The 57,671-nt window shown below is 68.5% G+C and carries 50 protein-coding genes and 1 tRNA gene (2 of these 51 cut by a window edge); 27 read left to right on the top strand and 24 right to left on the bottom strand.

Annotated features, from left to right (window positions below; translation table 11 throughout):
* The 5 genes in view from kynA to ABIB25_RS13570 are tightly spaced (at most 50 nt apart) and all read left to right on the top strand, a layout consistent with a single transcriptional unit that may run on beyond the window.
* Positions 1-701 carry the 3' portion of a tryptophan 2,3-dioxygenase gene (gene kynA / locus ABIB25_RS13590; RefSeq protein WP_502919807.1) on the top strand. The gene continues 172 nt to the left of window position 1, outside the view, so only the last 701 of its 873 coding nucleotides appear in the window; the start codon falls outside the window, past its left edge; the stop codon is at positions 699-701.
* Complete coding sequence (locus ABIB25_RS13585) at positions 698-1,918, top strand: kynureninase (protein ID WP_354528992.1); 1,221 nt, start codon at positions 698-700, stop codon at positions 1,916-1,918. Before kynA ends, ABIB25_RS13585 begins: the two co-directional genes overlap by 4 nt.
* Positions 1,915-2,721, top strand: a complete 807-nt coding sequence (locus ABIB25_RS13580) for a PaaX family transcriptional regulator (RefSeq protein ID WP_354528991.1) — start codon at positions 1,915-1,917, stop codon at positions 2,719-2,721. The genes ABIB25_RS13585 and ABIB25_RS13580 overlap by 4 nt, the downstream gene beginning before the upstream one ends.
* A 17-nt stretch (positions 2,722-2,738) precedes the next feature.
* A complete protein-coding gene (locus ABIB25_RS13575) occupies positions 2,739-3,605 on the top strand; it encodes an HNH endonuclease family protein (protein WP_354528990.1) in 867 nt (288 codons plus the stop codon).
* 50 nt (positions 3,606-3,655) lie between these two features.
* The gene (locus tag ABIB25_RS13570; protein WP_354528989.1) at positions 3,656-5,017 is read left to right on the top strand and encodes a TrpB-like pyridoxal phosphate-dependent enzyme; all 1,362 of its coding nucleotides are present in this window, start codon (positions 3,656-3,658) and stop codon (positions 5,015-5,017) included.
* Positions 5,018-5,086: 69 nt separating this feature from the next.
* On the opposite strand, the gene ABIB25_RS13565 is transcribed toward ABIB25_RS13570, so the two are convergent.
* Both ABIB25_RS13565 and ABIB25_RS13560 read right to left on the bottom strand, forming a co-directional pair.
* Positions 5,087-5,371, bottom strand: coding sequence for a DUF427 domain-containing protein (locus ABIB25_RS13565; RefSeq protein ID WP_354528988.1), 285 nt, complete (start codon positions 5,369-5,371; stop codon positions 5,087-5,089).
* Positions 5,372-5,470: 99 nt separating this feature from the next.
* Entirely contained in the window at positions 5,471-5,686 is a 216-nt protein-coding gene (locus ABIB25_RS13560; protein ID WP_354528987.1) for a hypothetical protein, read from the bottom strand.
* An 81-nt stretch (positions 5,687-5,767) separates the two neighbouring features.
* Here ABIB25_RS13560 and ABIB25_RS13555 point away from each other — a divergent pair, with 81 nt between their 5' ends.
* Positions 5,768-6,475, top strand: a complete 708-nt coding sequence (locus tag ABIB25_RS13555) for an NAD(P)H-binding protein (protein WP_354528986.1) — start codon at positions 5,768-5,770, stop codon at positions 6,473-6,475.
* A 6-nt stretch (positions 6,476-6,481) separates the two neighbouring features.
* Positions 6,482-6,943, top strand: a complete 462-nt coding sequence (locus tag ABIB25_RS13550) for a PPOX class F420-dependent oxidoreductase (RefSeq protein ID WP_354528985.1) — start codon at positions 6,482-6,484, stop codon at positions 6,941-6,943.
* A 46-nt stretch (positions 6,944-6,989) separates the two neighbouring features.
* Here the strand turns inward: ABIB25_RS13550 and ABIB25_RS13545 are convergent, their stop codons facing one another.
* The 6 genes from ABIB25_RS13545 to pta all read right to left on the bottom strand — a co-directional run bounded on the left by ABIB25_RS13545 (position 6,990) and on the right by pta (position 17,779).
* Positions 6,990-10,337 (bottom strand): hypothetical protein, encoded by a 3,348-nt coding sequence (locus ABIB25_RS13545; protein WP_354528984.1) that lies wholly within the window; start codon positions 10,335-10,337, stop codon positions 6,990-6,992.
* 65 nt (positions 10,338-10,402) lie between these two features.
* Positions 10,403-12,367: a VWA domain-containing protein gene (locus ABIB25_RS13540; RefSeq protein ID WP_354528983.1), complete on the bottom strand. Its 1,965-nt coding sequence runs from the start codon at positions 12,365-12,367 to the stop codon at positions 10,403-10,405.
* Complete coding sequence (locus ABIB25_RS13535) at positions 12,360-13,760, bottom strand: ATP-binding protein (RefSeq protein ID WP_354528982.1); 1,401 nt, start codon at positions 13,758-13,760, stop codon at positions 12,360-12,362. The genes ABIB25_RS13540 and ABIB25_RS13535 overlap by 8 nt, the downstream gene beginning before the upstream one ends.
* Before the next feature lie 96 nt (positions 13,761-13,856).
* Positions 13,857-14,390, bottom strand: a complete 534-nt coding sequence (locus ABIB25_RS13530; protein ID WP_354528981.1) for a YbhB/YbcL family Raf kinase inhibitor-like protein — start codon at positions 14,388-14,390, stop codon at positions 13,857-13,859.
* Positions 14,391-14,501: 111 nt separating this feature from the next.
* The gene (locus ABIB25_RS13525; protein ID WP_354528980.1) at positions 14,502-15,698 is read right to left on the bottom strand and encodes an acetate kinase; all 1,197 of its coding nucleotides are present in this window, start codon (positions 15,696-15,698) and stop codon (positions 14,502-14,504) included.
* Entirely contained in the window at positions 15,695-17,779 is a 2,085-nt protein-coding gene (gene pta, locus ABIB25_RS13520) for a phosphate acetyltransferase (protein ID WP_354528979.1), read from the bottom strand. Before pta ends, ABIB25_RS13525 begins: the two co-directional genes overlap by 4 nt.
* Before the next feature lie 124 nt (positions 17,780-17,903).
* Between pta and ABIB25_RS13515 the strand changes: the two genes are divergently transcribed.
* Genes ABIB25_RS13515 through ABIB25_RS13505 form a run of 3 tightly spaced genes read left to right on the top strand, consistent with a single transcriptional unit; the run spans position 17,904 to position 20,044 of the window.
* Positions 17,904-18,626 (top strand): ABC transporter ATP-binding protein, encoded by a 723-nt coding sequence (locus tag ABIB25_RS13515; RefSeq protein ID WP_354528978.1) that lies wholly within the window; start codon positions 17,904-17,906, stop codon positions 18,624-18,626.
* A complete protein-coding gene (locus ABIB25_RS13510) occupies positions 18,623-19,387 on the top strand; it encodes an ABC transporter permease (RefSeq protein ID WP_354528977.1) in 765 nt (254 codons plus the stop codon). Before ABIB25_RS13515 ends, ABIB25_RS13510 begins: the two co-directional genes overlap by 4 nt.
* Before the next feature lie 15 nt (positions 19,388-19,402).
* The gene (locus ABIB25_RS13505; protein WP_354528976.1) at positions 19,403-20,044 is read left to right on the top strand and encodes a TetR/AcrR family transcriptional regulator; all 642 of its coding nucleotides are present in this window, start codon (positions 19,403-19,405) and stop codon (positions 20,042-20,044) included.
* A 93-nt stretch (positions 20,045-20,137) separates the two neighbouring features.
* Here the strand turns inward: ABIB25_RS13505 and ABIB25_RS13500 are convergent, their stop codons facing one another.
* Together ABIB25_RS13500 and ABIB25_RS13495 are read right to left on the bottom strand one after the other, a co-directional pair.
* On the bottom strand, positions 20,138-22,753 hold the full coding sequence (locus ABIB25_RS13500) for a polynucleotide kinase-phosphatase (protein WP_354528975.1): 2,616 nt from the start codon (positions 22,751-22,753) through the stop codon (positions 20,138-20,140).
* Positions 22,750-24,456: a 3' terminal RNA ribose 2'-O-methyltransferase Hen1 gene (locus ABIB25_RS13495; RefSeq protein ID WP_354528974.1), complete on the bottom strand. Its 1,707-nt coding sequence runs from the start codon at positions 24,454-24,456 to the stop codon at positions 22,750-22,752. The genes ABIB25_RS13500 and ABIB25_RS13495 overlap by 4 nt, the downstream gene beginning before the upstream one ends.
* Between ABIB25_RS13495 and ABIB25_RS13490 the strand changes: the two genes are divergently transcribed.
* The 4 genes from ABIB25_RS13490 (at position 24,455) to ABIB25_RS13475 (ending at position 28,889) form a co-directional block, all read left to right on the top strand.
* Complete coding sequence (locus tag ABIB25_RS13490; protein WP_354528973.1) at positions 24,455-25,795, top strand: MFS transporter; 1,341 nt, start codon at positions 24,455-24,457, stop codon at positions 25,793-25,795. The two genes, ABIB25_RS13495 and ABIB25_RS13490, sit on opposite strands and share 2 nt — an antisense overlap.
* Positions 25,796-25,869: 74 nt before the next feature.
* On the top strand, positions 25,870-26,919 hold the full coding sequence (lplAB, locus tag ABIB25_RS13485) for a lipoate-protein ligase LplAB (RefSeq protein WP_354529054.1): 1,050 nt from the start codon (positions 25,870-25,872) through the stop codon (positions 26,917-26,919).
* An 8-nt stretch (positions 26,920-26,927) separates the two neighbouring features.
* Positions 26,928-27,746 carry a GNAT family N-acetyltransferase gene (locus ABIB25_RS13480; RefSeq protein ID WP_354528972.1) on the top strand — a complete coding sequence of 273 codons (819 nt, stop codon included), beginning with the start codon at positions 26,928-26,930 and terminating at the stop codon, positions 27,744-27,746.
* A 54-nt stretch (positions 27,747-27,800) separates the two neighbouring features.
* The gene (locus tag ABIB25_RS13475; RefSeq protein WP_354528971.1) at positions 27,801-28,889 is read left to right on the top strand and encodes a Gfo/Idh/MocA family protein; all 1,089 of its coding nucleotides are present in this window, start codon (positions 27,801-27,803) and stop codon (positions 28,887-28,889) included.
* A gap of 122 nt (positions 28,890-29,011) precedes the next feature.
* On the opposite strand, the gene ABIB25_RS13470 is transcribed toward ABIB25_RS13475, so the two are convergent.
* Both ABIB25_RS13470 and ABIB25_RS13465 read right to left on the bottom strand, forming a co-directional pair.
* On the bottom strand, positions 29,012-30,748 hold the full coding sequence (locus tag ABIB25_RS13470) for a trypsin-like peptidase domain-containing protein (protein WP_354528970.1): 1,737 nt from the start codon (positions 30,746-30,748) through the stop codon (positions 29,012-29,014).
* Between the two features lie 163 nt (positions 30,749-30,911).
* Positions 30,912-33,017, bottom strand: a complete 2,106-nt coding sequence (locus ABIB25_RS13465) for a RecQ family ATP-dependent DNA helicase (protein ID WP_354528969.1) — start codon at positions 33,015-33,017, stop codon at positions 30,912-30,914.
* A gap of 239 nt (positions 33,018-33,256) precedes the next feature.
* Here ABIB25_RS13465 and ABIB25_RS13460 point away from each other — a divergent pair, with 239 nt between their 5' ends.
* Positions 33,257-33,904 (top strand): hypothetical protein, encoded by a 648-nt coding sequence (locus ABIB25_RS13460; RefSeq protein ID WP_354528968.1) that lies wholly within the window; start codon positions 33,257-33,259, stop codon positions 33,902-33,904.
* 139 nt (positions 33,905-34,043) lie between these two features.
* Entirely contained in the window at positions 34,044-34,976 is a 933-nt protein-coding gene (gene gluQRS / locus ABIB25_RS13455; protein WP_354528967.1) for a tRNA glutamyl-Q(34) synthetase GluQRS, read from the top strand.
* On the opposite strand, the gene tgt is transcribed toward gluQRS, so the two are convergent.
* From tgt to ABIB25_RS13425, 6 genes are all read right to left on the bottom strand, one after another.
* A complete protein-coding gene (tgt, locus tag ABIB25_RS13450; protein ID WP_354528966.1) occupies positions 34,970-36,235 on the bottom strand; it encodes a tRNA guanosine(34) transglycosylase Tgt in 1,266 nt (421 codons plus the stop codon). The two genes, gluQRS and tgt, sit on opposite strands and share 7 nt — an antisense overlap.
* A 73-nt stretch (positions 36,236-36,308) precedes the next feature.
* Positions 36,309-37,181, bottom strand: coding sequence for an aldo/keto reductase (locus tag ABIB25_RS13445; protein WP_354528965.1), 873 nt, complete (start codon positions 37,179-37,181; stop codon positions 36,309-36,311).
* 413 nt (positions 37,182-37,594) lie between these two features.
* A complete protein-coding gene (locus ABIB25_RS13440; RefSeq protein ID WP_354528964.1) occupies positions 37,595-37,930 on the bottom strand; it encodes a hypothetical protein in 336 nt (111 codons plus the stop codon).
* A gap of 118 nt (positions 37,931-38,048) precedes the next feature.
* A tRNA-Ser gene (locus ABIB25_RS13435) sits at positions 38,049-38,136 on the bottom strand.
* A 116-nt stretch (positions 38,137-38,252) separates the two neighbouring features.
* Positions 38,253-38,735, bottom strand: coding sequence for a nucleoside deaminase (locus ABIB25_RS13430; protein ID WP_354528963.1), 483 nt, complete (start codon positions 38,733-38,735; stop codon positions 38,253-38,255).
* Between the two features lie 3 nt (positions 38,736-38,738).
* Positions 38,739-39,215 carry a tRNA adenosine deaminase-associated protein gene (locus ABIB25_RS13425; protein WP_354528962.1) on the bottom strand — a complete coding sequence of 159 codons (477 nt, stop codon included), beginning with the start codon at positions 39,213-39,215 and terminating at the stop codon, positions 38,739-38,741.
* Between the two features lie 177 nt (positions 39,216-39,392).
* On the opposite strand from ABIB25_RS13425, the gene ABIB25_RS13420 reads away from it, so the two are divergent.
* The 7 genes from ABIB25_RS13420 to ABIB25_RS13390 all read left to right on the top strand — a co-directional run bounded on the left by ABIB25_RS13420 (position 39,393) and on the right by ABIB25_RS13390 (position 45,463).
* Complete coding sequence (locus tag ABIB25_RS13420; protein WP_354528961.1) at positions 39,393-40,415, top strand: prephenate dehydrogenase; 1,023 nt, start codon at positions 39,393-39,395, stop codon at positions 40,413-40,415.
* A gap of 137 nt (positions 40,416-40,552) precedes the next feature.
* A complete protein-coding gene (locus tag ABIB25_RS13415) occupies positions 40,553-41,860 on the top strand; it encodes a hypothetical protein (RefSeq protein WP_354528960.1) in 1,308 nt (435 codons plus the stop codon).
* 225 nt (positions 41,861-42,085) lie between these two features.
* Complete coding sequence (locus ABIB25_RS13410; RefSeq protein ID WP_354528959.1) at positions 42,086-42,403, top strand: WXG100 family type VII secretion target; 318 nt, start codon at positions 42,086-42,088, stop codon at positions 42,401-42,403.
* Positions 42,404-42,492: 89 nt separating this feature from the next.
* Positions 42,493-42,792 (top strand): WXG100 family type VII secretion target, encoded by a 300-nt coding sequence (locus ABIB25_RS13405; protein ID WP_354528958.1) that lies wholly within the window; start codon positions 42,493-42,495, stop codon positions 42,790-42,792.
* 149 nt (positions 42,793-42,941) lie between these two features.
* Positions 42,942-44,447 (top strand): GH-E family nuclease, encoded by a 1,506-nt coding sequence (locus ABIB25_RS13400; RefSeq protein ID WP_354528957.1) that lies wholly within the window; start codon positions 42,942-42,944, stop codon positions 44,445-44,447.
* 87 nt (positions 44,448-44,534) lie between these two features.
* A complete protein-coding gene (locus ABIB25_RS13395; RefSeq protein ID WP_354528956.1) occupies positions 44,535-44,939 on the top strand; it encodes an ankyrin repeat domain-containing protein in 405 nt (134 codons plus the stop codon).
* Positions 44,936-45,463, top strand: a complete 528-nt coding sequence (locus tag ABIB25_RS13390; protein ID WP_354528955.1) for a suppressor of fused domain protein — start codon at positions 44,936-44,938, stop codon at positions 45,461-45,463. Before ABIB25_RS13395 ends, ABIB25_RS13390 begins: the two co-directional genes overlap by 4 nt.
* A gap of 29 nt (positions 45,464-45,492) precedes the next feature.
* Here the strand turns inward: ABIB25_RS13390 and ABIB25_RS13385 are convergent, their stop codons facing one another.
* Positions 45,493-46,707: a CopD family protein gene (locus ABIB25_RS13385; protein ID WP_354528954.1), complete on the bottom strand. Its 1,215-nt coding sequence runs from the start codon at positions 46,705-46,707 to the stop codon at positions 45,493-45,495.
* Between the two features lie 100 nt (positions 46,708-46,807).
* Positions 46,808-48,490 carry an ABC-F family ATP-binding cassette domain-containing protein gene (locus ABIB25_RS13380; protein ID WP_354528953.1) on the bottom strand — a complete coding sequence of 561 codons (1,683 nt, stop codon included), beginning with the start codon at positions 48,488-48,490 and terminating at the stop codon, positions 46,808-46,810.
* Between the two features lie 212 nt (positions 48,491-48,702).
* On the opposite strand from ABIB25_RS13380, the gene ABIB25_RS13375 reads away from it, so the two are divergent.
* Positions 48,703-49,290 (top strand): putative glycolipid-binding domain-containing protein, encoded by a 588-nt coding sequence (locus ABIB25_RS13375; RefSeq protein ID WP_354528952.1) that lies wholly within the window; start codon positions 48,703-48,705, stop codon positions 49,288-49,290.
* 69 nt (positions 49,291-49,359) lie between these two features.
* Positions 49,360-49,578 (top strand): antitoxin, encoded by a 219-nt coding sequence (locus ABIB25_RS13370; protein WP_354528951.1) that lies wholly within the window; start codon positions 49,360-49,362, stop codon positions 49,576-49,578.
* A 125-nt stretch (positions 49,579-49,703) separates the two neighbouring features.
* On the opposite strand, the gene ABIB25_RS13365 is transcribed toward ABIB25_RS13370, so the two are convergent.
* Complete coding sequence (locus ABIB25_RS13365) at positions 49,704-53,972, bottom strand: DUF3418 domain-containing protein (protein WP_502919815.1); 4,269 nt, start codon at positions 53,970-53,972, stop codon at positions 49,704-49,706.
* A 280-nt stretch (positions 53,973-54,252) separates the two neighbouring features.
* Here ABIB25_RS13365 and ABIB25_RS13360 point away from each other — a divergent pair, with 280 nt between their 5' ends.
* Positions 54,253-55,143, top strand: a complete 891-nt coding sequence (locus tag ABIB25_RS13360) for a DMT family protein (protein WP_354528949.1) — start codon at positions 54,253-54,255, stop codon at positions 55,141-55,143.
* Positions 55,144-55,203: 60 nt separating this feature from the next.
* Here the strand turns inward: ABIB25_RS13360 and cynS are convergent, their stop codons facing one another.
* From cynS to ABIB25_RS13345, 3 genes are read right to left on the bottom strand one after another with little or no spacing between them, the layout of a single operon-like run.
* Positions 55,204-55,647: a cyanase gene (cynS, locus tag ABIB25_RS13355; RefSeq protein ID WP_354528948.1), complete on the bottom strand. Its 444-nt coding sequence runs from the start codon at positions 55,645-55,647 to the stop codon at positions 55,204-55,206.
* A gap of 58 nt (positions 55,648-55,705) precedes the next feature.
* Complete coding sequence (locus ABIB25_RS13350) at positions 55,706-56,263, bottom strand: hypothetical protein (RefSeq protein WP_354528947.1); 558 nt, start codon at positions 56,261-56,263, stop codon at positions 55,706-55,708.
* Complete coding sequence (locus ABIB25_RS13345) at positions 56,260-56,661, bottom strand: hypothetical protein (protein ID WP_354528946.1); 402 nt, start codon at positions 56,659-56,661, stop codon at positions 56,260-56,262. The genes ABIB25_RS13350 and ABIB25_RS13345 overlap by 4 nt, the downstream gene beginning before the upstream one ends.
* Before the next feature lie 487 nt (positions 56,662-57,148).
* On the opposite strand from ABIB25_RS13345, the gene ABIB25_RS13340 reads away from it, so the two are divergent.
* Positions 57,149-57,671, top strand: partial view of a hypothetical protein gene (locus ABIB25_RS13340; protein ID WP_354528945.1) — the 5' portion only. 56 nt of this gene lie beyond the right edge of the window; the window shows 523 of its 579 coding nt (coding positions 1-523); its start codon is at positions 57,149-57,151; its stop codon lies beyond the right edge, outside the window.

Genomic DNA, 57,671 nt, shown 5'->3' with positions numbered 1-57,671 from the left:
AGCACCAGACCACCGAGCTGTGGATCAAGCTCGTCGTCCACGAATTGCGGTCGGCCATGCTGCTGATCTCGCAGGACTCGCTGGGCCCGGCGCTGAAGCGGCTGGCGCTGGTCAAGCACATCCAGCAGCAGATGACCGACCAGTGGTCGGTGCTGGCCACCCTCACGCCGACCGAGTACGCGCAGTTCCGCGGGGTCCTCGGGAAGTCGTCAGGATTCCAGTCGATGCAGTACCGGCTTCTGGAGTTTCTGCTGGGCAACAAGAATCCCGCGATGATCTCCGTGTTCGCCCACCATCCCCAACAGCAGCAGACGCTGCAGTCGGCGCTCGACGCACCCAGCCTGTACGACGAGTTCCTCTTGTTCCTTCACCGCCGCGGTTACCCGATCCCGGCAGAGCTCGTCACCCGGGACTGGCGCCGCCCCCACACCCTGAACCAGTCACTGGTCGACGTCTTCGCCGCGATCTACGCCGCTCCCGAGAGCCAGTGGGACGTCTACGAGACGTGCGAGGAACTGATCGACGTCGAGGACACCTTCCAGACCTGGCGATTCCGTCATCTCAAGACGGTCGAGCGGATCATCGGCTTCAAGCGCGGCACCGGCGGATCCTCCGGGGTGTCGTTCCTGCGCCGCGCCCTCGACCTCACCTTCTTCCCCGAGTTGTACGCCGTCCGCACCCAGATCGGTCAGAACCCATGAGCAGCAGGACCACCCGCGAAGACGCACAGGCCTTCGACGCCGCCGACCCCCTCGCCCCGTTCCGCGATCGGTACCTACCCCAGACCCCTGACGTGGTCGCTTATCTCGACGGGAACTCGCTCGGTCGACCGTTGGCGTCGATCGCGGAGGTCTGGACCGACTTCGTCCACCAGCAGTGGGCCGGTCGGCTGATCCGTGGCTGGAGCGAGGGTTGGATGGAGCTGCCAGGGGCGGTCGGCGACGAGTTGGCAGCGGCGGCCCTCGGGTCAGCGGCCGGCCAGACCGTCATCGCCGACTCGACGACCGTGAACTTCTACAAGGCGATGCGGGCGGCGATCAACCTCCGACCCGGACGCCGCAAGGTGATCATCGATCGGGACAACTTCCCCACCAACAGGTATGTGGTCGAGTCACTGGTGAAAGACCTGGGACTGGAGACCATCTGGCTGACCGGGTCGGACGCGGGTGGCATCAGCGTCAAGGACGTCGAAGCCGTCCTCGACGAGGACGCAGCAGTGGTCACCATGAGCCACGTCGCCTACCACTCGGGCTATCTCGCCGATGCGGGGGCGATCACCGCTGCCGCCCACGCCGCCGGCGCCCTGGTCGTCTGGGACCTGTGCCATGCGGTCGGAGGAGTACCGATCCGGTTGGACGAGTGGCAGGTCGACTTCGCCGTCGGCTGCACCTACAAGTTCGTCGGCGCCGGACCCGGGGCGCCGGCGTTCAGCTACGTGAACTCACGGCACCACGAACACCTGGACCAGCCGATCTGGGGATGGCTGGGGCGCAAGGACTCCTTCGAGATGGAGCAGGGATACGTTCCGGCCCAGGGCATTGCGTCGATGATCTCCGGAACACCCTCCATACTCGGCATTCTCGCGGTCCGGGAGGGTGCGCGCGTCATCGCCGAGGCCGGGATCGACGCCATCCGCGCCAAGATCGTCGACCTGGGCGAGATGGTCATCGCCCTGACCGACGAATGGCTGACCCCGCAGGGATTCGGGCTCGCGTCACCACGGGACGCCGGACGCCGCGGTGGGCACGTCAGCATCACCAGGCCTGACGCCCGGGAACTGTGCGCGAGGTTGACCGGCGTCGGTGTGCTGCCGGATTTCCGCACACCGGACGCGATCCGGATCGGCCTGTCCCCGCTGCCGATCAGCTTCACCGAGGTGTGGGATGCGATGGGCGTGATCCGGGACCTGTCGCGTTGATCAAAGCGGAGGAGCCCACCGCTGGCCCCGGTTCGCTGATTCTCACCTTCGCGGGCCTGTACCTGCGGGGCGCCGGTGGCTGGATCGCCGTCGCCGACCTCATCACCCTGCTCGGCCGGGCCGACCAGTCGCCGACGGCGGTCCGACAGGCGTTGGTGCGCCTGAAGTCCCGTGACGTACTGCGGTCGGAGAAGCGGGGTGCGCGGTCCGGCTACGCTCTGACGACGGCAGGCGAGGCCGACCTGCTGATCGGCGACGCCCGGATCTTCCGGTACGGCGAGGCGTCCGACTCCGACGGCTGGGTCCTCGCAGTGTTCTCGGTACCGGAAGAGGCCAGGGCAGAACGGCACCGACTCCGCGAGCTGTTGTCGTGGTGGGGATTCGGGACCGTGGGTGCCGGGGTCCGCATCGCGCCGGCCACCCTCGCCGACCGCACCAGGGCCGCCGTCCTTGACGCCGGCCTTAGCGACTACGTCACCTGGTTCGCGGCCAGGGCACTCGATCGGGCCGACGTCGCCACCTGGTGGGACCTAGCCCTGCTCTCGGGTCTCTACCGGGACTTCCTGGCGCGCTGGGAATCCCGGCCCACTGCCGTCGAGGACAGAAGGGCGGCAACGGCTTTCGCCCAGTACCTGATGCTGGTCGACGACTGGCGGCAGTTCCCGCGGATCGATCCGGGCCTGCCGGCGGCGTTGCTGCCGGAGGCCTGGCCGAGCCGGCGGGCGTTCGACACCTTCTCCACCCTTCGGGACCGTTGGTCCGGGCCCGCCCTGGATTTCGTGACGCAGATGCTGTCGGGGTGATCTGACAGGGTGTGAGGATGCGATCACGTGCAGCGTTGCGGGGGCTGCTCTGCCTCGTGCTGGCCGGCCTCGTCTCGTGCACCGACCCGACGTCCGTCGTCGTCCGGCTGCCGACGACGCCCTCGACCGTCTCCACCCCCGGGACCAGCACGGCGGCAGCCGCTTCGACGGCCCCGACCACCTTGGCAGCGGCCACCACTTCCACCTCGACCGCCTCCGCAGCTACCGATTCCACAGCGACCGCGTCGGCAGCAACACCCTCCGGACCCGCGCTGACCGCGCTGCACGCCCTCCCGATCAAGGGCCGGGCGCCGAAGACCGGATACAGCCGGGGGCAATTCGGGACCACCTGGACCGACGACGTCACCGTGGACGGCGGGCACAACGGTTGCGACACCAGGAATGACATCCTCCGACGGGATCTCACCGGCGTGATGCTCAAGGCCCGCACCCAGGGCTGTGTGGCCGCCTCCGGGACGCTCCACGACCCCTACACCGGGCGCACCATCGCCTTCGTGCGAGGCAAGAACACGAGCGACGACGTCCAGATCGACCACGTGGTGGCGCTGTCGGACGCCTGGCAGACCGGGGCGCAGAACCTGACTCCCGGACAACGTCAAGACCTGGCCAACGACCCACTCGAACTGCTGGCCGTCGACGGACCGACCAATCAGAGCAAGGGCGATGGCGACGCCGCGACGTGGCTACCACCGGACAAGTCGTTCAGATGCGCCTACGTTGCGCGGCAGATCGCCGTCAAGGCGCGATATCACCTGTGGGTCACTGCCGCCGAACGCGGCGCGGTGGAGGCAGTGCTCGGCACCTGTCCCGCTCAGACCCTCCCGACGGGCGCCACCACCGCCACGCCGGTCATCGGCAGGTAGTCTCGTCGGCAACCCTGCGCAGGGCAAGGGCTCTCGACGAGGAGGACCGGATGGCCGCTCTACAGCACAAGTTCCTGTTGGACGAGAGCGAGATGCCGACGCGCTGGTACAACATCATCCCGGACCTGCCGGCGCCGCCGCCTCCGCCGCTGCATCCCGGAACCCACCAGCCGATCGGCCCGGACGACCTGGCGCCACTCTTCCCGATGGACCTGATCCTGCAGGAGGTCTCGACCGACTCCTACATCGACATCCCGGAGGAGGTGCAGGACATCTACCGGCTGTGGAGGCCGTCGCCGCTGTACCGGGCGCACCGTCTGGAGAAGGCGCTCGGCACTCCAGCGCGTATCTACTACAAGTACGAGGGCGTCTCACCGGCCGGGTCGCACAAGCCGAATACCGCTGTGCCGCAGGTCTACTACAACGCCAAGGCCGGCGTGAAGAAGCTGACCACCGAGACCGGGGCGGGCCAGTGGGGCACCGCGCTGGCCTTCGCCTGCTCGCTGTTCGGGCTGGAGTGCGAGGTCTGGCAGGTCGGCGCCTCCTATGACGCCAAGCCCGGCCGCCGAACGCTCATCGAGACCTTCGGCGGCACGATCCACCGCTCGCCCTCCCGGTTGACCAGCGCCGGCCGGGCGTTCCCGGAGGGCCATCCCGGTTCCCTGGGCATCGCCATCTCCGAGGCGGTCGAGGTGGCCGCCGGTCGCGAGGACACCAAGTACGCGCTCGGTTCGGTGCTCAACCACGTCCTCCTGCACCAGACGATCATCGGCGAGGAGGCCCTGCTGCAGCTGGCCAAGGCCGGCGAATCGGGGGCGGATCTGGTGGTCGGCTGCACCGGCGGCGGGTCGAACTTCGGTGGGTTGGCTTTCCCGTTCCTGCGGGAGAAGATGGCGGGCCGGCAGTCGCCGGCGATCAGGGCCGTCGAACCGGCGTCCTGCCCGTCGTTGACACGGGGTGAGTACCGCTACGACTTCGGCGATACCGCCGGCTTCACGCCGTTGATGAAGATGCACACCCTCGGGCACGATTTCGTCCCCGACCCGATCCACGCCGGGGGACTTCGGTATCACGGCATGGCGCCGCTGATCTCGCACATCTACGAACTCGGTCTGATGGAGGCGATCTCGATCGAGCAGACCGAGTGCTTCGCGGCGGCCCTCCGGTTCGCCAGGACGGAGGGCATCGTCCCGGCTCCCGAACCGACGCACGCGCTCGCGGCCACCATCCGGGAAGCACTGGCGTGCAAGGAGTCCGGCGAGGACAAGGTCATCGTCACCGCGCTGTGCGGGCACGGCATGCTGGATCTCGCCGCGTACGACGCCTACCTCAACGGCGCGATGGTCGACTCTGGACTCTCAGACGTGGACCTCGCCGCGGCGCTGTCGGGCGTGCCGGTGCTCGCGGGCTGAGAAACCCGCAGCGTCCTGCAGAGTGGTCGCTATAGCGAGCACTCTGCAGGACGTCAGGGGATGTCAGTGCTAGTCAGTGACGACGACCCCGCGCCAGAAGGCGACGTGGTCCTTGATCTGAGCTGCGGCGTCCTTGGGTGTGGGGTAGTACCAGGCGGCGTCCGGGTTCTGCTTCCCGTCGACCTCGAGCGTGTAGTAGGATGCCGTGCCCTTCCAGGGGCAGACCGACGTCAGCTTGGACGGCTTCAGATAGTCGGGATTGACGGACGCGAGCGGGAAGTAGTGGTTTCCCTCCACCATCTCGGTGGAGTCACTCTGCGCGATGACGGATCCGTTCCAGGTAGCGGTGGCCATGATGCTCATCTCTGATCGGGGGTGGTGGGCGTTCGGTTCCAGGTGTCGTTCAAAACAACGCTCCCGACGCTACGCCGCACCGCCTGGCCTCCGCCGGGGTCAGTCCTCCTCGATCGTCTGCTCCGGTTTCGTCCGCCAGATGGCCAGCACCACACCCAACAGCAACCCGACTGCCAGCCAGAGCCACCCATGCCCGGTGAAGACGCCGACGGCAAAGCCGAACAACAACCCGGTGATGACCCAGATCCCCATGGCGATCGCACGGTCGTGCTTGGGCGCCGACGGTCGGCGGCCGTCTCGTTGTCTGCTGGTCACGCTGGTGATTCTAGGGGCCGGGACCCTCACCCCCGGTACCTCTGGTCAGCAGGGGCAACAGGGCGTGAGTACCGTGGAGTGATGAAGGTTGTCATTGCAGGTGGCCATGGAAAGATCGCTCTGCACGTCGAAAGACTGCTGGCCGAACGCGGAGACCACCCGATCGGGCTGATCCGCGACCCGCTGCAGGAGGCGGATGTCATCGCCGCCGGAGCCTTCCCGATCGTTGTCGATCTCGAGAACAGCACGGCGGCAGCACTTGCCGAGCACCTCACCGGCGCGGACGCGGTAGTGTTCGCGGCCGGTGCCGGTGCGGGCAGTTCGGCAGAGCGCAAGGACACCGTCGATCGTGGTGCGGCCGCACTGCTCGCCGATTCCGCCGTGATCGCCGGGGTTCGTCGTTATGTGATCGTCTCCGCGATCGGTTCCGACGCCGGAGCCCAGCCCGATCACGATCCGGTCTTCGCCGCGTACATGACGGCCAAGAAGGCGGCCGACGACGACCTCCGCAGTCGTGATCTGGACTGGACCGTCGTGCGGCCGGGCGCTCTCACCGACGCTGCCGGCACTGGTCACGTCACGTTGACGACCAGGGTCGGTCGCGGCTCGGTGTCCCGCGAGGATGTCGCGGCCGTGCTGGTGGCGCTGCTCGACGAGCCGCGGACGGCCGGCATGTCCCTCGACCTGGTCTCGGGGCGGCATCTCATCGCCGACGCCGTCGCAGAAGCCGTGCCGGTGTCTGCCGCCGTCGCCGCGGGCAGTGACGGCGACGAGGCAACGGAGAACTGAGCAACCATGGGCCGGACCGTCGCCACCAACACCGACGTCGATCTCGAGGCGCTCCTGGACTTCGTCCGGCCACGTCACCACATGATCGTCACCACCTGGAAGTCAGATGGCGGGGTGCAGAGTTCCCCCGTCGCCGGCGGGATTGATTCCGTCGGGCGGATCGTCATCGCCACCTACCCGGAACGGGCGAAGACGCACAACCTGCGCAGGGTCGCCAAGGCCTCGGTACTGGTGCTGTCGGACGACTTCGGCGGCGCGTGGGCCCAGATCGACTGCACGGGTGAGGTGATCGACCTGCCCGACGCGATCGAGCCACTGGTGGAGTACTTCCGCAGCATCGCCGGGGAGCATCCGGACTGGGACGACTACCGGCACGCCATGGTCGTCCAGGGCAAGTGTCTGCTCCGCCTGACGCCCACCCACTGGTCGCCGATCGCGACCGGCGGGTTCCCGGCGCGCCTGGCCTGACGATCCTGGCGCGCCTGGCCTGGCCCGCCCGGCCTGACAGGAACGGCTACTCCGGGACGGCCACCACATCCAGGGCCGCCGACCGGACGTCGACATCGGAATGCCGACGGAGCCGGTCCAGGACGGCACGTCGCTCCGGCGTCCAGCCGCGCTGACCGGCGGCCACGGAGCAGAGGGCCAACGCCAGGTGCGCCGGCGCCGAACCGCCTTCGTCGTGAGGGTCGCCGATGCCGTCCGCCAACAACACGGCGACGGCGCCGTCGACCATCGCGCCGCGGCGGATGATCCGGGCGAGGTCGGTCCGCAACGCGGGGAGGAGCGCCGCCAGCACCGCAGGTCGGGTGATCGGATCGGTGACGCGATGGAGCTCGGAGGCGAGATGCAGGGTTTCCCAATCGATTGCGGCGACCCGCAGCCGGCCGGCCAGCATCTCCAGCGTGGGGTCGGTCAGCTCGTCGGCGCATCGACGAGCCAATCCGGTCATCGATGGGTCCTGCCGCACCTGGCTGATGACGTTGGCGCCCAGCGTGTTCAACCGCTGCCGGGCCGGCTCGTCCCGATCCGGGGCCGTTCGAGCCGTTGCCGTCGCGCCGCCGGTCACCGTGGCTGGTCTCTGGAGCACCGAGACCACGCGAATCAGCTCCGTCCCGGCGTCGGTCAGTGCGCAGGCCCGGACCAGCGACTCGGCCGCGGCCGACCAGTCGGCCGGACGATCGAGATCGAGGACCACCTCGGCCAGCGTCGTGAGGATCTCTGGGGCCCAGCGGCTCCAGGCCGGCAACGCATGGAACGCAAGAACGGCGGCCTGCCGATCCGCGGAGGCGGCGACCACGGTGATCAACCCGCCGATGGCGGCTCGATGCCGATCCGCGATGTCCTCCAGCCGGATCTGCGGCAGGGTCGAGGCGATGGCCGGATCGGTGGCCGCCTCGCCCAGCACCCGCCAGACTCCGGGGTCGTCAAGTCGCCCGCTCAGCCCGCAGACCACCGCCCGTCGGACGTCCCGATGCTGGCCCGGACGGTCCCAGGCCTGGATCAGCGCAGTCGATCCGGCCGGTACATGCTCCCGGACGACCAGCTGGACGGCCGCCTTGCGCAGGGTGATCTTGGCGCCGGACAGGGCCGGCAGCACGGCCACTCCGAATTGATCCGGCCGCACCTGACGGGCCACCCGGGCCACCGCCGGAAGCGCCACCCTGGCCAGATCGGTATCGCCCAACGCCAGTAGTTCCAGTAGGGCCGCGCCTGGATTCTCCACCCCGGGCAATGCCGAGATCGCGGCCTCCTGCAGTGTCAGTTCGGCCCGTGCGAGGTAGGGCCGCACCCAGGCGTCGGCCCCGGGGATCCGGCCCAGTCGGCGGACGGCCGCGGCCCGCGTGTGCAGCGGCTGTGTCTCCGACTTCGCCAACTCGTCGACCATGCCGGCGTAGTCCCGCCGCTGACCGGCGGTCCACCGCGAGAAGCCGCTGGTGAACGTGGGAATCAGGCGAATTTCGGGTTTGACGAATCGCCCGGCCAACGAGGCGGACAGCACCGAGGTCAGCAGATCCGTCCGACGACGGGAGATCGCGCCGGCCACCACCCCGATCGTGACGGTCGACGGATCACCGCGCCAGACCTGCTCGACCCTGACGTCTCTCGTGCGCGGATCAGCCAGGTAGAGCCGGATCGCCCGGGTGACGACGGCATCGTTCTGACTGGCACAGGCAGCGAACAGCAACCGCTGCAACGGTTCCAGCGTCCAGGCCCGATCAGCCAGCCCCTCGGCCAGAGCCAGCGTGACCCCGAAGTCGTCGCGCCGGCGGTCGGCTTCCAACCGCGGGAGCAGCACCGCGAGAATGCCGAACTCGCTGTCCGACGGCAGATTTCGCCGCAACCCTGGGAATCGGAGGTCCTGCTGATACCGACTGATCGTCTCGATTTCGGCCAGCGCGAACTGCAGCAGGGCCGGTCGCTGACGGGCGGCTCCCTCGACCAGCAGGCGCTGGATCAGGCCCTGCAGAGTCCGCCGCGTCGCGGACGAGCAATCCGGTGCCGCCAACGCATCACCGACGATGGTGGACAGCTCGCCGACGGCCGCGTCCGGGAACGACCAGGCCGGAAGGTGGGCCAGTGTCGTCATCGCCGCCAGCCGGACCGGGTCCTGATCCCGGCGCAACCGGGTCAACGACCGCAGGACGTCCAGCACCACCGCGGGATCGCGGGTGGCAGCCGCGGCGGACAGGAGCAACCGGTAGCCATCGGCCCGATCGGCTGCTTCCGGTGCCGCGGTGCGCTCGAACAATTCGGCCTGCACGTACCCGAACGGCAACCGGGAGCGGAGTTGTCGACGCAGCACCGGTTGCTCGCTGCCGGATCGCGATGCCAGCAACCTTTCTGCCTCCGCGACGCGATCGGCCGCCGGCAACAGGTCGAGCACGTCGATCGACAGGTGCGCCTGCGCCAGATCCTGGACGCCGACCACCGACCGGTAGATCCGCGTCCGCCGTGCGACGGGAACCTGCCGCAGGAACTGCTGGAACGACCCGCCGGCAGCGACCAGTCGAGCGAATTCCTGTAGACCGCCGTCATCCAGCGCCTCCATGGCCCGCCACAGCGGCCGGCCGGCCGGGATCTCCCAGCGCCGGCGCTGGGAGAGAAGGATGCGCAGGAGCCTGCTCGGGTCGCGTCGGGCCAGCAGCGGCAGGGCATTGGCGATGGTGGGCGGAAGGCTGCCGTCGAACAGTCCGACCTCGAGGAGGTCGAAGGCCCGGTCCGGCCGCTCGACAGCGGCGGCCGCCACTCCGGGAGCAAATCGTGCTCCGAACGACGGCCAGACACCGCGGGGTAGGGCTGCGATCTGCAGCCGCAGGAAGGTCAGCAGCACCTCGGGGTGCCGTTGGCCGATGGCCCGCCAACTGGAGACGGCGTAGGCGAGATCCGGCAACAGCCGGCCGACCATCGGCGCGGAGCAGGTGGGGAGCAGCGTCGCCGCCTCCCGATCACCGTGGCGCGAGCGAACCAGCGGAAGAAGTAGCTCCGCCAGGTCGGTCGCGACCTCCTGCCGGAGCTTGCGGTAGATGAGATTTCGCAACGATCTCGGCAGCTCGACCACCTTCGGCAGCAGGTCCGCACCAATCCAGCGATGACGTAGCGCGATGCTCCACGCGCGATGGCTCAACGCTGGTTCGTCCTGCCAGAGGCACCACTGGACGAATCCCTGGTGCCGCGCCGCGGTCGCCACGCCGAGCGCGAGCTGCCGCTGGTAGGCGCCCAGTCCGGACAACGCGGCCAGTAGCTGGTCCAGGTCTGCGGTGCCGGCCAGCCGGTTGCCGAGCAGTGCCAAGCGCTGCTGTCGCTCGTGGTGCGACAGCACCTCGACCTCGGCCAACAACCGCCCCGCACCCGTACTCACCCGCCGAGTATGCCGCTCCCGCTGGCTCGCGCGCCCGCGGACCGGCCGGGCGCCTCCAGCTCGCCCTACCGGCGGGTTCGGAGGTAGTCCGAGACCACCTCGGCGCCGAGCCCGTCCAGGTCGGGTGCGACCACGCGGCCCCCGCACCGGCGGGCCAGCGAGTCCATGAACGACGCCAGCCTGGGGTCGTCGCCGAGGACGAAGAAGCTGATCGCCGTCCGGCGGCCGGACAGCTTGTCGAGTTCGACCAGGGTGGCCCTGACCGTCCGCGGGTCGGGCGGGTAGGAGAACGCGAAGTCCCCGTCCGGTTCCAGGTGGGCGGTCGGTTCGCCGTCCGTGACGACCAGCACCACCGGCATCGCGTCCGGCTGGGACTTCAGGTGATCGCCGGCCAGCATCAGCGCGTGCTGCAGGTTGGTGCCCTGCACGTAGGCGCCCTCGAGGCCGATCAGCTCGCCCAGCTCCACCTTGTCGGCGCGCCGACCGAAGGTGATGAGCTGCAGCGCATCTCCGCGGAATCTGGTCGAGATCAGCTGGTGCAGCGCCAGTGCCGTGCGCTTCATCGGGACCCACCGACCGTCCTGCACCATCGACCACGACGTGTCGACGCATAGCGCCACCACGGCCCTGGTGCGCTGTTCGGTTTCGATGACCTCGACATCGGTGACGTCCAGGACGTTCTCGTCGCCGCCGGCCCGCCGTAGCTGGGCATTGAGCAAGGTCCGCGGCACACTCCAGGCCTGGGTGTCCCCGAAGGCCCACGGCCGGGTCGAGCCGGTCGGCTCGCCCGCAGCACCGGACCGACGGGTCTCGCGCTCACCCCGACGGCCGGAGATCCTGTCCGCCACGTCCTTGAGAGCCGACTCCCCGAGGCGGCGCAAAGCCTTGGGCGACAGGCGCAACGAGCCGTCTTCGGCCCGATCCAGCATGCCCCGTTCCCGCAGCTCGCGCTCCAGGTCCGCGAGCTCTTGGACGTCGGCCCTGGCCTGGTCGTCCAGAGCGTCACCCAGTGCGTCGAGGTCGATGTCGTCCAGTCGTGCGCCGGGATAGCTCTGGGCCAGCTGCTCGGCCAAGGAGTCCAGCTGTCCCAATGCCTCCATTGCCCTGGCACCCTCCCCCAAGCCCATCGGGTTGTCACCGTCGAACCGTCCGGACCCTGACCAGTCCTGCCCGGGGCGAAGACCTTGGAGCTGGGAATCCAACTGGGACAACGACTGCGAGAGACGCGGATCTCCGAAGGCCTGCTGGGACAGCTGCGCCAGCTCGGCGCGCTGCTCCGCCGTCATGGAGTTCATCATCCGCTGGGCCGCAGCGGACCTGGCGGCCAGCAGGTCGATGAGCTGGTCGACCGTCTGCGGCTGCTCGGGGAAGAACTCGCCGTGCTTGGCCATGAAGTCACCGAACTGCTGCGCCGTGTCCTGGCCGGCCGCATGCGACGCCAGCAGAGCATTGAGGTCGTCCAGCATCTCCCGGATGCGTTCGGTGTCCTCGGGTGTCGCGTTCTCCAGCGCCTGCTTCATCCCGGCGAAACGCTGGTCGAGCATCTCCTTGCCGAGCAGTTTGCGGATCTCCTCGAAGGTCTCGCGGGCATCGCTGGATTGGAAGTCGTACTTGCCGAGTTCCCGTACTGCGCCGCCGGTGTCGCCCGGGAGGGTGTCGAGCTCCATCTCCTTGAACCGGGCATCGTCACCCTGCTGACGGGCCAGGGTCTCCCGCTCCTGCGCGAGGGCCTTGGCCAACAGCTCCCGCACCTCCTGGAGGGTGCCGTCCAACCTGTTGTCCTTCTGCAGGTCCCGGCGCTTCTGCCAGATCTTGCGAGCGAGATCGTCGAGGCCACGGCGGTTCTTCATGCCCTGCCGCATCAGCTCGCGCAGCGCCTGCTGCGGCGAACTGCCCTCCATCACGTCCTTGCCGATCTTGTCCAGCGCAGACCTCAGGTCGACCGGTGGGGCCAGCGGGTCGGGTCCGTCGACGTAGGCGCCGTAGGAGTAGTCGTCAGCACGGTGCGGGCGGCGGGGCGAATCAGCCATAGCTGACCGTGTCGCCGTCGTCGCTCGGCTGCTTGGCCAGCTTGCGCGTCAGGAACAGGAGCTCCAGGGCCAGTTCGGCGGCCGAGGCCATCGGGCCGGGGTCCTCGGTGCCGGCCGCGCCGAGCCGCTGCGCCACATCGGTGAGCACCGCCAGTTGCGGCAGCGCGGAGACGACATCGGCTGCGGGCACTCGATCCCCGGTACGGAGCGGATGCGCGGTGACCGCCTCGGCCAGCGGCGTCAGGTCGACCCCGCGGAGTCGGGCCCTGGCCGTCTCGGCGGTGGCCCGGCGGAGCAGGTGCTCGAGGATCTCTTCCTCGCGCCCCTCCTCGCCGGTCGCGAACTCGAGCTTGCCGCGCAGCACCGCGATGATGGCCTGCAGGTCGATCGGTCGCCCGGACGCCTTGGCCTCACCGGTGATCGCCGCCCGCCGAAGAGCTGCAGCAGCAACGGTTTCCGCAGCTGCGACGGAGAATCGGGCGGAGACGCCGGAGCCCTGGTCCACCGCCGTCGATTCGCGGAGCAATCTCGTGAACCGCGCGATGATCTCCAGCAGGTGCGCCGGCACGTCGGCGGCGAGGTCGGCTTCCTGCTCGATCAGCGCGATCTCGTCGGCCAGCCGCAGTGGATAGTGGGTGCGGACCTCGGCGCCGAAACGGTCCTTCAGCGGAGTGATGATGCGGCCGCGGTTGGTGTAGTCCTCCGGGTTGGCCGAGGCGACCAGCAGCACGTCCAGCGGCAGCCGAAGCGTGTAACCGCGGACCTGGATGTCGCGTTCCTCCATCACGTTCAGCAGCGCGACCTGGATGCGTTCAGCCAGATCCGGCAGTTCGTTGATGGCCACGATGCCGCGGTGGGCCCGTGGCACCAGCCCGAAGTGGATGGTCTCCGGATCGCCGAGGGACCGACCCTGCGCGACCTTGACCGGGTCGACGTCGCCGATGAGGTCGGCCACCGCGGTGTCGGGGGTCGCCAGCTTCTCGGTGTACCGCTCGCTGCGGTGCTTCCAGACGACCGGCAGGTCGTCACCCAGATCGGCTGCACGCCGGATGGTCTCGGGAGCGATGGGTTCATAGGGGTGCTCACCCAGCTCGGAGCCGCCGATCACCGGGGTCCACTCGTCGAGCAGGTTGGTGAGGCTGCGCAGGAGTCTGGTCTTGCCCTGGCCCCGTTCCCCCAGCAGCACGATGTCGTGCCCGGCGATCAGGGCACGTTCGAGCTGCGGAAGAACGGTCGAGCCGAAGCCGACGATGCCCGTCCACGGATCAGTCCCGGAACCGAGGGCGGCCAGCAGGTTGTCGCGGATCTCCGCCTTGACGCCGCGGATCTCGTGCCCGGAGGCCCGCAGTTCACCAAGGGTCGAGGGTAGGTCGTTCGGTGGTGTTGTTCGCACGTTTTCCGACGGTACGCCTGGCTTGTTTCAGGTGGACGAAGCCCAGTTCAGGGCTTCGTCCACCACGGATCGGCGCGCACACCGCGCCGGCCGGACCTACTCGGCCGCGACCTGGTAGGTCGGCGTCACGATCGCCCTGGCCAGCGTGTGGAACACGAGGTTGAAGGACAGGTACGCGGGGCTGGCGGTGTCGTCGATCTCCAGCGCCGGCACGTCGACCGCGTGCACGACGAAGTAGTAGCGGTGGGCTCGGTCGCCGGAGGGCGGCATCGGGCCGGTGTAGCCCGCCTGGCCGGCATCGTTGCGCAGTTGGATGGCACCTTCGGGCAGACCGAACCCGTCGCCGACACCCTGGGCCAGGGAGGTGACGTCGGCCGGGATCCCGGCGACCGCCCAGTGCCAGAACCCGCTCGGGGTCGGGGCGTCCGGGTCGTAGCAGGTGACGGCGAAACTCTGCGTGCCCTCCGGGAACCCGGACCAGCTCAGCTGCGGCGAGCGGTTGCCGTGGGAGCCGGCGTAGACGTCATCAACGGGTTCGCCGTCCTGGACGTCGGTGCTGGTGAGGGTGAACGACCCGACGGCCGGGAGCAGCTCGTACGGGTCGGGCGCGATGGGACGATCGAGAGACATGAATTCCTCCTGAGTTCGTGGCGACCGGCTTCGACGCTGCTGCCGGGCCTTCTCGACCGTAGCGCGTGACCGGCGCGGACGTCGTCGGGACGGGCGGGGGTGTGGCGGGCGTCAGGCTGCGGCGACGAGGGCGGCGGCGGCCCTGGCGATGGCGAGTTCCTCGTTGGTCGGGACCACCATCACCAGGACGGGCGACCCGTCGGGCGAGATGATCCGGGGCTCCGACGATCGGACGGCGTTACGGGCCGGATCGATCGAGATGCCCAGACGCTGCAGTCCGCTCACGATCTGCGCCCGCACCGCCGGCGCGTTCTCGCCAACACCGGCGGTGAACGTCAGGACGTCGGCCCCGCCGAGCACCGCCAGATAGGCACCGATGTACTTCCGGACGCGGTGGCAGTAGACGTCAAGGGCGAGAGCGGCATCGGCGTCGCCGGCGTCGATCAGCCCGGCCAGATCACGGAAGTCGCTGACGCCGGACAGCCCGAGCAGCCCCGACTTCCGGTTCAGCAGGGTATCCAGCGCGTCGACATCGAGCCCGCCGGTCCCCAGCAGGTGCAGCAGGGCACCCGGATCCACGTCGCCGCTGCGGGTGCCCATCACCAGTCCCTCGAGCGGCGTCAGGCCCATCGACGTCTCGACCGCGACACCCTTGCGAATGGCAGACGCCGAGGCCCCGTTGCCGAGGTGCAGGACGATCTGGTCGAGGTCCTCGACCTCCCGGCCGAGCGCGACGGCCACCTGCCGGGAAACGTACTGATGCGAGGTGCCGTGGAAGCCGTAGCGTCGGACCTGTTGCTGCGCAGCCACTTCCCGATCGATCGCATAGGTGTAGGCGGCCGCCGGCAACGTGCGGAAGAAGGCGGTGTCGAACACCGCCACCTGCGGGACTCCCGGGAAGGCGGCCATGGCCTGCTCGATACCCGTTGCGTTGGCGGGGTTGTGCAGCGGCGCCAGGGACGAGAGATCCCGGATCTGCTCCAGCACATAGTCATCGACGAGCACCGGATCGCCGAAGAGCGAACCGCCGTGCACCACCCGGTGCCCGACGGCGGTCAGCGCGGCAGCGCGGAGCGGGCGACCGGAATCGACGAAGAGCTGCTGCATGACGCGGAGAGCGGCGGCGTGGTCGGCGATCTCCCCGTCGAACTCGCACTCGTTGCCGGCGAACTGGTGCCGGGCGTGGGCGGTGCCCTGCCCGATGCGCTCGATCAGACCACTGGCCACCGCAGTGCCCTCGTCGACGTCGACCAGCTGGTACTTCATCGACGACGACCCCGAGTTGATCACCAACACCGGCGTCTTCATCGCTTCCTACCTCCGGCGGGGGCGTCCTGCGCCTGGATCGCCGTGATGGCAACGGTATTGACGATGTCGGCGACCAGGGCGCCGCGGGAGAGATCGTTCACCGGCTTGTTCAGGCCCTGCAGCACCGGCCCGATCGCCACCGCACCGGCGCTGCGTTGGACCGCCTTGTAGGTGTTGTTGCCGGTGTTGAGGTCCGGGAAGATCAGCACGGTTGCCTTGCCGGCCACCCGGGAGTCGGGCAGCTTCGCAGCGGCCACCGCCTCGTCCACCGCGGCGTCGTACTGGATGGGCCCCTCGACCAGCAGGTCGGGCCGCAGCCGGTGCACGATCTCCGTTGCTCCCCTGACCTTGTCGACATCCGCGCCGGCTCCGGACGAACCGGTCGAGTAGGACAGCATGGCCACCCGCGGGTCGATGCCGAACTGGGCGGCCGTGGTCGCCGAGGAGATGGCGATGTCGGCCAGTTGCTCGGCCGTCGGGTCGGGATTGACGGCGCAGTCGCCGTAGACGAGCACCCGGTCGGACAGGCACATCAGGAATACGCTGGACACGATGGCGGTGCCCGGCACCGTCTTGATGATCTCGAACGACGGCTTGATGGTGTGCGCGGTGGTGTGGGTGGCGCCGGAGACCATGCCGTCGGCCAGGCCGAGATGGACCATCATGGTGCCGAAATACGAGACGTCCGTGACGATCTCGCGGGCTCGCTCGATCGTCATACCCTTGGCCGCCCGGATCCGCGTGTACTCGGCGGCGAAGGTCTCGACCAGTTCCGGATCCTTCGGCGACAGCAGGTGGGCTCCGCCGATGTCCAGACCCAGCGCGGAGGCATTGGTGCGGATCACGGCGGCATCTCCCAGCAGGGTCAGCTCCGCTACCCCGAGCCGGAGAAGACTTGCAGCGGCCCGCAGGACCCGCTCGTCCTCGCCCTCGGGGAGGACCACATGACGGCGGTCGGACCTGGCCCGGTCGATCAACTGGAACTGGAACATCAACGGCGTCATGGTGTCGCCGCCCCCGACGTCGATCGCCGCGAGCACCGCGTCGCCGTCCACCGAGTCGGCGAAGATCCGCAGGGCGGTCTCGGTTTTCACCCGGGAGGTGGCCGTCAGCTGACCGCGCACACCGGCCAGGACGGTCGCGGTCTCGAACGTCCCGAGGTCGGTGATGATGATCGGCAGCTCCTGCGGCAGACCGTCCAGCAACCGGGTGATGGGCTCGGGGGGCGTGTAGCCGCCGGTCAGCACGATCGCCGCCAACCGCGGGAACGTGCCGGACTGGTGCGCCATCACGAGTCCGGGCAACAGGTCGTACCGATCGCCGGGTGCGATGACGGTGGTGTCCTCGACCAATCGGATCAGCACGTTGGGCAGCGACATCGCCGCCACCACGAACCCGAGCGACTCCCGCTCGAGCCACGCCGGATTGCCTCGGACCAGACGGCCGTGGCAGGCGTGCTGCAGCGCCGCGACCGTCGGAGCGAAGAGCAGCGGCACCTCGGGAATGGCCGCGACCGGCAGCCGCGTGCCACGGCCGAGGGTCGCCCGTACCGCTTCCAGGTCCTCCGGAGTGATTCGGTTGGCGATCAGCGCGACCGGACGCGCGTGGGCCGCCACCAATTCGGTGACCGCGAACTCGGCAGCCAGCCTCACCTGCTCTGGGGTACGCCCGCGCCCGTGGACCACCAGCACGACCGGCGATCCGAGGTTGGCCGCCACCTTGGCGTTGAAGGCCAACTCGCTCGGGGTGGAGATGTCCGTGTAGTCACTGCCCAACACCAGCAGCGCGTCGTACCGACTGGTCAGATCGTGGAATCGACGGACGATCTCGGACAGCGCAGCCTCGGGGTCCTGATGCATCACCTCGTAGCTGACGCCCACCGCGTCGGCGTAGGTCTGCTCGACCGCCGGTTGCCCGAGCAGCAGCTCGACCACCCGGTCGGTCCGTTCGCTGGACTCGGTGACCGGGCGGAAGATCCCCACCCGGCCGACCTGCCGGCTGAGCAGGTCGACCAGACCGAGAGCGACGGTCGACTTGCCGGACTCGCCCTCGGGAGAGGCGATGTACACGCTGCGCGACATGCCCGCAAGGCTATCGGTCCCGCCTGACGCCGACCCGCCTGTTTATTCATCGCCTGTTGACTTCCCTACCCCCGCCGCTCTACGGTCTAACTCATCGTCCGTTGAATTATTCCGAGGAGGACCTGTGGAGGTTGCAATCGAGGTCGACGATCTGCGCGTGGAACGCGGTCGGCGGGTGGTGCTGTCCGGCCTGTCGTGCTCGATCGAGCGAGGCCGGGTCACCGGGTTGCTCGGCCCGTCGGGAGCCGGCAAATCGACCCTGCTGCGGTGCATCGTCGGCGTGCAGAAGATCCGGTCCGGGTCGGTCACCGTGCTGGGGCGTGAGGCCGGATCGGCGGAGATCCGCCGCCGACTCGGCTATCTGACGCAGGCACCGTCCGTCTATGCGGACCTGACCGTCCGCGAGAATGCCCGCTACTTCGCAGCTCTGGTCGGGGTCGGGCCGGAGGCCGCTGACGCGGTCATCGAGGAAGTCGGTCTGGCCGGGGCGGCGGGACAGTTGGTCGGCACGCTCTCCGGTGGCCAGCGATCGCGGGCGAGTCTGGCCTGCGCGCTCGCCGGGAGGCCGGAGGTGCTGGTGTTGGACGAGCCGACCGTGGGGCAGGATCCGGTGCTGCGGGAGGAGCTGTGGGACTCTCTGCGCCGCCGGGCAGATGCCGGAACGACCGTGATGGTCTCCAGCCATGTGATGGACGAGGCCAATCGCTGCGACCACCTGTTGCTGATCCGTGACGGCAGTCTGCTGGCCGACGACACCCCGGCGGCCATCAAGGCTCTCGCCGGCACCCAAGACCTGGACGCTGCCTTCCTCACGCTGATCCGCCGACAGCAGGAGGTGGCGGCGTGACCGTCCAGGGCCTCGAGATCGGGACGCGACCGCACATCCTGCTCCCGACGGTGAAGCGGATCCTGCTGCAGTTGCGGCATGACCGCCGCACCATCGGGATGATTCTCGGCGTACCGGTCATGCTGATCGCTCTGCTGTACTTCATGTTCGAGAACGAGCCGGGCAGGTTCAACCAGGTCGCACTCGTCATGCTGGCCGTCTTCCCATTCGTGATCATGTTCCTACTGACCAGCATCGCCATGCTGCGCGAACGCACCTCCGGCACGCTGGAGCGGCTCATGACGACGCCGACCCGCGGTGTCGACCTGCTGTTCGCCTACGGAATCGCCTTCGGCCTTGCTGCGGCAATCCAGGCCGGCCTGGCTTCCGCCTGCGCCTACTGGCTTTTCGGCCTGGCAACCGCCGGTGGTGCCGGATACGTGGTGCTCGTCGCCGTCCTGACGGCCCTGCTCGGCGTCGGCCTCGGCCTGCTGTGCTCTGCCTTCGCCAGAACCGAATTCCAAGCGGTGCAGCTACTCCCGATCGTCGTCATCCCACAGATCCTGCTGTGCGGGCTCTTCGTCCCGCGACCTTCGATGGCGACCTGGCTGCAGGTCCTCTCCGATGTGCTGCCGCTGTCCTACGCGGTGCAGGCAAGTCAGGAGGTCGGGCTGCATGACTCGCCGACCGGATTATTGTGGCGGGATCTCGGCATCGTGTTCGGGTGCGTGATCCTGGCGTTGTCCTTCGCGTCGGCGACGCTGCGCCGGAAGACCGAGTGAGCGACGGAGGGACAGATGATCGATTCGAGTGCGGGAGGCGTCACGAGTACTTCCTCCACCCGTAGCGGTCGCCGCCCCGGTAACCCGGACACCCGCCGGCAGATCTTGGAGGCGGCCCGGGAGGCCTTCGCCGCCAACGGTTTTGCCAAGGCCTCGATCCGCCGGATTGCAGCCCTGGCCGGCGTCGACCCGGCACTGGTCCATCACTACTTCGGCTCCAAGGACGATCTGTTCCTGGCCACCGTCGAGGTCGAGATCAATCCGCGAATGGTGGTCGAGCAACTGGTGGCCGGCGGAACGGACGGTCTCGGCACCAGGATGATCGGCGCCATCCTGCAGGTCTGGGAGTCCCCGGCGGGAGCATCGTTGGTCGCCGCTGTGCGGACCGCGGTCGGCGACCCGGGATCGGCCACCGCGATCGGCCAGTTCGTCACCACGGAGATCGTCGCCCGACTGCTCCGATCGATGCACCACGCGCCCGCCGAGGCCGAACGCCGAGGCGCGCTGATCGTGTCCCAGGTACTCGGCGTGGTCATCGGGCGGTACGTGCTGCGCGTCGGGGCACTCGCGGCCATGGACCGCGCAGACCTCGTCGCCTCCGTCGGACCGACACTTCAGTACTACCTGACCGGCGAACTTCCCGATCCTGCTGGCTGACCGGCGGTCCCGCAGGCGCGGTCCTGCAGGCGCGGTCCTGCAGGCGCGGTCCTGCAGGCGCGGTCCTGCAGGCGCGGTCCTGCAGGCGCGCGCCTACAGGCGCGGGTCGATCGGCTCGGATTCCAGGGCCAGCACCGCGAAGACGGCCTCGTGCACGCGCCAGAGCGGCTCGCCAACGGCCACGCGGTCGAGCGACTCCAGCCCCAGCGCGTACTCGCGGAGTGCCATCGAGCGCTTGTGCCCGATGCCCCGCTCCCGCAGCCGGGCCAGATTCTCCGACTCGGTGTAGTCGGGCCCGTAGATGATCCGCAGGTACTCGCGCCCGCGAACCTTGATGCCGGGCTGCGCCAGGTTTCGGCCCAGCCGCGTCAGGTTCGCCAGCGGCTTCACCACCATGCCCTCGCCTCCGGCAGCTGTCAGCTCCTCCCACCACCGGACCCCGGCAGCCGTCGACTCCGGATCCGACGCGTCGACCAGCAGGCGGCGGGTGGTCTGCAGCAGATCGGGGGCGACCGCGATCAACCGGTCGATCAGCGCGAGATGCCAGGCGTGATCGCGGGCGTAGTAGGTCGAACCAGCGTAGGTCGAACCAGCGTAGGTCGAACCAGCGTGCGTCGAACCTGCGTGACCGCTGGTGCGTGACCCACTGGCCAGCACCTGGAACGGCGCCAGCCGGAGCCCCTCCAGACCGTCGGTCGGCCAGACGTAACGACGATAGGCGGCCGCGTAGTCGTCGGCATTGACCCGACGGGACCGGGTGCGGGACAACAGGTCCCCTAACTCGAGCCCTCGTGCCTCTGCCTGCTCCAGCGCGGAGACGGCCACCGGCAGCACCGCTCTCGCCGCGGCACCGACCGGAGCGTACTGATTGCGCAGCAGGTCTTCCGCCTTGGCCGACCACGGCATCAACTCGCAGTCCAGCAACAGCCAGTCGGCGTCGAGCTCGTTCCAGATTCCCGTGGTCGTGACCGCCTCCCGCAGCCGGGCCAGCAGTTCCTCGGTCAGATCGTGCCCGAAGAACGATCGCCCGGTCCGGGTGTGGATGACGCCAGTCTCGCCCGGCACGGCACGGAACCGTTCCCGCGCAACGACTTCGTCCCGGCACAGCAGCACCACGGCTCGGGAGCCCATGTGCTTCTCCTGGCAGATCAGGGCCGAGACACCGTCGGACCGGTAGGAGGCGAAGGCCTCGTCGGGGTGCTCCAGCAGATCGCCACGGGCCGAGGTAGACGTCGGGGCCATCGTCGGCGGGAGGTGGAGCAGCCAGTGCGGGTCGAGCGCGAAGCGGCTCATCACCTCGAGCGCACCGGCGGCGTTCTCCTCCCGCACCGAGATGCGCCCGTGCCATTGGGTTTGCACGACGCTCCGACCCATCACGTCCCCGATGGACAGGTCGTCATCGGCCCGGACCGGCGCCATTTCCGCCGGCACCAGGAACGGTCTGGCCGGCGCATACCACTCCCGCTCGGCCGGAACCTCCACGATCTCCTTCTCCGGATAACGCAGCGCCGTGAGCTTTCCGCCGAATACGCAGCCGGTGTCGAGGCACAGGGTGTTGTTGACCCACTGCACCTCCGGCGTCGGGGTGTGCCCGTAGACGACCATGGCGCGGCCGCGATAGTCGTTGGCCCACGGCAGGCGGACCGGCAGACCGAACTCGTCCGTCTCGCCGGTCGTGTCGCCGTAGAGCGCGAAACTGCGCACCCGCCCTGACGCCCGCCCCTGGTACGACTCCTTCACGCCCGCATGGGCAACCACCAGCCGACCGCCGTCCAGCACCAGATGCGATACCAGGGAGTCGCAGAAGACCTCGACCTCCTTGCGGAACTCCGGCGGCTCCTCCGCCAGTTGCGCGAGCGTCTCGGCCAGCCCGTGACTCACCTGGACCTGACGACCACGCAGGGCCTTGATCAGCTTGTTCTCGTGATTGCCCGGGACCGCCCGCGCGTGGCCGGCCGCGACCATGCCCATCGCCAGTCGCAGCACACCCGGCGAATCCGGACCTCGGTCGACGAGGTCACCCACGAACACCGCGGTGCGGCCGTCCGGATGGGCGGCATCGACCGGGCGACCACGGTCGTCCCTGACGATCCGATAGGCCAGGGAGGTCAGCAACGACTCGAGTTCGCCGCGGCAGCCGTGGATGTCGCCGATGATGTCAAAAGGTCCTGTCACGTCACGGAAGTCGGTGAGCAGCCGCTCCCGGACGATGGTGGCCTCCTCGACGGCGTCGACACCGTCGAGCACGTGCACCTTGCGGAATCCCTCGCGGGCCAGACCGCGCATCGAACGTCGTAGCTGGTCCCGTTGCCGCCGAACGACTTCGGCGCCGAACATGCGATCCGCTCGCACGGCATTGCGCGCCACGCAGACCTTCTCCGGCACGTCCAGCACGATCGCCACCGGCAGCACATCGAAGGACCGGGCCAGTTCGACCAGCTTGCGCCGGGCGTCGGGCTGCACGTTGGTGGCATCGACGACGGTCAGGCGTCCGGCGGCCAGCCGTTTCCCGACGATGAACTCGAGGACCTCGAAGGCATCCTTCGTTGCGCTCTGGTCGTTCACGTCGTCGGCCACCAGCCCACGGCAGAAGTCGCTGGAGATGACTTCGAACGGGCCGAAATGCTGGGCTGCAAAGGAGGTCTTGCCCGAGCCGGAGACACCGACCAGCACCACCAGTGACAGCTGGGGTACGCCGAGCGCCGTCATACCGACACCTCACGCGTGAACAGCGCGAGCTGCGTCGGCGATCCGAGTGCAGCGTCGTCCGGCCCGACGGGCAGGTAACGCACCTGGTAGCCGTTGGCCTGCGCGGCCGCGGAACCCCAGGCGCGGAACTGCGCCCTGGTCCACTCGAAGCGGTGATCTCGGTGGCGGAAGTGACCGGCCGGCAGATCCGGATAGCGCACGTTGTACTCCACGTTCGGGGTGGTGACGATGACGGTTTCGGGACGCACCTGGGCGAAGACGGTGCGCTGCAGCGATTCCAGCCGGGACGGGTCGACGTGCTCGATGACCTCCATCAACACGACGGCGTCGTAGCCGGTCAACCGGTCGTCGCGGTAGGTGGCGCTGGACTGGATGAGTTCGACGCGCTCCCGTTGGTGGTCCGACATGGATTCGAACCGCAGCCGGCGGGCTGCGATCTCCAGCGCGCGGTGCGAGACGTCGACTCCGAGGATCTTCCGGAAATTGCTGTGCGGCAGCATCTCCCGGATCAACGACCCCTCGCCGCAGCCGAGGTCCACCACGGTGGCGGCGCCCGCGTCACGCAACGCCGCGACGACGGCCACGCGGCGCTGCTCGGCGAGTGTCGGAGTGCGTTCGAGGGCAACGACATCGTCGTCAGGCGGGACGGCATTGTCGAGCACTTCGGTTTCCACACCGTCGATCTCGGCGAGCCGGCCGACAGCGGACCGCACCAGGATCCGCTGGTGCGCGAGGTAGCGGGTGGTGATCAGCTCCCGTTCCGGATGGTCGTGGAGCCAACCGGCCCCGGCTCTGATGAGCTTCTCGACCTCGTCGGTACCGACCCAGTAGTGCTTGGAATCGTCCAGCACCGGGAGCATGACGTAGAGGTGGTGCAGGGCGTCGGCCAACCGGAGATTGCCGGTCAACATCAGGTCGACGTACCGCGAGTCGCCCCAGCGGGGGACTTCCGGATCGGCCGGGATCGGGGTGGCGGTGACCTCCCAACCCATCGGCTCGAACAGCTTCCGCGCCAGCGCCACGCCGCCGCGGCACGGGAGCGCCGGCACGTGGATCTCGAGCGGCACCGGACCGGCGGCGAGGTCCGGCCGCAGGTTGCAGCGACCCGTCATCGCCGTGTTGAACACCCGCGCCATGGCGACGGCGAGCATCGAGGACGCGGCATACGGGCGGTCGTTGACGTACTGCCCGAGGGAGAACCCGTCCTGACGACTGCTCCCCTTCTTCCCCCGCACGAGGGCGATGGGGTCCACCTCGAGCAGCAGCGCGACGGTGCACCGGGTGTCCGAGACCTCGGGGTAGAAGACGTTTGCCCGACCGACCGGCAGATCGAAGGCCTGCACCTTGTCCGGGTGCTTGTGCAGCAGGTAGCCCAGATCGCTCGCCGGTGCCGGGACGGCTGCGATGCCAACGGCCACGGCCGGACCATCGCTGGAAAGGCTTGGTCCGGGTCCGGCGAAGCTCGGGTCCAGGTAGGCGGAACGGGACTCGGCGGTCATGGTGATGGTCAGGAACACCGGGTCAGTCTGTCTGATCGCTGCGGACCAGTCGCCCGCATTTGCCGTCGCGCTCATGATCGGGTCGATTTCCGCCCCTTCCGTCACAAAACGTCCACGATCGTGAGCGCCGTCGAAGTTGATCAGCGCGGTGGCCGGGCGCGCGATCACCTGGTGGACGACCGGACCGTTTACTCTGCCGCACATGGACAACGCTGCCGCGCCAGCCACCAGCACGCCCGGGCCGACCGTGACCCGCAGCCAGATCGCCGCCTGGGGGCTCTGGGACTGGGGTTCGTCCGGCTTCAACACCGTGATCGTGACGTTCGTCTTCTCGGTGTACCTGACCGGGACGGTTGGCAAAGGGATGGCCGGGATCTCGGCCGCGACCTGGTACGCCATCTCGATCGGGGTGGCCGGACTCCTGATCGCAGTGCTGGCCCCGGTCACCGGTCAGCGCGCCGATGCGGAGGGGCGGCGACGTCGCTCGCTGGCGATCTACTCGGCGCTCGTGGCCATCACCATCGTCGGGCTGTTCTGGGTGCGCGACGACCAGCACTACTTCTTCCTCGGGGCTGCCCTGATCGGCCTCGGATCGATCTTCTTCGAGATCGCCGCCGTGTTCTACAACTCCATGCTGCGGCAGATCTCGACGCCGGCGAACATCGGGCGGGTGTCGGGTTTCGGCTGGTCGATGGGCTACTTCGGCGGTATCTTCCTGCTGCTGATCTGCTACTACGGCTTCATCTCCGGCGACGGCGACACCCGCGGGTTCTTCGACGTCACCACCGCCGGCGGCTACAACATCCGCATCGTCGCGCTGGTCGCGGCCGCCTGGTTCGCCCTGTCCGCCCTCCCCGTGCTGTTCAAGATCCCGGAAATCCCGCCGGGACCGAAACAGCGTCGGGTCGGTTTCCTGGCGTCCTACCGACTGCTGTTCCGCGACATCGCCACCCTCGTGCGCAGCGACCGTCAGGCGGCCGTCTTCCTGCTGGCCAGCGCGATCTTCCGGGACGGCCTGGCCGGCATCTTCCACTTCGGCGCCATTCTCGCCAACACCGTCTACGGCTTCTCCGCGGGCAACGTGTTGATCTTCGGGGTGGCCGCCAACATCGTCGCCGCTCTGGGGGCCCTGGTCGCCGGACGGTTCGATGACACCATCGGCCCGCGGAAAGTCATCGTCATCTCGCTCTGCGGCCTCCTGGCGAGCGGTCTGATCGTGATGTTCCTGTCCGGTTCGGGGGCGTTCTGGGTGCTCGGTCTGCTGCTGTGCCTGTTCGTCGGTCCGGCCCAGTCGGCCTCCCGCACCTACATGGCCAGGATCACGCCTCCCGGCAACGAGGGGCAGATGTTCGGTCTCTACGCCACCACCGGCCGGGCCGTGTCGTTCCTGTCCCCGCTCCTGTTTGCCCTTTTCGCCGGCATCTTCGGACACGACCGGGCAGGCATCGCCGGCATCATGCTGGTGCTCGCCATCGGTCTCGTCCTCCTGCTGCGCGTCGGCACCCCCACCGACCGGGCGCTGGAGCCGACCAGCGCACGCTGACCGACCCGTCCGGGAATGGCGCCGTGCGGACCGAGGTTGGCCCTTGCAGAATCACGGTGAGAGGCGCTGAAGTGATGCACGGTGAATACAAGGTTCCCGGCGGCAAGCTGGTCGCGGTCGACGTGACGGTTCAGGACGGCCGGTTGGCCTTCGTGGCGGTCTCGGGCGACTTCTTCCTCGAGCCCGACGAGGCCCTCGACGACATCAACGCCGCCCTGACCGGTCTACCGGCCGAAGCCGACGCGGCCGTGCTGGCCGGCGCGATCGACGCCGCACTCGGCGCTGAGGTGACGATGGTCGGCTTCTCCGCCGAGTCGGTGGCCATCGCCGTCCGGCGGGCTCTTGGCCGGGCCACCAGCTGGCGCGACCACCGCTTCGAACTGGTGGACGCCGGTCCACAGCACCCGGCGATGCAGATGGCCCTGGACGAGGTGCTGGCCCGACAGGTCGGCGCCGGCGCCCGGAACCCCTCGCTGCGCATCTGGGAGTGGGCGTCGAACGCCGTCATCATCGGGTCGTTCCAGTCGCTGAGCAACGAGGTCGATCTGGAGGCTGCCGCCCGCCACGACGTGACCGTCGTCCGGCGCATCTCCGGCGGTGGCGCGATGTTCGTCGAGCCCGGCAACACCATCACCTACTCGCTGTACGTCCCGGGATCCCTGGTCGAGGGTCTCTCCTTCGCCGCGTCCTATGCCTTCCTCGACGATTGGGTCCTCGGTGCGTTGGCCGACGTCGGGATCGACGCGAAGTACGTCCCCTTGAACGACATCGCCTCTCCCGCAGGGAAGATCGCCGGCGCGGCGCAGAAGCGACTGGTTGGTGGGGCGGTGCTGCATCACGTCACGATGGCCTACGACATCGATGCCGACAAGATGCTCGAGGTGCTCCGGATCGGTCGCGAGAAGATCTCGGACAAGGGCATCAGGAGCGCGAACAAGCGGGTCGATCCGTTGCGGTCGCAGACCGGCCTGAGCCGGGAGGCCATCATCGGCGCGATGGTCGCGCACTTCGACGGCCGCTACGGTTTGACGCCGGTTCCGCTCGACGCCGGCACCGTCGGCGAGGCGACCGCCCTCGCAGAGAGCAAGTTCTCGACGCCGGAGTGGACGGCTCGCGTTCCGTGAGTGGGGAGATGCCCGCGCAGGCCGACCTGGCCGCCGCCGAGCGGTATCTCGACCTGGCTCCGCGAACCGGAGCCATCGCCAGGGAGGTCGGCCCGTTCACGCTCTTCGTCAGCAACGGTCCGTGGCCGTACTACGCACGACCACGCCTCGGAAGCGACGCTCCGATCACTTCGTCGGCGCTCCTTGAGCTCCGGACAGCCTGTGCCACAGCCGATGTGCCCCTGGCCATCGAATGGGTCGACACCCTCCGACCGTCCTTCGCTGCGGTGGCCACCGATGCCGGCCTGACCGTCGTGTTCCGACCGTTGCTGGTGCTTGATCATGCCCACTTCATCAGGCCATCTGCCTCGCGCACCAGGATTCTTGCTCCTGACGACAAACTTCTGCCGACCGCGAGAGCCGTCGCCGACCTTGGTTTTGCCTCCCCCGGAACGGACATCGGCGTGGCCGGGCCTTCGGAACGCGATGCACTGGCCGGCTCCTTCCCGGCGGAGGTGTTGCAGCACATGCAGGATCGTGCAGCGGCCGGTCTCACCGTGACCGCAGCTGCTTTCGACCACGGCGGAGGCGACCAGGGCATCGTGGCGGTCGGCATGCATCAACCTCTCGGCGATACGAGCGAGATCGTCGGTGTGGCAACCCTTCCGAGTATACGACGACGCGGCTGGGCGGCCGCGATCGCCGGCGCTCTCGTCGAGCATGCGTTCTCGGTCGGTGTCACGCGCGTGATGCTGACAGCGGATTCCGACGACGTGGCGCGCATCTACCGCCGACTCGGTTTCCGTCAGGTCGGCCGGTGTTGCGAAGCCGCGCCGCCGGAATCCTGACGATCCGCGCCGACCGGTCGATCGCCCGGACCCTGCAGTGCGAGGATGGGCAGCATGGATCAAACCACGGAACCCGTTACCTTGGGGCTTGTCGGAACCGGCTGGCGCGCAGAGTTCTTCGCCCGCCTGGCGCTGATGATGCCGGAGCGCTTCACGCTGGTCGGTGTGGCCGGGCGGCGTCAGGAGTCGATCGACGTCGCCAGCAGGAACTGGGCGGTCCCCGGGTTCCTGGATCCGGCCGAACTGGTCAGGCGGACCCGGCCGGACTTCGTCATCAGCTCGGTCCCCTGGGACGCCAGTGCCGGCGTCATCGGCGCGTTGGTGGCCGCCGGCGCGAAGGTGCTGACCGAGACGCCGCCGGCTCCAGATGTGGCTGGTCTGCAGAAACTCTGGTCCGAGGTCGGAGCCGGCGAGCAGGTTCAGGTGGCGGAGCAGTATCTGATGCTGCCCGGTCACGCCGCGCGTCTCGCCGTCGTGAGAGCCGGCGCCATCGGGACGCCGACCTCGGTCCAGGTGTCGTCGACACACGGGTATCACGCGGTCTCGATGATCCGGGGCTTCCTCGCGGCCGGGTATGGCCCGGTCACGGTGTCTGCACGCACCTTCTCGGCGCCGCTGGTGGATCCGCTCCGGCGCGGCGGCTGGACCGATGACGGCGAGCCCAGGCCGGCTACCACCACCCTGGCGACGCTGGACTTCGGCGACGGCCGATCCGGTCTCTACGACTTCACGGACAACCAGTGGCACAACCAGTTGCGCTTCCGGCGGATCCTGATCCGCGGGACGCACGGCGAGATGGCCGACGACCGGGTCATCCGCCTGACGGAACCGAGGGCGATCACCACGTCGGAGTTGCGGCGATACCAACTCGGCCATGACCTCAACCTCGACGGTCACGACACCGAGCACATCTCGTTCGACGGGTCCGTCGTGTGGCGCAATCCTTTCGTGGGACAACGCCTGATGGACGAGGAGATCGCGATCGCTTCCCTGATGGCCGCCACCGGCGCCTGGGCCCGGGGTGAAGGCCCTGCGCCCTATCCGCTGGCCCAGGGCTGCCAGGACCACCTGCTGTCACTGGCCATCGACGAGTCCGTGGCGACCGGGAATGACGTGACCACCGAGATCCATTCCTGGGCCTGACTTTTCGCCACCCGCGAATTCCACCTGCTCGGCAGTCACGCGACAGTGCCGGCATCGCCTAGGGCGACGCCGGCACTGTCAGTTCATGATCGGCTGCACTCGCAATGCAGCGAGCTGCCAGATCAGCGACCCTGGTACGGAGGCTGTACGTTCCCGGCTCCCGTTGGGGCGCCGCAGTTGTCGCAGAATCGAGCGCTCAGCGCGTTCTGGTTGCCGCACTGCGTGCACTGCCTGGTGGCGACCGGGAACCCCTGCCCACCGGTGTTCGGGGCGAAGTAGGCCTGGGTGGCCTGCGGGACGACCTGCGTCGCATTGGGGTCGACCGGAGCGGCGGCGTAGCTCTGGAACGGGGCCGACGGGCCATTGTTCGGGTAGGAAACGCCACCAGCTGCGGCCATGACCGGGGTACTGCGGCGCCCCCTGGCCACAACGATCCCGCCGCCGCCGAGAACCAGTGCGGCCATGACGATCCAGACCCAGATCGGGATTCCACCGGAGGTACCGGACGAGGATGAGGCGTTGTTGATCCCCGCCGCTGAGTTCGAGGCGGCGACCGGCGTGGTCACTGCAGCAGCGTTGGCTGCCGCGGTGGTGGTGACGGGGGCAGGGGCGGGCGGATTGGCGGCGGAATCGGCCGGCGACGACGCGGCGGTGGTGGAAGCGGACGAGGACGTGGTGGGCTCGCTGGCGAAGAGCGCAACGGCCTTGACCTTGTACTTCTGCGCCATGGCGTGGCTCGGCTCGGTCCCGAGGGTGACGTCGAACTGGGCAGCGGCCTCACGGTACTTCTGCTGGTAGAACAGGTTCAGACCCTGGCGATAGGCCTGGTCGGCCGGGGTGAGACCGGCCTTGACGCCGTTACGGGTGAGCAGGGCGCTCACCGTCTCCTGCCCGGCGGCGAAGTTGAACGACTGGGTTCCGGTCGGGTTGTAGCTGACGATCCCGATGACCTGCCCCTGCATGTTGACCACAGGACCGCCGCTCATCCCCGGGCTGAACGCAGCGTCGACCTGGGTGAAGGGGTTGCCGTTGAACGTCTGGTTGGCGCTGACCCGGCCCGTCTTGTAGCTGGGCTCCAGATTCGGATCGACCACATCGTTCACTGCGCCGGGAAAGCCGACGGCGGCGATGTTGGAACCGACGTCCGGCACCGAACCGGCGACCTCCAGCACCGGCATCGGGGCGGATGACTCCACCTTGAGCAGCGTGACGTCACCTTGATCCAAAGGCCGGTTGTCGACGACGTTGGCGGTCATCGCCTGCGCCACCTGCACGCCCGATGCGGCGCCGACCTGCTCGACCTTGAGCTCGCGGACGACGGCCGAGCCGTTGTTGCCGCCCTCGACCTTCCAGTTCTGGATGGCTTCCGCCTCCAGCGACTGTGCATCGGCAGACGTGATGTCCCCGCTCTGCACTGCGTCGGCCAGGAACGCTTCGATCAGGTCCTTCCGTCCCTCCACCGGGTCGGCGCAGTGGCCTGCGGTCACCACGTACCCGTCGGAACTGGCCACGAATCCGGTGCAGGCGCCGTCGGCCTTCACCGGCCCGGACCACTTTGCGCCGCTGGAGGTCTGGTACTGCACGTAGCCCCGGTACTCGACGGAGATGTAGACGACTCCGGACTGTGCGAGCGCGGCGACCTCCTGCTGCGGCATGTCGGTTGACCTTCCATCCGAGGCGGAGGCTGCGACCGCGGCCGACGGGCTGGAACTGACTGTCGAAGGCGCGACGGTGGTGTCGGCCGACGCCATCGGGGCGGCCAGCAACAGGCCGGCGAGGGTGGCGGCGGTGACCGCGGCGAGCCGGCGGCGAACGCGTGCTCCCCGGGTGATCGTGGGAACGATGCTGTGGTGCGTCATGAGTTTCTCCTGCGGTGGAAGGCGGTGGATTCGGGCTGTCCGTACTCGACCTGCCCGCGATCGTCGGGCCCGTCCAGCAACTGCCGCGAAGTATTGCCAGCGGGCGTACCACTGGCGTACCTCCACCTCTGACCTGCAAAAACCCCCTTGCGCCCGTCCTGGATCAGCCGATGGCGAGGACGAACGGGAGAACGGCCGTTGCCCCGGCGCGACGAAGCTCCCGCGCGGCCACGGCGAGGGTCCAGCCGCTGTCCGTGCGGTCGTCGACCAACAGGATGCGCCGACCGTCCACCGCACTTGGGTCCGCGAGCCGGTGCCGCCCGATGATCCCCCTCAGCCGCTGCGCGGAGTTGACCGCCGAGGGCGGCGGTGGTCCGTCGCTCAGCAACTCGAAGCGGGTCAGCAATTCGATCTTGCGATAGCGTGCCATCCCGGCGGCCAGGTGCGCGACCAGTTGCCCATGCGTCATCGACTCGAGGAACACCACGCCGTCGACAGCGGCGGCCTCCGGCCAGGCATCGAGCACCTGCACCGCCGCATGACGAAGGGGCACCGGTGTCTCGCCATCCGGCGCACCGGGCCGCAACGTGTCACGAAGTGCTGCACCCCAACCGATTCCGTCCAGACGCCCGACAGCGCGACCCTGCTCGGCGCGTTCGCCCACCGGGATCTTCCCGGACAGCGACACCCCGACCGATGCCATCCCGGTCGGCCACTGGGCGCGCGGATCCACCGGCACACCGGGGATCGAGAGCTTGGCCCTGGCCGCATCGACCACGGCCGTGTCCGCCTCCGCGGACAGCGTCAGGCCACCACAGTTGTCGCACCGGCCGCAGCCGACCTCACCCGGATCGTCGTCGAGCTGCGCCCGCAGGTAGTTCATCCGGCAGCTCGACGTCGACTGGTACTCCAGCATCGCGTTCTCTTCGGTCCGGCGGGCCTGCGCCACCCTGGCGTACCGGTCGGCGTCGTACTTCCACGGCGCCCCGGTGGCGGTCCAGCCACCCTGTACCCGGCGTACGGCCCCGTCGACATCCAGGACCTTCAGCATCATCTCCAGCCGCGACCGGCGTAGCTGGACCCGAGGCTCCAAGGCGGGCAACGACAACGGCCGCCCGGCGCCCTCCAGTTCCGACAACGTCTGCAGGACGTCGAACTCCTCGGGGAAGCCGAGCGAACCGAAGTAGTTCCAGATGTCACGGTCCTCCCGGCCGGGCAGCAGTATCACCGTGGCCCGGTCGACCCCACGCCCCGCACGACCGACCTGCTGGTAGTAGGCGATCGGCGAATTCGGTGCACCGAGGTGCACCACGAACCCGAGATCCGGCTTGTCAAAACCCATCCCGAGCGCCGAGGTGGCCACCAGCGCCTTCACCCGGTTGGTCAGCAGATCCTCCTCGGCCTGCAGCCGATCCGACTGCTCGGTCTGCCCCGAATAGGACGCGACCTCGAACCCGTTGCTGCGCAGGAAGTCTGCCACCTGCTGGGTGGCGGCGACGGTAAGGCAGTAGATGATCCCGGAGCCGTCGAACTCCGGCAGGTGCTGGGCCAGCCACGCCAGCCGTGACGGTTGGTCCGGCAGCTCCACCACGCCGAGATGCAACGACTCCCGATCCAGCGTGCCCCGCAGGACGAGAACCGGCTCCGCGTCGGCGATCTGCAGCTGCTCGGCCACGTCGGCGGTGACGCGGGCATTCGCCGTCGCGGTGGTGGCCAGCACCGGGATCCCGGTCGGCAGGTCGGTCAGGAGGGTGCGGATTCGCCGGTAGTCGGGCCGGAAGTCGTGGCCCCAGTCCGAGATGCAGTGTGCCTCGTCGACCACCACCAGACCGGCCGTCGCGGCCAGCTGCGGCAGCACCTCGTCCCGGAACCCGGGGTTGTTGAGCCGTTCCGGCGACACCAGCAGCACGTCGACCGCGCCGGAGCGCACCTGCTCGTGCACCCCCGCCCACTCGCCGCTGTTGGCCGAGTTGATCGTCACGGCGGCGATCCCGGCCCGGCCGGCTGCGGCGATCTGGTTGCGCATCAACGACAGCAGCGGCGAGATGATGACCGTCGGACCGGCCCCCTGCTCCCGCAGCAGAGCCGTCGCGACGAAGTACACCGCGGACTTGCCCCACCCGGTCCGCTGGACCACCAGCGCCCGGCGGCGCCCGGCGACCAGGGCTTCGATCGCGGTCCACTGGTCGTCGCGGAGCACGGCATCGGCGGACCCGACCAGCGCCTGCAGGTGCCTCTCCGCGCGGTCGCGCAAATCGGTGGTCGTCATGCTCCCACTCCCAGCCATCCCAGCCATCCCATCAATTCGCTCACGTGCGCCGGAATCGAGCCGGCCCCGCCAGGGTAGGCGGCTACACCGACAACCTCGGTGTCCATCCACATTCCTTGACCCGCACCCGCCGCCGTACCGTTGCCGGAGGCAAGCATCCGGAGTCGCCGGAGGCAAGCATCCGGAGTCGCCGGAGGCAAGCATCCGGAGTCGCCGGAGGCGACCATCCGGGAGTGCACATGGGAGTGGGCAGAACAGTGGTGGCGGTCGCGGCCACCACGCTGGCGGTGAAGCGGCTTCGCCGCCTCGCGCTGCGGTCCGGCGTCTCCGACGCCGAAGTGGCGGCGGTCCTGCCCGGCGACGACCTGCTGCCCGGCGCCACCGACGTCATCGACCGCGCGATCACGCTCCCGGCATCAGCCGAGACGGTCTGGCCGTGGCTGGTGCAGCTCGGGAAGAAGAGAGCGGGCTGGTACTTCTCCCGTCGCCTCGGCCGGTTGCTCCCGGCGCGTGGACGTGGCCTCTGGAGGATCGACCCGCAATGGCAGCACCTGCAGGTGGGAGACCTGATCCCCGACTGGGGACCGGGCGATCCGAGTTTCCGCGCCGAGCAGATCGACCCCGGCCGGGCGCTCGTCTACCTTTCACTTCGCGACAAGCAGATCAACCACCGCTGGCCCGACGACGAGGAACGCAACGACCTCACCGCCATCAGCTGGGCTCTCGTCCTCACCGATCTTGGCAACCACAGCCGCTTGCACATCCGCCTGAAGATGCGGCTCGGCCGGGCCAGGCTGATCACCGGGACCCTTGGCGGACTGATCGACTGGCTCACCATCGTGTGGCTGTTCGGCGGACTCACCGAACGGGTGCGCCCTCAGCCGTAGAGGTGGTTGGGCCTGATCAGCACCACCACCCGGCGCTCCTCCGCCATCGCCCGGGACTGCTCCTGACGGCCGAGCTCGACGACAACATCCAGAGTCTTCATGGCCGCAGGCACGCGCCGGAGCCCATAGCCTGGGGTGCGTGGACCGAACCAGCGGCGCGGGCAGATTCGCCCCCAGCCCCTCGGGGGATCTGCACATCGGCAACCTGCGGACGGCCGTGCTGGCCTGGTTGTTCGCCCGCAGTACCGGACGGGCATTCGTCCTCCGCATGGAAGATCTGGACCGGGTGGCGCGCGGCGCGGCCGTGCGGCAACTCGCCGACCTGGCCGCGCTCGGGATCGACTGGGACCGCGAGGTGGTGTTCCAGTCGAACCGGGGTCCCGCCTACGAACTGGCGATCAGCCAGCTCGTCTCCGCAGACCTGGTCTACGAGTGCTTCTGCACCCGGCGGGAGATCCAGCAGGCCGCCTCGGCCCCGCACGATGCACCACACGGTCCGGACGGTGCGTACCCAGGCACCTGCCGTGATCTGACGCCCCAGGAGGTCAACGAGCGACGGGAAACCGGCCGCCCACCGGCCCTTCGCCTCCGGGCCGGCATCCGCGAGTGGACGGTCCACGACACGTTCGTCGGTGACTACACCGGAGCCGTCGACGACCTGGTGCTCCGACGTGGGGACGGCGTGGTCGCCTACAACCTGGCGGTCGTGGTCGACGACGCGGCCCAAGGCATCGACCAGGTCGTCCGCGGTGATGACCTGCTCGGATCGGCGCCGCGCCAGGCCTATCTCGCCCACCTGCTGGGTCTCCCCCAACCCCGATACGTGCACGTTCCGCTGGCCCTGAACACGGCCGGCGCCCGGCTGGCCAAGCGTGACGGCGCCGTCACGCTGGCCGATCTCGAGACGCAGGGCTTCTCACCGGCGGACATCCTCACCCTGATCGCCCGGTCCTTCTCTCCGTCTGAATCACGTCAAATCGTCACAGTGACGGAACTCCTGGACGGGTTCGACCCGATGGAATTACCCCGAGAACCATGGGTGTTCGACCCACCGAACTCGAACCATCAATAGCGAAGGTGGCCGTCGTTCGTACTCGAACGACCCGGACCTTCGTTCTGCGGGCCCAAGCGCTTGGCGGCGTAGTAACGGCTGAGGAACTCGGCCCTGAACTCGGCGAAGGAGCCGTCCTCGATACTGCGCCGCACGTCGTCGACGAGCTTCACGATGAATCGCTCGTTGTGGATGGTCGCCAGCGTGCAGGAGACCATCTCCTTCGCCTTGAACAGGTGGTGCAGATACGCCCGGGTGTAGTTGGCGCAGGTGTAGCAGTCGCAGCCTTCCGCAAGGGGCGAGAAATCGCGTCGGTATCGGGCGGTCACCAGGTTGTACCGACCGTCCGGCGAGTAGATCGCACCGTTGCGGGCCACGCGCGACGGCGAGACGCAGTCGAAGGTGTCGGCGCCGTTCTCGATCGCGGTGAAGACGTCGTCCGGCTCGCTGATCCCGAGCAGGTGGCGGGGCATCGCCTCCGGCATCTCCTCGCAGCACCAGCGGACGATCGTGCCGAGGTTCTCCTTCTCCAGGGCTCCGCCGATCCCGAATCCGTCGAACCCGAGCGGCAGCAGATCGCGGACAGCCTGCCGGCGCAGGTCCTCGTACTGCGCGCCCTGGATCACCCCGAACAGGGCCTGGTACGGCTTGCCCGCGCGCGAGGCCGTGAGCCGGCGGTGCTCGTCGATGCACCGTACGGCCCAGGCCTGGGTCCGGTCGACCGAGCGTTCCTGGTACTCGCGGGTGTTCATCAGGGTCGTGCACTCGTCGAACGCGAAGATGACGTCGGCCCCGAGCTGGTGCTGGATCTGCATCGAGATCTCCGGCGTGAAGCGGTGTTTCGATCCATCGAGGTGCGACTTGAAGGTCACGCCGTCGTCATCGACCGTCGCCAGCCGAGTCTTTCCAGCGGCGATCACGTCGTCCGACTGCAGGCCCTTGACGTCCATCGCCAGCACTTTCTTGAAACCTGCCCCGAGCGACAGCACCTGGAATCCGCCGCTGTCGGTGAACGTCGGACCGGGCCAGTTCATGAAACTGCCGAGACCGCCACCGTTCTCGACGATGTCCGGCCCCGGTTGGAGGTAGAGATGGTAGGCGTTGGCCAACACGGCTTGCGCGCCGAGGTCGGACATCGATTCGGGAAGAACAGCTTTGACGGTGGCCTTGGTCCCGACGGCGATGAAGGCAGGCGTCCTGATGTCGCCGTGAGGGGTACTCAGCACGCCGGTCCGGCCCTGCGCGCCGGGCAGCCGGGTCCCGACGGTGAAAGGAGTCACCCGGCAATCAGATCATGAAAGCAAAGAGCCCCCGGCGATCAGGATCGATCACCGGGGGCCGGGTGTGAAACGGTCAGACGGCCTTGGTCAGGACCTCGTACTCGTCGTCGCTCAGCTGGATCCGGGCGCCCGCCACGTTGTCCTCGAGGTGCGACACCGACGAGGTGCCGGGGATCGGCAGGATGACCGGCGAGCGACGGAGCAGCCAGGCCAGGGCAAGCTGCGAGGCGGACGCCTTGTGCTCCGTGGCGAGCTCGTCCAGCGGGCCGCCGGGCTTGGCCAGCTTCCCGGTGGCCAGCGGGAACCACGGGATGAAGGCGATGTCGTTCGCCTCGGCGTAGTCCAGGACGTCCTCCGCGGAGCGATCGGCCAGGTTGTAGAGGTTCTGTACTGAAACCACAGGGGCGACCTTCGAAGCAGCCTTGATCTGGTCGACGGACACCTCGGAGAGCCCGATGTGGCGGATCTTGCCCTCGGACTGCAGCGCGGCCAGCTCCCCGACCTGGTCCTCGAGTGCAACGTCCGGGTCGATCCGGTGCAACTGCAGCAGGTCGATGCGGTCGACGCCGAGGTTGCGCAGGTTCAGCTCCACCTGCTGGCGCAGATAGGCCGGACGACCCACCGGGGTCCACACGTTGGGTCCCTGACGGGTCAGGCCGACCTTCGTCGCGATCACCAGGTCGTCGGTGTACGGGTGCAGCGCCTCGCGGATCAGCGCGTCGGTGATGAAAGGTCCGTAGGCGTCGGCGGTGTCGATCAGGTTGACGCCCAGCTCGATCGAGCGGCGGAGGACGCGGATGGCCTCGTCGTGGTCGGCGGGCGCGCCCCAGACTCCCTTGCCCGGCAGCTGCATGGTGCCGTAACCCAGGCGGTTGACCGTCAGGTCGCCCCCGATGGTGAACGTTCCTGCGGCCGCCGCCGGCTTGGTGGTGTTGGTGTTGGTCATGATCTGGCTCCTTCGCACTGATGACTTCGGTCCTGCACGGCCCGTCGAACGGCGGGCCATCGTCACCCCGTTGGCAACGTAGACGTCCCGGCTCCTGATTCCCCGACAGCAACAAAACCCGGCCGGATCACCCGATCACGACCGGATCGCGGACACATGGCCGACGCTCAGGTTGGACACGTCACGACCACAGCCGCAGGGTGGAATGTTGTCCTCACGGCCCCGGATCACTCCGGTCCCCCATCCTCGAGTGATCCGGGAGCCGTCCAATCTGTCAGGGCCGGAAGGCACCCGCCCTGGCCCTGGTCCAATCGACAAAGGTGTCGGAGCCGGACGTTTCGCCCGGCTCCGACACCGATTTACCGGCCATCGATCCAACTGCTGAGCACGCGTGCACCAGGAACCGGCAGGAGTCAGGCCGCCTCAGGCGTCCGGCGCAAGGGCGTCGGCCCGTAGACGGCGTGCTCTCCGTCGAGCAGGGTGGCAGCGGAGACACCGAGCCGCCCGAGAGAATCAGCGTTGGCCTCGAGCCAGTCCTCCGCGGTGTCCTGGGAGGAGAACGAGGCGCGCGGGGCTTCTACGGCGAGGCCCATCTCGTCGGCGAACAGCCAGTTCCAGTGGCCGTGATGGGCGAGCGGCGCCGGACTGATTGGTGGGGCGTCAGCGCAGTCCCTGGCCGACGGGGCACCGAGTCGATCGATCAGCATGCTCCACCTCGTCCGAGTTCGGGTGGTGTGTGTGGTGTCCATGACTCCACCGTCACCGTCCGGGCTGGGAGTCTGCTGTGACGGCCGATCGAAACGCAAGTACGAACGGGTCCGAGAACACGAGCCCTCCCACGATGTCATCGCGGGAGGGCTTGTCCACTGGCGGTGGCGGAGGGATTTGAACCCTCGGAGGCTCTCACCTCACACGCTTTCGAGGCGTGCTCCTTAGGCCGCTCGGACACGCCACCGCCGAGAAGTATAGGTGAATCGGCGACGGACTCCTGACCATGCAGAACCAGGGACGGGTCAGCGGTGGCGGCCACAAGGGGACAACCGTCACTGGTCGCGAAAGATGCAGGGACGGTCAGCGGTGGCGGGCGAAGAAGTCGACGAGCAGGGCGGCGCACTCGTCGGCCAGTACTCCACCCCGGACCTCCACCCGATGGGTCAACCGGCGGTCCCGGAGCACGTCCCACAGCGAGCCGGCCGCGCCGGTCTTGGGCTCCCAGCACCCGAAGACCACCACCGACACTCGCGCCAGCGTGATCGCTCCGGCGCACATGGTGCAGGGTTCTGCGGTGACGGCCAGCGTCGAACCGGCCAGGTTCCAGGTTCCGGCCACGTGAGAAGCCTTGCGCAGCACCAGGATCTCGGCGTGGGCCGTCGGGTCGCCGGTGGCCTCCCTCGCGTTGCACGCCGAGGCGACCTGCGCGCCGGATGCATCAAGGAGCACCGCGCCGATCGGCACGTCGTCACTCGCGGCCGCCTGCCCGGCCGCCGCCAGCGCCGAGCGGATCAACTCCTCGTCGGCACGCCGATGAGCCGAGAACCCGACCGGCCGGTTCACGGATCAGGCCTTCTCCAGCAGTGCGGCGAACTGCTCGCCGAATCCGCACCGCTGCGCGATCAGCGCCAGCTGCTCGTCGGGGTACAGGTCCTCCTCGCCGACGATCAGCTGCAGTTCCTGCTCGGGCAGCCCCAGATCATTCAGCAGGCTCAGGTCGCCCTCCGGCCAGGGGTCGTCGTCGACCTCGTCCTCTTCGGGCGCCTCGATGTGCAACAGGTCGAGGACATCAGCCGCGATGTCGTAGTCGAGGGCCGCCGTCGCGTCGGACAGCAGTAGCGAGGCGCCCCCCGGAACCGGCCGGACGATGACGAAGAATTCGTCGTCGATGGCCACCAGACCGAAGACGGCACCCGTCGCCGCCACCCTTCGCAGTGCGGTGATGAGCCCGTCCAGGTCCTCGAGCAACTCCTCGGCGAGCAGCGAGCACTTCCAGGCGCCGTCCTCCCGGACTACTGCTGCTGCGAACCCGTCGATAGTCACGGGCGAGACGTTACCCAGGTTCCCGGCCGGAGGCCACGCCCGCCCGGTCCGGACGGCCGCACCCGCGGTGGCGGTCGAGGCCATCCGGGGGGTCGGCCACACTCGTCCGGCTGAAGATGCCGCCTTCTTTGCAGCCCGAGCTACTGCGACGGGGGAACGACGGACGATGATGTGGGGATGACAGTCGCCGATTCCGGTAGTCCTGCCGTCATCTCCCTACCCCCTCTCTACGTCCTGGGGTTGGGCCTGATCGGGGGTTCGCTCCTTCGCGCGGCCGCCCCGTTCACCGCCGTCGCCGGGTGGTCGCCGAGCCCGCAGACCCGCGGCGCGGCGGCGGCGGACGGCTTCGAAGTCCTCGACACGCTGGACGACACGATCCGACGGGCCGCCGACGAGGACGGGCTCCTCGTCCTCGCCTCACCTCTGACGACCTTCGCCCCCCTGCTGGCCCGGATCGCCGAGCTGGCACCGACGGTCAAACTCACCGACGTCGGATCTGTCAAGGGGGTCGTCGCCGACCAGGTCGAGGACCTCTGCCCGGAGGCCCGCTACATCGGGTCGCACCCGATGGCCGGCACCGCCTCCAGCGGTTGGTCCGCAGGTTCGGCAACCCTCTTCGGGCAGGCGGCCTGGGTCACCTGCCTCGACGAGATCTCCGATCTCCCGACGTGGACCGAGGTCGCCTCGCTCGCCCTCGCGGTCGGCAGTCGCGTCATCCCGGCAGAAGCCATCGCCCATGACGAGGCCGTGGCCCGGATCTCTCACCTGCCGCACATGCTCGCGCTCGCCCTGGCCCAGGTGGGCGCGGCGGGCGGTTCGCTCGCCCTCTCGCTGGCGGCCTCGTCGTTCAACGACGCCACCAGGGTCGCCGGCACGCGTCCGGAGCTGATCAGGGCGATGTGCGAGGCGAACAAGAAGGCTCTGGTCACCGCGGTGGACGACGCGTTGGGCATCCTCGGCGTAGCGCGGGGTTCGCTGGCCTCCACCGGCTCGCTGCAGAAGCTGACCTCCGGTGGGCACGAGGCCCGATCGGCCTTCGACAACCGTGGCTCGACACTGGTCCCGCTCACGCTCAGCGGCGAGGACATGATCGACCAGCTCATCTCGGTCGGGTCCGCGGGCGGGCACGTCACGGGAATCGTCGGCTCCGGGGACGACCTCCAGGTGCACGTCCGCTATCCGCGGGAAGACGAGGACTGACCTCGGCCCCTGCCAACAGCCCCATCACGCCACACCCGGCCGAGTGCCCGTCAGGCCTTACCCTTCTCCCCGGGGCCGGCGAACCAAATGAGTCTGCGCCCCAGTACGGCACGCGAGAACGAAAGGGCTTTCCACTCATGCAGCGGCTCTCCGGATTCATGCGCACCTACTGGACGCGCGGCGAACCCGGGCGCGAGACACCGCGGTCGCTGTCCGTCTTCATGCAGCGCATGTGGATCCTGGCTCTGGCGTTCAAGCTCATCGGCTCGTCCTGGGACGTGTCGTGGCACTTCAAGTGGCTGCGTGACGACTTCGCGCCGCCGCATCTGCTCAACACGGTCGGCACCGGCATCGCGATCGGTCTGGTCCTCGCGCACACCTTCACCGGGTACGGGGTGGAGCGTCTGTCACTGCGGATCATGCAGGTCGGCACCGGGATCTTCGTGGTCGCCGGCCCGATCGATGTGGTCAACCACCGGATCAACGGCCTCGACCTGACGGCCTGGTCGCCCTCCCACCTTCTGCTCTACCTGGGCACCGCGATCATGGTCGCCGGCGTCATTCGGAACTGGTACCGCACCTACCCCCGTGACGGCGCCTTCTCGCGTCAGTGGACGGTCGGCCTGATCGGGCTCTTCGCCTTCGGCTTCGAGGACCTCTACTTCCCGACCGGTCAGCAGGAATACGGCATCCTCGAGGTGGCATCCTGGCTGCGCGGCACGCCCTACGCCGAGCCTTCGCTGCTCAGCTTCGCCGCGCAGCAGTTGGGCCGACCGGTCGACGACGTCGCGCTCCAGCACTTCGCCATGCCGATCCCGCCGTGGGTCTATCCGGTCTGGGTGCTCTCGGTGTGCGTCGCCCTGCTGGCGCTGGCCAGGATCATGGTCGGCTTCCGCTGGACCGCCACCCTGGTCGTCGCCGTCTACGTGCTGTACCGGTGCGCGATCTGGCCGCTCCTGACGGTCGGCACCTTCCCGCCGAGCTACCTGCCGATCTGGCTGCTGCCGTTGGGCGTCGCCGTCGATCTGCTGTTCCTGCTCCGGGTCGCGCCGTACCTGCGCGCCGTGATCGGCGCCGTCACGGTGACCGCCCTCGGATACGGGCTGCTCTGGCTCAGCGCGATCGTCACCGACACCCCGGTCGGCCTCGCCGGCCTGGATATCGCCCAGATCCGTGCGGCGTTCGAGACCGGCTCGAATCTGCTGACGCCCCCCATCGCCTGGGGCTCCGTCCTGCTCGCGCTGCCGGTGGCGCTGCTCTTCTGGGGCCTGGTGACCCTTCTGGGCGAGCGACTCGGCGGCGTGGATCGGTCCGGACCACCCGAAATCTGCCTCACGTTCGGTCCCGAACCACGTCGCGACGCCGGCGGCCTTCTCGACGGATGGACCGAACCGGGGCGGGACGGCTCCGATCGACCGGAGAGAACCTCGCGCGCCGGGCGCTGAGATCGCCCGCTGTGCACGGAGCCCTACTGACAGATACCAGAATTCGCAACCACCGCACGCCAGCCCCCTACTTACCTGCCCAAACGAATTCGTCCACATTTCCCGGGAATCGGCGGGAACCACATCCCGTTCGCTATCGTCGGATCTGCGGTTGTCGCCGGTGGGTTCCCCTGCTGGTGTTCCTCGAGTGGGGTTGGGGTGGTTGGTGTGGGTCCGAAGTTTGCGGTGCGTGACAATGCGGTGAATGTGCATGCGTCGAATCTGGAGGGTGCGGAGTCGTCGATGAATGCGCAGGCGGCGTCGTTCTTGCAGGCGATCGAGTCGTTGCCGCAGGATTGGAAGGGTTCGTCGTTTTCCTCGTGGGAGTCGTTGACGGCGGCGTGGTCTGCGGCGATGAAGGATCTGAATGCGGCGTTGGCGTCGATCAAGGGGAATGTGAAGAACGCGGGTGGGTTGTACGACACCTATGAGGCGCAGATGACGGAGTCGCTGACGTCGGCGAACGGGTCGGCTGATTGGGATGGGACGAAGTTCAAGTTCTGATCGTCCGGTCGATGCACGCAGGCTTTCCTCTTCTTCTGTTTTGTCCGGTTTTCTTTGGTGCGGGTCGATGTGTGATTGGGGTGTTGGGTATGTCCGGAGGGGTGTTTTCCTACAACGAGGCGACGGCGGAGTCGGCTTCTGGTTCGTTGGGGTCGGTGATCGGTGGGTTGGAGTCGTCGTTGTCTGATCTTGGTGGGTTCGTGGCGAGTGTGAAGTCCTCGTGGGACGGTGACGAGCAGGACACGTATGCGGGGGTGCAGGCGAAGTGGGATGCGGCGGCGGCGACGGTGCAGGAGATCTTGACGGCGGTGTCCAAGTCGTTGTCCTCGACGACGTCGGGGGTGAAGGACATGCGTGGGCAGGTCCGTTCGGCGCTGACCGCGCACTGACCGGTTCAGGTGTGTGAAGGCCCGGCCCGGGAAACACCGGGCCGGGTGACGGTTTCTCGGTGGGCTTGCTGATCGGTCCGTTCGACCCCTCGTCGGGGGGTGGTCGGCGGACCCGGGATGGTGTGGGGTGACTGGACGTGGATGCTTCGATGTTCTCCTTGACCGGTGATGCGGATTCGATCCGCGCCTCGGCCGGTACGTGGTCGGGGTTCTCCACCGCAGCGTCGACCGCAGCCGGGGACATACGGCACATCGATTCCGGCGACTTCAAGGGCGATGAGGCGGATACCTATCGCGACAAGATGAACGGCGATCTGCCGCCCCATCTCGACACGACGAGCGAGGCGTGGTCCAAGGTGGCCACCGCCCTCACCACCTACGCCACCACGCTCCAGACGTTGCAGACCCGGATGCACACGCTGGCCTCCACCGCCACCCACCAACAGCAGCAGGTCGATTCCGCCGGCAACGCTGCCGCCGACGCGAAGGCCGCCGACGCCCGGCACACCGCCGACCAGACCGCCGCGGCCAAGAAACTACCGGCTGGACAGACACTCCCGCCGGATACCTACCGGCCGCAGACGTCAGGAGCCGGTACGCAGCTGAACCAGGCGAACGCGGCGCTGCAGTCGACGATCGACGCGGCCAACCAGGTCCGCGCCGAGCACAACACCGCGGTGGACCACTGCGTCACCGCGATCCACCAGGCCGCCGGCATGCGGTTCGAGGAACCACCCGGGTTCTGGGGGAAACTGGGGAACTCCATCACCGGCTGGATCAAGGACCACGCCGACGTGCTGAAGTCGATCTCGTCGGTCCTCAAGACCATCTCCGGTATCGCCGGTCTGCTGGCCATGATCCCGATCCTGTCGCCGATCATGGGTCCGATCGCCCTGGCTACCGGAGCGGCCGCCCTTGGCATCGACGTCACCCTCAAACTCGTCACCGGCGAAGGTTCCTGGACCGACATCGGCATGGACGTTCTGGGTGTCATTCCCGGCGGACGCGCCGCCGGCGAGGCGGTGAAGGGTGCCGAAGCCGCAACGGACGTGGTACGGACCGCCTCCACGGTGGGCAAGGACGCGGGGGCAGTGAAGAAGGGGGCCAACGCCGCCTCCGAGCTCAAGACCGGCGAGAACGCGGCCGCCAGAGCCAAGTCCGGTGAGAACGCAGGCACCGAGGCGAAGTCCGGCCAGAACGCCGCCACCGAGGCGAAGTCCGGCGATCCCCGGCAGCCCGGAGCGCCCGCCAAGAAGCCGGTGTACGAGCCGACCCGCACCCGCGTCAAGTTGCGGGCCCAGACCAAGCGGGAGGTCTACGCCGACGCCGAGCGTCATGCCGACGGCAGTGGCGACTTCGTCTGCGCCGCCAGCGGCGATCGCATTCCCGCCGCCCGCGACCGCAACGGCGACCTGGTCCGGATCGACCCGGTCACCGGTCGGCGCACTCCCGACGGCATGACCGTCCCGGCCAAGGGCCAATCCAATTTCGGGCACGTTCCCGGTCATGAATGGCGTAGTTACAAGATCGAGGCCGAGGCAAACGGTTACAACCGCCGGCGGGTGATCGAGGACCAGAACGATCCGGGTATCTACCGGGTCGAAACTCCTGCGGCGAACCAGGGCCATCAGTACGAGCAGCAGTCGGCGAAATGACGCCGATAGTGCGACACAGGTCGGAACCGGCCATCGACGCACGCTCTGGTCCGTCACCACGGCGGTCGACGATGCTAGGATTTTCAGATGGGAAGTCCTGATCCGTACGGCCGCAACGCACTCCACCTTGCGGCGATCGCGGGAGATCTGCCCGCAACGGAGGCTGCCATCAAGGCCGGCGAGGACGTGAACGCACACGAGAGTCGTTCCTACACAGCGCTTCACTTCGCAGTGCAGGAGGGATTCGTCGACATCACCGCGGCACTGCTCGCCGCCGGCGCAGACGTGGAGAGCCGGACCGACATCGGTGTGACGCCACTCCGTCTGGCCGCGCAACGATGGAAGAAGAGTCCGGACGGAACGATCATCACGCTGCTCAAGAAATACGGGGCTTCGGGTGCCGCCCAGGATGACGGCGGACATACCGTGACCGATGTGGCCAAGAATCTCTTCCGCTTCCCACCGGAATTGCTGGAATTGGTGCAGGCATGACGGCTGCGCAGGTCGAGGCGCATTTCGGCCGATTCCTGGGTGCCGGCGAGTTGGTCGAGGAATACCGTTCCATCCAGCTCTGGGCCTGGCGTCGACCCGAATTCTCCTCGTTCTCGACTCTCGGCTTGTCTGATGCGCCCGTCACGTCGGTGTTCCCGCAGGAGATCGTCTGCTCGGTGCTGCCGGACCAACTCGGCGCCGCCGACTTCCTGGTGCGCAAGACCCTCGATCTCGTCCTGGACGCCGGGGCGGGCCTGGTCAACGAGGACGTCATCCCGAACGGTGAGATCCTGCTGGCCGGCACCGTCATCGAGGGTGTACTGGTCGGTCCGCACCCGATGTTGGACGACGAGTTCGACGTACTGCGTGACGGCTCGGCAGTGATCGCCGAGATGATGACCCTCGTTCCGCTGAGCGGCGCCGAGATCGCGTACTCGCAGTCCGAGAGCATCGACGCCCTGATGGACCGGCTCGAGGAAGCGGATCCGCCGCTCCTGGATGTCCTGCGCGCTTCGATCGTCTGACCCCTTCCGGGGCCTGCGCGACCTCGAGGTCAGAACGGCGTGACCGGCGCCCTGGTCAGCACCACGGCGATGCCGAAGGCGGCAGCAAGGGTCACCACTTCCCATCCGCACCACAACGCGATCCCGGTACGCTTGCCGGCGGCCACCCTTGGCATGATCTTCCGACGCACGTGGACAGCGGTGACGGTCACGATCACCAGGCACGTCGCTTTGGCGGTCAGCAGGACGCCGTAGCGGGTGGTGAAGATCGATCCCGGCAGGTGGGTGATCGGTGAGAGCGCGAGTTCCAGCAGCCCGTTGAAGATGCCGGTGAATCCCACGACGAAGACACACCAGGTGGCCAGGGTGGAGAACCGGGGCAGCGCATCGGCCAGCAGCGCAGGCTCGCGGGCCAGGAAGACGACGACCGCCGCGAGCGCACCGGCCCACGCCGTCGCCGCCACCACATGCAGCTCCATGGAGACCATCGACAGGTCGTGGTAATACCAGTTCGAGGCGTGACCGGTGAGCGGCAACGGCAGAAGGCCGAACAACGCGATCCCGATTCGCAGCTCGGCCGGCACCTTCTCGCCGTGCCGGACCGAGACCCTGGCCAGCCAGAACGAGAGCAGCGCACAGCCGGCCGAGAGCAGCAGACCCTTCCCGGCCGCGATGTTGGTGATGTACGACCAGACGGACGCCGGGTTCGGGGCATGGGTGGGATCGAGCTCGACGGACAGCATCACGATCGACACCAGCGCGGCGACACCCCACAGCGCCGAGGCCCAGACAGCCAGCCGACGGGCCCGCGCGACGACTTTCTCGGTGCGCTCGGGCCGGTCGAACCCGACCAGCTTCGAGAGCAGCCCGAGCCCGGCGGCTGAGACCGCGCCCAGGTCGAGAAGCGTGCGCAGGACCGGGATGCCGAACCGGACGATCCAGGGGGGCGACGCGATCCCGACCACGGGACCGGTCGCCGTCAGGTCGGTACCGACGACCGCCGCCACCAGGGCCGCCACCGCGACGATCAACAGGAACAGTCCGCTCGACCTGGCCAGACCGGCGAACTTCGGCTGCCGAGCGGGCCGGGTCGGCCGCCGGGCGGGTTTGGTCGGCTGCCGGTCGAGCCGGATCGGCTGTTTCCCGCCGGGCCGGATCGGCTGTTTCCCGCCGAGTTGCGTCGGCTGCTTCCGGGCGGACGCGGACGGGCGCCGCACGGCAACCTCGACGGCAGGGTCGCGCCGTCTGCCCTGCGCTGCGCTCACCGTTTCATGGTGACACGGTGAGGGCCGTTCGCCGACCCGTCCCGGTCACGGGCCTCACGCCCACCCGGTGCGGACCCGGTCGTTCGGTCGGCTGGCAGGGTCAACGGGCGCGCTGCACCCGGGAGACGTCCCAGACGGGCTCGTCGAACCGGCCGACCGTCCCGCCCGCGTCGAAAACGAGGAACGCGTCGAAGGTCCTGGCGAACGCGCGATCGTGCGTCACGGCGACCACCGTTCCGTCGAAGGCATCCAGCGCCTCCTCCAGCGACTCGGCCGAGTGCAGGTCCAGGTTGTCGGTCGGCTCGTCCAACAGCAGGAGGGTGGCCCCGGACAGCTCCAGCAGCAGGATCTGCAGACGCGCCTGCTGACCGCCGGAGAGCGTGTCGAACGTCTGCTCGCCGGCGCGGGCCAGGCCGTAGCGGTCGAGGGCCCTGGCCGCCTGCTCGCGTCCCATCCCGGACCGGTGGTCGTCACCGTGGTGCAGGATCTCCAGCAGGGTCCTTCCCGAGAGCTCGGGGTGGGAGTGCGTCTGCCGGAAGTAACCGGGCCGCACCCGCGACCCCAGCACGACCGAGCCGGTGTGCTTCACCGGATCCACGTGCGCCGAGGAGACGGGCTGGTGCTCGATGTCCGGATCGGATCCACCGGCTGCCAGCAACCGCAGGAAGTGCGACTTCCCCGAGCCATTGGCTCCGAGCACCGCCAGCCGCTCGCCGTAGAAGATCTCCAGGTCGAACGCCTTCATCAGCCCGGTCAGTTCCAGCTTCGTGCAAACCACCGCGCGCTTGGCCGTTCGACCGCCCTTGAGCCGCATGGTGACCTGTTGGCTCAGCGGCAGTTCCTCCGGCGGCCCGGCCTCCTCGAACTTGAACAACCGCGTCTTCGCCGCCTGGTAGCGCGAGGCCAGGCTGTCCATGAAGGCGGCCTTCGTCTTGTACATCAGCACCAGGGCCTTGAGCTTGGCGTGCTCCTCGTCCCAGCGCCGGCGCAGCTCCTCGAGGCGGGAGTTCCGGTCGATCCGGGCCTGGTGGTAGTTCGCGAACGAACCGCCATGCACCCACGAGACCGCCCCGGCCACACCGGGTTCCAGCGTCACGATCCGGTTGGCGGCGCGGGCCAGCAGCTCGCGGTCGTGACTGATCAGCAAGATCGCCTTGTTCGTCTCGGCGAGCTTGCCCTCGAGCCAGATCTTGCCGGGGACGTCCAGGTAGTTGTCCGGCTCGTCCAGCAGGAGCGTCTCGTCGGAGCCGGCGAGCAGCAGCTCGAGCACCAGCCTCTTCTGCTCACCGCCGGAGAGACTCGTCACCGCCCGGAACTTGGCCCGGTCGTACGGGACGCCGAGTGCCGCGACGCAGGCGAAGTCGAACGCATTCTCCTGCTCGTAGCCGTGGACGTCGGCCCAGTCGGCGAGGGCCTGGGCATAGCGGATCGCCACCGAATCGCTGTCGTCGGACATCATCTCCAGCTCGGCCGCATCGATCTGCGCCGCCACCTTCTGGATGGCCGCGGGCGACACGGTGAGCAGCAGGTCGCGAACGGTCGAGTCGTCGCGGACGGAACCGATGAACTGGGGCATGACGCCAAGGCCGCCGGAGCGGGTGATCGCGCCGTCCTCGGCGTCGAGCTCACCGGTGATGATCCGCAGCAGGGTCGTCTTGCCCGTACCGTTCGGGCCGATGACGGCGGTGACGCTGCCCTGCCCGAGCCGAAAGCTGACGTCGGCGAGCAGCGGCCGCCCGTCGGCCAGCGAGTAGCTGATGCCGGCAACCTCGAGATGTCCCACGCCTGTGACAGTCGCCGAACAGCGGGTCCTCCGTCAACCTGAAAAGCAACCGCAGATGCGATCGGTACCACCCCCGGCGGCCTCACCCGGTCGCCGACCGTTCAGCATCTTCGCCAGCCAAACCGCGCAATCCAGTGAAAATCTTCACGGACGAGGAGATCCAACTCCTACCCACACCCTTTTGACACTCCACGGGATTAACCTCTGAACCTGTGAACAACACCTCGACATCGACCCGGATGCTGGCCTGGACCTCGGACGATCAGCACCGTCTGGAAACGGTTCGGGTCGTGCTCACCGATCGGGGGCTGCGGGCCAGCGGTCACATCGTCAGCGCCCTCGGCGACCCGTTCGGCGTCTCCTATTCGCTGCTCGCGGACCCGGAGGGCCGCACCCGACGGCTGACGGTCCAGACCGATTCCGGCACCGGCGAACGGTCGCTGAATCTGACCAGGGCACCGGGGGGCCAATGGGTCGCCGACCACGGCAGCGGGCCGCGCACGCTCAGCCTCGTCGAGGCCGCCCAGGACATCGATCTGCTCGCCTCCGCCTTCACCAACTCGCTGGCGATCCGTCGGATGGGGCTGCACCGGGCCGTCGGATCCGCGACCGTGACGGTGGCCTCGGTCGGCTGTCCGGACCCAGAGGTCTCCGCCGTCCAGCACGTCTACCGCACGGTGTCGACCGATGCGAACGGGGCCGTCATCGCGTACAGCGGTCCGCTCGGCGATCGGGAGTTGATCATCGATGCGGATGGCTTCGTCCTCCACTTCCCCGGCCTGTCGGATCGTCTACGGTAGACACCGGTAAAGACCGAGCAAACCGCATCTGACCTCCGGCTCGGTCACCGACGACGAAGGACAGATCACATGGTGGATTTCGGTGAATTGAAGAGCAAGGCCGAGGGCTTCGTGTCCGAGCACGACGACCAGATCAAGCAGGGCATCGACAAGGTCGGTGATTTCGTCGGCAACAAGATCGGGCACGACAAGGTCGACCCCATCGAGGAGAAGCTCTCCGGCTTCGTCGACTCGCTGGGTGGGAACAAGCCCGAAGGCGAAACCCCCGCCGCTCCACCCGCCGTCTGAGCTCTCCGGGTCGTCTGAGCTCTCCGGGTCGTATGACCGCGCTGGGCCTGTCTGGCCGCATGCCCGGTGGTATGACGCTTGAGTGTCATCCCACCGGGCGGCCCGTCATACGGGTGGGATCGGGCTCAGCGGGCAGTACCGCCGAACGCGGCGATGGCGGCACGGACACGCTTGGCCGAGACCGGGACCGCCGTGCGCATCGGCTGGGCGAAGCTGGCCACCCGGTACTCCGCGAGCAGCCGTCGCAATTCGAGGACGTCCGAGTCCAGCGTCCTTTCCGGGCGTAGCCGGCCGACGGCGTCGTCGATCTCGCCGGCCAACTCGTTGATCTCGGTCATCCGCTGACGGTCGCGGTCCGGGTTCTCCCGCACCCGCCCGGCCCGGACGGTCAGGGCCTGCAGGTACCGCGCGAGGTCCGGTAGGTGGGCCGCCGTGGTCGAGGTCAGGAACCCGGGAGGCACCAGCGCCGCCAACTCCCGACGCATGTCCACAACCTGCGGCGACAGCGCGGTTCCGGCCACTCCGTCGATCGCCGCCTGGGCCTCGTGCGCTTGGACCAGCGCCGATTCCGCCGCCACGACGATGTCCAGCACAGCCCGGTCCAGTTGGGGCGTCAGCTTTTTCACCACCGCCTCGAACCTGGCCGGGGTGTACGCCGGACCGCCGGCCCAGTCGAGCAGCGCATCGACGGCTGCCTCGGTGGCGTCGACCAGTAGCGCCGCGACGCTCCCGTGCGGGGTGACCGTGAGGGTCAGCATCTGCTGCCGGCTGAGCCCGTTGCGGACATGTCCCAACGGGTTCTTCGCCGAGATGACGATCAATCGACGCACTCCCGCCCGCATGGCCCGGCGTTGATCCGCGGCGGAGGTGAACACCGTGATGCCCACCGTGGCCGTCCCCAGCGTCGGGAACTCGTCGACCAGCGCGGGGAAGCCCTTGACCTCGTGTCCGGCAACGCTACTCGTGACGCTCATGGGGATGCCCTCCGCCGGAAAGGCAGTCAGGCCAGTGCGTTCCACCGTGCCAGATGCCTTTGCGACAGCCTTCTGCCCGACCACCCGGAGCGATTCCTGCAGCGCCGTCAGGTCTTTGCCGGCGCCGACCGAGCGGCCGGAATCATCGACGACGTTGAAGCCCATCCGCAGGTGATCCGGGATCTTCTCCTGGTCGAAATCCGATGTCCTGACGACGATCCCCGTCATCGCGGTGAGCCTGGCGGCCAATGCCGACGACAACGCGGCGACCCCGTCGTCCGGCATCTGGGACAGCGCAGCGGCGGCGAAGTCCGGCGCCGGGACGAAGTTGCGACGCAGGGTTTTCGGCAGCGATCGGATCAAGGCCACCGCGAGATCCCTTCGCAGTCCTGGGATCTGAGCCTCGAAGGCGGCCGGGTCGATCCGGGCCAGCACGGCCAGCGGAATGGTGACCGTCACGCCGTCGTCCGCCCGTCCGGGCTCGAAGACGTAGTCGAGGCCCAGATCGACGTCGCCGGCCATGAAGGTATCGGGGTAGGCGGACGCGTCGACATCCCGGGCACCGGCGGCGAGCAGCATGTCGGGAGTGAAGGTCAGGAGATCCGGGGTGGCAGGGGAAGCCCTGCGCCACCAGCTGTCGAAGTGCCTCGAGGACGTCACCTCGGCCGGGATGCGTTCGTCGTAGAGTGCGAAGAGTGATTCGTCGTCGATGACGATGTCCCGCCGACGGGCCCGGTCCTCCCGTTCTGCGACCTCGTCCAGCGCGGCAAGATTGGCCGCGAAGAAGGCGTGCCGCGTCTGCCAGTCCGCCTCGACAAGGGCGTGCCTGATGAACATCTCGCGGCTCATCACCGGGTCGATCCGGTCGAACTGGATCGACCGCGCTCCGATCAGCGTCACGCCGAGCAGGGTGACCTTCTCCGTCGCGGTGACCTGCCCGCGGCGGGCGTCCCAACGCGGCTCGGAATAGGTGCGCTTGAGCAGGTCTCCGCCGACCTGCTCCACCCAGGTCGGGTCGATCGAGGCGGCGATGCGCCCCCAGAGCCGTGACGTCTCCACCAGTTCGGCGGCAACGACAAGGCGGGGACCCGCCTTCGCCAGCGCGGAACCCGGCCAGATGACGAACTTGGTCCCGCGGGTGCCCTGGTACTCCCGCCCCGGTTCCAGACGCAGCCCGATGTGCGACAGCAGCCCGGACAGGACGGCCGTGTGCACACGTTCGGTGTCGATGAAGTCCACCCGCGAATTCTGGGCGTTGGCCTGTGCAAAAGCTGCCACCGCAGGACGTTTCGCCTCGACGACCTCCGGATTCCGTTCGACTGGTCGTCGTCCCCGCCGTCGTCCGCCGGCCGCCGAACTGCGACCGGAGGCGGACCGGCCGATCTGTTGCTGCCCGGTCGATCCGCGCTGCCCGGTTGATTCGCCCGTTCCGATGCCGGCCGCAACGCCGTTCCCAGATCCATCGGCAGTCCCGCCCCTGACCTCGGCGGCACTGATCAGCACCCGCGATTCGGTGTCCATCTTCAGGCCACGCGCCACCTGACGCAGCTGGGCGTGCAGATCCTGCCACTCCCGGATGCGGAGATAGTGGAGGTACTCGGATCGGCACATCCGCCGAAAGGCGTTACCGGAGCGCGCCTTCGCCTCGTCGGCCAGGTAGTTCCACAGGTTCAGCACGGACAGGAAGTCGGATTTCGGGTCAGCGAACCGCGCGTGCGAGGTGGTGGCACGTTCCCGGTCCTCCAGGGGATACTCGCGGACGTCCTGGATGGCGAGCGCGGAGGTGATCACCAGCACGTCGGCGAGGCAACCGCGACGGTCGGCCTCGACGATCATCCTGGCCAGGCGGGGGTCCAATGGAAGGGCAGCCAGCGAGCGGCCGATCTTGGTGAGCCGGACCCGACCGTCGTCGCCGGATCTGTCCAGGGCACCCAGCTCGGTGAGAACAGTGACGCCATCAGTGATCTGGCGGCTGTCTGGCGGCTCCAGGAACGGGAACGAGGCGATGTCACCAAAATCGAGGGACGCCATCTGCAGGATCACCGAAGCCAGTGACGTGCGGGCGATCTCGGGATCGGTGTACTCCGGCCGGCCGGCGAAGTCGTCCTCCGAGTAGAGCCGGATGCAGATGCCGTCGGCCACCCGGCCGCATCGCCCGGCGCGTTGGCCGGCCGAGGCCTGGGAGATCGGCTCGATGGGCAGACGTTGGACCTTGGTACGCGGAGAGTAGCGGGAGATGCGCGCCGTTCCGGGATCGATCACGTAGCGGATACCCGGTACCGTCAGCGAGGTCTCGGCCACGTTGGTGGACAGCACGATCCGCCGCCCGACGTGATCGGAGAAGACCTTGTGCTGGTCGGCGGCCGACAGCCGCCCGTAGAGCGGCAGCACTTCGGTGATCCCGGGCCGCGACGCCAGATGACCGCGCAGCACCTCGGCGGTGTCGGTGATCTCGCGCTCACCGGAGAGGAAGACCAGGATGTCCCCGTCGCCCTCCCTGGCCAGCTCGTCGGTTGCGTCGCAGATCGCCTGGGCGAGATCCCTGCTCCCCTCGTCGTTCCGGTTGGTCTTCGTGCTCCTGGCCGCCGGGGCCACCGGCGGCACGGCAACGTCTGCCTCGTCGAGCGAGTCGGCGCCGTCGACACCATCGATGCTCTCCGGGGCGTCCAGCCGGTCCACACCGTAGGGGCGGTAACGAACCTCGACCGGATAGGTGCGGCCGGACACCTCGACGATCGGGGCGTCGCCGAAGTGCCGCGAGAAGCGCTGCGGGTCGATGGTCGCCGAGGTGATGATCACCTTCAGATCGGGACGGCGCGGCAGCAACTGCACGAGATAGCCGAGCAGGAAGTCGATGTTGAGGCTCCGCTCGTGTGCCTCATCGATGATGATCGTGTCGTAGGCCGACAACAGCCGGTCCCGGGTGATCTCGGCGAGCAGGATGCCGTCGGTCATCAGCTTGACCAGCGTGTCCGGGCCGGTGTGATCACCGAACCGGATGGTGTATCCGATCGCGCCACCCAGTTCGGTGCCGGTCTCGTCGGCGATCCGTTCGGCCAGTGCCCTGGCTGCAATCCGCCGGGGTTGGGTATGGCCGATCAGACCTCGCACGCCACGGCCGATGGACAGGCAGATCTTCGGTAGCTGGGTGGACTTCCCCGACCCGGTCTCGCCCGCGACGATGACCACCTGGTGGTCCCGGATGGCGTCGGCGAGGTCGTCCGCCCGTTCGGACACGGGCAGGTCCGGCGGAAAGGTGATCACCGGAACGACGGCCAGCCTGCGCGCCACCTTCTGTTCGGCCCGGCGCACCTGCTCCTGGAGGTCCCGCAATGTTCGATCGGGGGCCGAACGGGACCGTCCGGAATCCCGGCGAAGACCGGCCAACCGTCGACCGATCCGCGCCGCGTCGGACGTCATCAGGACTTCCAGCCGCGCCGTCAGGTCGGCGGCGGTCGGGATGGTCCCCTGGCCAGCCGTCGTCTGGTCGGACGTCAGGCCGGTTGTCGGGTCGGACGTGGGGTCGGTCTGGGGCGTCGGAAAAGCAATCATGTCCTTCGAAGAATAGGTCCAGCCCGCGGCGGGCACTCCGGATCTGTCGGGCCGCGGCCGGTTGGCGGGCCGCCGTCGGTCGCCGGCGGCCCGCTCCAACCGGCCCGGACGTCACCGTGGCGTCATCAGACTCTGGGAGAATGGCCCGATGGTCATCGGATACGTGCTCGCCTTCCTGGCTGCGCTCGGGTCCGGTGTCGGTTCGGTGATGGAGTCGGCCGGTATCCGCCGGGCCGGAGCATTCGGCGGGGATTCAGACGATTTCGGCAAGATCAGCCGGCAACCGCTGTACTTCTGCGGGGTAGCGGTCGACATCCTGGCCTTCGTCGCCGGCGCCGCAGCGCTCCACCGGCTCCCCCTCTTCCTCGTGCAGTCGGTGCTGGCCTTCAGCGTCGGAGTGACGGCCACCATCTCCGCGATCATGGGCACCAGATTGGGCCGGATGGGCTGGGTGAGCCTGTGCACGGCCGCTGCCGGCCTGGTGACCCTTGGCCTGTCGGCCAATCCGGGGCCGGCCCACCCATTGCCGCACGGCTGGCGCTGGATCATCCTGTGCATCGTCGTGCCGGTCTGCCTGATCGGCTTCTACGGCAGCCGATCGGAATCCCGTTGGGGAGCAGCGATGCTCGCGTTCGGCGCCGGGCTGGGGTTCACAGCAGTCGCGGTATCGGCCCGGACCCTGCACCTGCCACGCGAGTTCCTGCTCTGGTTCAGCGAGCCGTCGGTGTGGGCCATCATCCTGAACGGAGTGGCTGCCACCGCGGTGTTCGCGCTGGCCCTGCAGAAGGGCACCGCCACCACGATGTCCGCGATCATGTTCACCACCAACACGGTCCTGCCGTCCGTCATCGGGTTGACGTTGCTGGGGGATTCGATCCGGGCCGGGTGGGCCGTGCCGGCCGGATTCGGCTTCGTCCTGGCGATCTCCGGCGCCGTCGCACTCGCGCATTTCTCGACGCCTCCGCCGTCCATCGGATCGCACAACTCGCGCGCCCCGTCCCGGGACGGCGCCGCCGGCCTCGCCGTCGAGCGCGCCTGAGTCACCTGCGAATCAGTACCGGCAGTGATCATCACCGACGAGAGTCAGTACCGGCGAGGGTCAGTACTGGCGGTAAGGCAGGAACTTGCCGCTCATGGTGATGTTGACGCGGTCGCCGGCCGGATCGGGTTCGCGGACCAGGTCCATCCGGAAGTCGATGGCGCTCATAATGCCGTCGCCGAATTCCTCGTGGATCAGCTCCTTGAAGGTGGTGCCGTAGACGCTGACGAGCTCGTAGAACCGATAGATCAGCGGATCGGTCGGCACCGCGGTCGGCAGGGACCCGCGGTAGGGCGGAACGCCGAGCAGCCGGACGGCCTCCGCCGGTAGCTCGAGGAGGTCACCGACGACCGCAGCCTGGTCTGGCGTGAACGTCATCTGCCCGAGGCAACCCGCCGTCACCCACTCCTTGCTCGACCCGACAGCCGTCGCTATGTCCGCCCACGACAGGCCTTTTCGCAGTCGCGCCGCCAGGATTGCCTCGACCACATCCATCCGATTCATCGCTCGACACTCCTCCACCTAGTCGCGGCCGCCGGTCGTCGGCCCGCTGCCTGCGAGGCTACCGATCGGCCCGCGCCGACCCAGCAGCCCTGCGTCGACGCAGCAGCCCCACACGACCCAGCAGCCCCGCGTGACGGAGCAGCCCCACGCGACGGAGAGCAATCACCGCGACGATCAGGGCCAAGACGTAGACCGCCGGACCCGATCGCGGGCTGAGACCCGCGCCCGCCAGGCCGAGAACGGCGCAGGCCAGGCCGGCGATCGCGAGGTTGTCGACCCGTCGACGCACTGCCTGCCACATCAGGAGACCGGCCAGCACGGCGAAAACCCGGACCGGCTGGCTGAAGCCGGGTTGGGGCGGATGGAGCAGGCTGTACGCGCTGAAGCCGACGAAACCGGGCAGACAGTCGAGACTGCCGTCATAGGTGGTGATGCAACTTCCTGGGAAGAATGTCGGGCTGACGCTGGTCGTCAATTGGGCGGCCTGCCACGGCAGGGCCAGCGCGATCACCGTCAGCACCGCGGCAACGACGAAGACGGACCGGACGCTGGCCCGCTCCACCCATCGCCGGGCGGTGGCGACCGCGCCGGATCGATCGTCAGGCAGGGGCGTCATCGTGGACGGTGGGGAGAGAACCACGAACCGCAGGCGGCCAGGGCGGTGGCGAGCGTCAGGACGAATCCCTCGTTGCTCCCGACCGACGGCAGCACGACCAACAGCCAGTACCCGAGCAACCCGGAGGTGCCGACCGCCCCGACGAACCACGAGGAGCGCGGCGACTGACCGGAAGATCTGAGCAGCGCCGGCGCACCCGCGGCCAGCGCAGCCAACTGCGCGAAGATTGCCCAGCTGATCTGCGAGGACCACGCGTTGGACGAGTCGAACGGGATCGAGAGCCCCAGCGCGGCAAGGACGACCGCGAGCGGACCACCGAACCCGGCGAACCGTTCTGCCGGGGTTCCGGTCGCGCCGGCAGGACCAGGGATACCTGGGCCCGGAGCCTGAGGTGCCATCGGCGGGCCGCCGGCGAACCCGGCCGGGTACCCGGTCTGACCAGGGAATCCACTCTGGTGACCGCCGTGCGCGGCAGGCCCGGGTTGCTGCTGCCAGGCCTGATCCGGCGACGGCCCTCGGTTCGGGAAGTAACCGGGTGGGGCGGTCGGGACGAAGCCGGTCGGTGGCTGGTTCGGAGCTGATTGGTTCGGAGCGGATTGGTTCGGAAGAGACTGCGAGCCGGGTGGCGGCGTCGGATGCACGGTGGAAGGACCTCCGGATTCTCAAGACGGCCGATCGGCCGCCGGCAGGAGCAGGCAGAGTTGCCCAGGACATCCTGGACGACGGTGTGACGTCCGATCACCGCCGTTCCGTTCCACCGGCGGCGAGATCGATGCCAGGCGCGCGTCATCGTGCCAACATGGTGGTCGACCGGATCCAGCGGACGTCGAACGATGCTCCTCGATCCGAACATCGGCCAGCGGTCGGGGAACGAAGGAGGCAGTGGTGGTCCAGTTCGACCTGAAGCGACTCTTCCGGGTCCCATCCCCCTCCGAACGGCTCGCCGGCCTCGGGCTGCGGCCCGATCTGGCCAGGGCCGCCGGCCAGATGGCGTCCGACGAGCGCTCCGACCGCGAGGTCAAGCAGTTGGAACTGTGTCTGCTGGACACGGAATCGGTGATCTCGGTGGTCGAGGGACGGCACGGGCATCGGCTGGGCCTGCTCGCGCTGACCACGGAACGTCTGATCTTCCGCGCCCACGGAACCCGGCCCGGCGAGTCGCAGACGCATCCGCTGGCTGCACTGGGCGGTGTCACGTCGGAACTCAAGTCGATGACCAGCGGGATCGTCCTGCACCTGACGGACCCCGAATCCGGCGCCTTTGACCTGACCGTCGACAAGGTCCTCGGCACCCAGGGCGCCCAGTTCGCCGACGCGGTGCGGCACCAGCTCGCCGAACCGGGTCCGCTGCCTGTCCACGACCCGGTCCAGGAACTGCTCGACCTCCGCGACCGGCGTGCGGCCGGCA

Origin of the sequence: Nakamurella sp. UYEF19 (genome assembly GCF_040546275.1) — a bacterium.
Classification (GTDB): domain Bacteria; phylum Actinomycetota; class Actinomycetes; order Mycobacteriales; family Nakamurellaceae; genus Nakamurella.
This window is presented reverse-complemented; position numbering and strand designations above follow the sequence as displayed.

What these genes read in the sequence shown, in the direction of transcription:
- ABIB25_RS13585 (WP_354528992.1), top strand. Translation starts at nt 698, where the DNA reads ATGAGCAGCAGGACCACCCGCGAAGACGCACAGGCCTTCGACGCCGCC.
- ABIB25_RS13575 (WP_354528990.1), top strand. Translation starts at nt 2,739, where the DNA reads ATGCGATCACGTGCAGCGTTGCGGGGGCTGCTCTGCCTCGTGCTGGCC.
- ABIB25_RS13570 (WP_354528989.1), top strand. Translation starts at nt 3,656, where the DNA reads ATGGCCGCTCTACAGCACAAGTTCCTGTTGGACGAGAGCGAGATGCCG.
- ABIB25_RS13565 (WP_354528988.1), bottom strand. Translation starts at nt 5,371, where the DNA reads ATGGCCACCGCTACCTGGAACGGATCCGTCATCGCGCAGAGTGACTCC.
- ABIB25_RS13555 (WP_354528986.1), top strand. Translation starts at nt 5,768, where the DNA reads ATGAAGGTTGTCATTGCAGGTGGCCATGGAAAGATCGCTCTGCACGTC.
- ABIB25_RS13550 (WP_354528985.1), top strand. Translation starts at nt 6,482, where the DNA reads ATGGGCCGGACCGTCGCCACCAACACCGACGTCGATCTCGAGGCGCTC.
- ABIB25_RS13540 (WP_354528983.1), bottom strand. Translation starts at nt 12,367, where the DNA reads ATGGCTGATTCGCCCCGCCGCCCGCACCGTGCTGACGACTACTCCTAC.
- ABIB25_RS13530 (WP_354528981.1), bottom strand. Translation starts at nt 14,390, where the DNA reads ATGTCTCTCGATCGTCCCATCGCGCCCGACCCGTACGAGCTGCTCCCG.
- ABIB25_RS13525 (WP_354528980.1), bottom strand. Translation starts at nt 15,698, where the DNA reads ATGAAGACGCCGGTGTTGGTGATCAACTCGGGGTCGTCGTCGATGAAG.
- pta (WP_354528979.1), bottom strand. Translation starts at nt 17,779, where the DNA reads ATGTCGCGCAGCGTGTACATCGCCTCTCCCGAGGGCGAGTCCGGCAAG.
- ABIB25_RS13505 (WP_354528976.1), top strand. Translation starts at nt 19,403, where the DNA reads ATGATCGATTCGAGTGCGGGAGGCGTCACGAGTACTTCCTCCACCCGT.
- ABIB25_RS13500 (WP_354528975.1), bottom strand. Translation starts at nt 22,753, where the DNA reads ATGACGGCGCTCGGCGTACCCCAGCTGTCACTGGTGGTGCTGGTCGGT.
- ABIB25_RS13490 (WP_354528973.1), top strand. Translation starts at nt 24,455, where the DNA reads ATGGACAACGCTGCCGCGCCAGCCACCAGCACGCCCGGGCCGACCGTG.
- ABIB25_RS13495 (WP_354528974.1), bottom strand. Translation starts at nt 24,456, where the DNA reads ATGTGCGGCAGAGTAAACGGTCCGGTCGTCCACCAGGTGATCGCGCGC.
- lplAB (WP_354529054.1), top strand. Translation starts at nt 25,870, where the DNA reads ATGCACGGTGAATACAAGGTTCCCGGCGGCAAGCTGGTCGCGGTCGAC.
- ABIB25_RS13480 (WP_354528972.1), top strand. Translation starts at nt 26,928, where the DNA reads ATGCCCGCGCAGGCCGACCTGGCCGCCGCCGAGCGGTATCTCGACCTG.
- ABIB25_RS13475 (WP_354528971.1), top strand. Translation starts at nt 27,801, where the DNA reads ATGGATCAAACCACGGAACCCGTTACCTTGGGGCTTGTCGGAACCGGC.
- ABIB25_RS13470 (WP_354528970.1), bottom strand. Translation starts at nt 30,748, where the DNA reads ATGACGCACCACAGCATCGTTCCCACGATCACCCGGGGAGCACGCGTT.
- ABIB25_RS13465 (WP_354528969.1), bottom strand. Translation starts at nt 33,017, where the DNA reads ATGACGACCACCGATTTGCGCGACCGCGCGGAGAGGCACCTGCAGGCG.
- ABIB25_RS13460 (WP_354528968.1), top strand. Translation starts at nt 33,257, where the DNA reads ATGGGAGTGGGCAGAACAGTGGTGGCGGTCGCGGCCACCACGCTGGCG.
- ABIB25_RS13445 (WP_354528965.1), bottom strand. Translation starts at nt 37,181, where the DNA reads ATGACCAACACCAACACCACCAAGCCGGCGGCGGCCGCAGGAACGTTC.
- ABIB25_RS13440 (WP_354528964.1), bottom strand. Translation starts at nt 37,930, where the DNA reads ATGGACACCACACACACCACCCGAACTCGGACGAGGTGGAGCATGCTG.
- ABIB25_RS13420 (WP_354528961.1), top strand. Translation starts at nt 39,393, where the DNA reads ATGACAGTCGCCGATTCCGGTAGTCCTGCCGTCATCTCCCTACCCCCT.
- ABIB25_RS13415 (WP_354528960.1), top strand. Translation starts at nt 40,553, where the DNA reads ATGCAGCGGCTCTCCGGATTCATGCGCACCTACTGGACGCGCGGCGAA.
- ABIB25_RS13405 (WP_354528958.1), top strand. Translation starts at nt 42,493, where the DNA reads ATGTCCGGAGGGGTGTTTTCCTACAACGAGGCGACGGCGGAGTCGGCT.
- ABIB25_RS13400 (WP_354528957.1), top strand. Translation starts at nt 42,942, where the DNA reads ATGTTCTCCTTGACCGGTGATGCGGATTCGATCCGCGCCTCGGCCGGT.
- ABIB25_RS13395 (WP_354528956.1), top strand. Translation starts at nt 44,535, where the DNA reads ATGGGAAGTCCTGATCCGTACGGCCGCAACGCACTCCACCTTGCGGCG.
- ABIB25_RS13390 (WP_354528955.1), top strand. Translation starts at nt 44,936, where the DNA reads ATGACGGCTGCGCAGGTCGAGGCGCATTTCGGCCGATTCCTGGGTGCC.
- ABIB25_RS13370 (WP_354528951.1), top strand. Translation starts at nt 49,360, where the DNA reads ATGGTGGATTTCGGTGAATTGAAGAGCAAGGCCGAGGGCTTCGTGTCC.
- ABIB25_RS13365 (WP_502919815.1), bottom strand. Translation starts at nt 53,972, where the DNA reads ATGACGTCCGACGCGGCGCGGATCGGTCGACGGTTGGCCGGTCTTCGC.
- ABIB25_RS13360 (WP_354528949.1), top strand. Translation starts at nt 54,253, where the DNA reads ATGGTCATCGGATACGTGCTCGCCTTCCTGGCTGCGCTCGGGTCCGGT.
- cynS (WP_354528948.1), bottom strand. Translation starts at nt 55,647, where the DNA reads ATGAATCGGATGGATGTGGTCGAGGCAATCCTGGCGGCGCGACTGCGA.
- ABIB25_RS13350 (WP_354528947.1), bottom strand. Translation starts at nt 56,263, where the DNA reads ATGACGCCCCTGCCTGACGATCGATCCGGCGCGGTCGCCACCGCCCGG.
- ABIB25_RS13345 (WP_354528946.1), bottom strand. Translation starts at nt 56,661, where the DNA reads ATGGCACCTCAGGCTCCGGGCCCAGGTATCCCTGGTCCTGCCGGCGCG.